The 57519-nt window shown below is 71.8% G+C and carries 46 protein-coding genes and 1 tRNA gene (2 of these 47 only partly in view); 22 read left to right on the forward strand and 25 right to left on the reverse strand.

Translation table 11 applies throughout. The annotated features are described in order from the left end of the window. The 5 genes from WMF45_RS21580 to asnB all read left to right on the forward strand — a co-directional run. A protein-coding gene (locus WMF45_RS21580) for an aspartate carbamoyltransferase catalytic subunit (RefSeq protein WP_272099608.1) crosses the window boundary here: on the forward strand, positions 1-85 show its 3' portion. The gene continues 881 nt to the left of window position 1, outside the view; the window shows 85 of its 966 coding nt (coding positions 882-966); its start codon lies beyond the left edge, outside the window; its stop codon occupies positions 83-85. A 188-nt stretch (positions 86-273) separates the two neighbouring features. Further along, complete coding sequence (nadE, locus tag WMF45_RS21585) at positions 274-1248, forward strand: NAD(+) synthase (RefSeq protein ID WP_437718749.1); 975 nt, start codon at positions 274-276, stop codon at positions 1246-1248. Positions 1249-1604: 356 nt separating this feature from the next. After that, a complete protein-coding gene (locus WMF45_RS21590) occupies positions 1605-1865 on the forward strand; it encodes an acyl carrier protein (protein ID WP_012236454.1) in 261 nt (86 codons plus the stop codon). A 19-nt stretch (positions 1866-1884) separates the two neighbouring features. Then, a complete protein-coding gene (locus WMF45_RS21595; RefSeq protein ID WP_437718750.1) occupies positions 1885-3474 on the forward strand; it encodes a class I adenylate-forming enzyme family protein in 1590 nt (529 codons plus the stop codon). Position 3475: 1 nt separating this feature from the next. Continuing rightward, a complete protein-coding gene (gene asnB, locus WMF45_RS21600; protein ID WP_437718751.1) occupies positions 3476-5488 on the forward strand; it encodes an asparagine synthase (glutamine-hydrolyzing) in 2013 nt (670 codons plus the stop codon). A gap of 44 nt (positions 5489-5532) precedes the next feature. On the opposite strand, the gene WMF45_RS21605 is transcribed toward asnB, so the two are convergent. The 11 genes from WMF45_RS21605 to WMF45_RS21655 all read right to left on the reverse strand — a co-directional run bounded on the left by WMF45_RS21605 (position 5533) and on the right by WMF45_RS21655 (position 18706). Next, positions 5533-6738: a lipoprotein receptor gene (locus WMF45_RS21605; RefSeq protein ID WP_437718752.1), complete on the reverse strand. Its 1206-nt coding sequence runs from the start codon at positions 6736-6738 to the stop codon at positions 5533-5535. Then, positions 6738-7727, reverse strand: coding sequence for a hypothetical protein (locus WMF45_RS21610; protein WP_437718753.1), 990 nt, complete (start codon positions 7725-7727; stop codon positions 6738-6740). Before WMF45_RS21610 ends, WMF45_RS21605 begins: the two co-directional genes overlap by 1 nt. A gap of 36 nt (positions 7728-7763) precedes the next feature. Continuing rightward, entirely contained in the window at positions 7764-9308 is a 1545-nt protein-coding gene (locus WMF45_RS21615) for a protein kinase domain-containing protein (RefSeq protein ID WP_437718754.1), read from the reverse strand. A 165-nt stretch (positions 9309-9473) separates the two neighbouring features. After that, positions 9474-10865, reverse strand: coding sequence for a tetratricopeptide repeat protein (locus tag WMF45_RS21620; RefSeq protein WP_437718755.1), 1392 nt, complete (start codon positions 10863-10865; stop codon positions 9474-9476). A 100-nt stretch (positions 10866-10965) separates the two neighbouring features. After that, on the reverse strand, positions 10966-11490 hold the full coding sequence (locus tag WMF45_RS21625) for a hypothetical protein (RefSeq protein ID WP_437718756.1): 525 nt from the start codon (positions 11488-11490) through the stop codon (positions 10966-10968). A gap of 65 nt (positions 11491-11555) precedes the next feature. Beyond that, positions 11556-12551, reverse strand: coding sequence for a collagen-like protein (locus WMF45_RS21630; protein WP_437718757.1), 996 nt, complete (start codon positions 12549-12551; stop codon positions 11556-11558). A 334-nt stretch (positions 12552-12885) separates the two neighbouring features. Beyond that, positions 12886-14250 carry a M16 family metallopeptidase gene (locus tag WMF45_RS21635; RefSeq protein ID WP_437718758.1) on the reverse strand — a complete coding sequence of 455 codons (1365 nt, stop codon included), beginning with the start codon at positions 14248-14250 and terminating at the stop codon, positions 12886-12888. Further along, a complete protein-coding gene (locus WMF45_RS21640) occupies positions 14247-15689 on the reverse strand; it encodes a M16 family metallopeptidase (RefSeq protein ID WP_437718759.1) in 1443 nt (480 codons plus the stop codon). The genes WMF45_RS21635 and WMF45_RS21640 overlap by 4 nt, the downstream gene beginning before the upstream one ends. A 23-nt stretch (positions 15690-15712) precedes the next feature. Further along, complete coding sequence (locus WMF45_RS21645; protein ID WP_437718760.1) at positions 15713-16360, reverse strand: hypothetical protein; 648 nt, start codon at positions 16358-16360, stop codon at positions 15713-15715. A gap of 80 nt (positions 16361-16440) precedes the next feature. Continuing rightward, the gene (gene lepA, locus WMF45_RS21650; protein WP_437554314.1) at positions 16441-18243 is read right to left on the reverse strand and encodes a translation elongation factor 4; all 1803 of its coding nucleotides are present in this window, start codon (positions 18241-18243) and stop codon (positions 16441-16443) included. 253 nt (positions 18244-18496) lie between these two features. Beyond that, entirely contained in the window at positions 18497-18706 is a 210-nt protein-coding gene (locus WMF45_RS21655; protein ID WP_012236467.1) for a ribbon-helix-helix domain-containing protein, read from the reverse strand. Positions 18707-19069: 363 nt separating this feature from the next. On the opposite strand from WMF45_RS21655, the gene WMF45_RS21660 reads away from it, so the two are divergent. The 3 genes from WMF45_RS21660 (at position 19070) to WMF45_RS21670 (ending at position 22152) form a co-directional block, all read left to right on the forward strand. Continuing rightward, positions 19070-19885, forward strand: coding sequence for a hypothetical protein (locus WMF45_RS21660; protein ID WP_437719561.1), 816 nt, complete (start codon positions 19070-19072; stop codon positions 19883-19885). 1 nt (position 19886) lies between these two features. Next, positions 19887-20666: a hypothetical protein gene (locus WMF45_RS21665; RefSeq protein WP_437718761.1), complete on the forward strand. Its 780-nt coding sequence runs from the start codon at positions 19887-19889 to the stop codon at positions 20664-20666. Between the two features lie 226 nt (positions 20667-20892). After that, on the forward strand, positions 20893-22152 hold the full coding sequence (locus WMF45_RS21670) for a pseudouridine synthase (RefSeq protein ID WP_437718762.1): 1260 nt from the start codon (positions 20893-20895) through the stop codon (positions 22150-22152). Here the strand turns inward: WMF45_RS21670 and WMF45_RS21675 are convergent. Together WMF45_RS21675 and WMF45_RS21680 are read right to left on the reverse strand one after the other, a co-directional pair. After that, a complete protein-coding gene (locus WMF45_RS21675) occupies positions 22064-23227 on the reverse strand; it encodes an AAA family ATPase (protein ID WP_012236471.1) in 1164 nt (387 codons plus the stop codon). The two genes, WMF45_RS21670 and WMF45_RS21675, sit on opposite strands and share 89 nt — an antisense overlap. A gap of 175 nt (positions 23228-23402) precedes the next feature. After that, positions 23403-23477 (reverse strand) — tRNA-Gly (locus tag WMF45_RS21680). Positions 23478-23888: 411 nt separating this feature from the next. Here WMF45_RS21680 and WMF45_RS21685 point away from each other — a divergent pair. After that, positions 23889-25118 (forward strand): FHA domain-containing protein, encoded by a 1230-nt coding sequence (locus tag WMF45_RS21685; protein WP_437301585.1) that lies wholly within the window; start codon positions 23889-23891, stop codon positions 25116-25118. Positions 25119-25230: 112 nt separating this feature from the next. On the opposite strand, the gene amrB is transcribed toward WMF45_RS21685, so the two are convergent. Continuing rightward, positions 25231-26769 carry an AmmeMemoRadiSam system protein B gene (gene amrB / locus WMF45_RS21690; protein WP_437718763.1) on the reverse strand — a complete coding sequence of 513 codons (1539 nt, stop codon included), beginning with the start codon at positions 26767-26769 and terminating at the stop codon, positions 25231-25233. An 18-nt stretch (positions 26770-26787) separates the two neighbouring features. Here amrB and WMF45_RS21695 point away from each other — a divergent pair, with 18 nt between their 5' ends. Next, positions 26788-27390, forward strand: coding sequence for a YkgJ family cysteine cluster protein (locus WMF45_RS21695; RefSeq protein ID WP_437718764.1), 603 nt, complete (start codon positions 26788-26790; stop codon positions 27388-27390). 10 nt (positions 27391-27400) lie between these two features. On the opposite strand, the gene WMF45_RS21700 is transcribed toward WMF45_RS21695, so the two are convergent. Beyond that, positions 27401-29575: a RelA/SpoT family protein gene (locus WMF45_RS21700; protein WP_437718765.1), complete on the reverse strand. Its 2175-nt coding sequence runs from the start codon at positions 29573-29575 to the stop codon at positions 27401-27403. Positions 29576-29843: 268 nt separating this feature from the next. On the opposite strand from WMF45_RS21700, the gene hemW reads away from it, so the two are divergent. Beyond that, the gene (gene hemW, locus WMF45_RS21705; RefSeq protein ID WP_437718766.1) at positions 29844-31091 is read left to right on the forward strand and encodes a radical SAM family heme chaperone HemW; all 1248 of its coding nucleotides are present in this window, start codon (positions 29844-29846) and stop codon (positions 31089-31091) included. An 81-nt stretch (positions 31092-31172) separates the two neighbouring features. Then, entirely contained in the window at positions 31173-32114 is a 942-nt protein-coding gene (locus WMF45_RS21710; protein WP_437718767.1) for a pyridoxal-phosphate dependent enzyme, read from the forward strand. A gap of 53 nt (positions 32115-32167) precedes the next feature. Here the strand turns inward: WMF45_RS21710 and WMF45_RS21715 are convergent, their stop codons facing one another. After that, on the reverse strand, positions 32168-32938 hold the full coding sequence (locus WMF45_RS21715) for a carbon-nitrogen hydrolase family protein (RefSeq protein WP_437718768.1): 771 nt from the start codon (positions 32936-32938) through the stop codon (positions 32168-32170). Between the two features lie 103 nt (positions 32939-33041). Continuing rightward, on the reverse strand, positions 33042-33488 hold the full coding sequence (locus tag WMF45_RS21720; protein ID WP_012236479.1) for a response regulator: 447 nt from the start codon (positions 33486-33488) through the stop codon (positions 33042-33044). A 257-nt stretch (positions 33489-33745) separates the two neighbouring features. Between WMF45_RS21720 and WMF45_RS21725 the strand changes: the two genes are divergently transcribed. Further along, entirely contained in the window at positions 33746-38215 is a 4470-nt protein-coding gene (locus WMF45_RS21725) for a protein kinase domain-containing protein (RefSeq protein WP_437718769.1), read from the forward strand. A gap of 112 nt (positions 38216-38327) precedes the next feature. On the opposite strand, the gene WMF45_RS21730 is transcribed toward WMF45_RS21725, so the two are convergent. Further along, positions 38328-39701, reverse strand: coding sequence for a hypothetical protein (locus WMF45_RS21730; protein ID WP_437718770.1), 1374 nt, complete (start codon positions 39699-39701; stop codon positions 38328-38330). Positions 39702-39899: 198 nt separating this feature from the next. Further along, entirely contained in the window at positions 39900-42647 is a 2748-nt protein-coding gene (locus tag WMF45_RS21735) for a transglycosylase SLT domain-containing protein (RefSeq protein ID WP_437718771.1), read from the reverse strand. A gap of 253 nt (positions 42648-42900) precedes the next feature. Between WMF45_RS21735 and WMF45_RS21740 the strand changes: the two genes are divergently transcribed. From WMF45_RS21740 to WMF45_RS21750, 3 genes are all read left to right on the forward strand, one after another. Beyond that, positions 42901-43383, forward strand: coding sequence for a MarR family winged helix-turn-helix transcriptional regulator (locus tag WMF45_RS21740; protein ID WP_437554343.1), 483 nt, complete (start codon positions 42901-42903; stop codon positions 43381-43383). A gap of 356 nt (positions 43384-43739) precedes the next feature. Beyond that, positions 43740-44885, forward strand: coding sequence for a hypothetical protein (locus WMF45_RS21745; RefSeq protein WP_437718772.1), 1146 nt, complete (start codon positions 43740-43742; stop codon positions 44883-44885). Between the two features lie 239 nt (positions 44886-45124). Beyond that, entirely contained in the window at positions 45125-45922 is a 798-nt protein-coding gene (locus WMF45_RS21750; protein WP_437718773.1) for a CDP-alcohol phosphatidyltransferase family protein, read from the forward strand. A 21-nt stretch (positions 45923-45943) separates the two neighbouring features. On the opposite strand, the gene WMF45_RS21755 is transcribed toward WMF45_RS21750, so the two are convergent. Then, a complete protein-coding gene (locus WMF45_RS21755; protein ID WP_437718774.1) occupies positions 45944-46657 on the reverse strand; it encodes a cob(I)yrinic acid a,c-diamide adenosyltransferase in 714 nt (237 codons plus the stop codon). 96 nt (positions 46658-46753) lie between these two features. On the opposite strand from WMF45_RS21755, the gene WMF45_RS21760 reads away from it, so the two are divergent. Together WMF45_RS21760 and moeB are read left to right on the forward strand one after the other, a co-directional pair. Next, entirely contained in the window at positions 46754-48304 is a 1551-nt protein-coding gene (locus WMF45_RS21760) for a hypothetical protein (protein ID WP_437718775.1), read from the forward strand. 202 nt (positions 48305-48506) lie between these two features. After that, positions 48507-49670, forward strand: a complete 1164-nt coding sequence (gene moeB / locus WMF45_RS21765; protein WP_437554352.1) for a molybdopterin-synthase adenylyltransferase MoeB — start codon at positions 48507-48509, stop codon at positions 49668-49670. A gap of 124 nt (positions 49671-49794) precedes the next feature. Here moeB and WMF45_RS21770 read toward each other — a convergent pair whose 3' ends face one another. Continuing rightward, positions 49795-50127: a hypothetical protein gene (locus WMF45_RS21770; protein ID WP_437718776.1), complete on the reverse strand. Its 333-nt coding sequence runs from the start codon at positions 50125-50127 to the stop codon at positions 49795-49797. 182 nt (positions 50128-50309) lie between these two features. On the opposite strand from WMF45_RS21770, the gene WMF45_RS21775 reads away from it, so the two are divergent. From WMF45_RS21775 to WMF45_RS21790, 4 genes are all read left to right on the forward strand, one after another. Then, positions 50310-50762, forward strand: coding sequence for a hypothetical protein (locus WMF45_RS21775; protein WP_437718777.1), 453 nt, complete (start codon positions 50310-50312; stop codon positions 50760-50762). Between the two features lie 163 nt (positions 50763-50925). Further along, on the forward strand, positions 50926-51942 hold the full coding sequence (locus tag WMF45_RS21780; RefSeq protein ID WP_437554358.1) for a tetratricopeptide repeat protein: 1017 nt from the start codon (positions 50926-50928) through the stop codon (positions 51940-51942). Positions 51943-52060: 118 nt separating this feature from the next. Continuing rightward, entirely contained in the window at positions 52061-52276 is a 216-nt protein-coding gene (locus WMF45_RS21785; RefSeq protein ID WP_272099673.1) for a hypothetical protein, read from the forward strand. A 64-nt stretch (positions 52277-52340) separates the two neighbouring features. Beyond that, entirely contained in the window at positions 52341-53828 is a 1488-nt protein-coding gene (locus WMF45_RS21790) for a hypothetical protein (RefSeq protein WP_437718778.1), read from the forward strand. A 6-nt stretch (positions 53829-53834) separates the two neighbouring features. Here WMF45_RS21790 and WMF45_RS21795 read toward each other — a convergent pair whose 3' ends face one another. The 4 genes in view from WMF45_RS21795 to WMF45_RS21810 are tightly spaced (at most 54 nt apart) and all read right to left on the reverse strand, a layout consistent with a single transcriptional unit that may run on beyond the window. After that, a complete protein-coding gene (locus WMF45_RS21795; protein WP_437718779.1) occupies positions 53835-55679 on the reverse strand; it encodes an ArnT family glycosyltransferase in 1845 nt (614 codons plus the stop codon). After that, entirely contained in the window at positions 55676-56662 is a 987-nt protein-coding gene (locus tag WMF45_RS21800) for a hypothetical protein (protein ID WP_437718780.1), read from the reverse strand. The genes WMF45_RS21795 and WMF45_RS21800 overlap by 4 nt, the downstream gene beginning before the upstream one ends. A gap of 54 nt (positions 56663-56716) precedes the next feature. Further along, positions 56717-57154 (reverse strand): hypothetical protein, encoded by a 438-nt coding sequence (locus WMF45_RS21805; RefSeq protein WP_437718781.1) that lies wholly within the window; start codon positions 57152-57154, stop codon positions 56717-56719. Positions 57155-57174: 20 nt separating this feature from the next. After that, positions 57175-57519, reverse strand: partial view of a hypothetical protein gene (locus WMF45_RS21810; protein WP_437718782.1) — the 3' portion only. 585 nt of this gene lie beyond the right edge of the window; the window shows 345 of its 930 coding nt (coding positions 586-930); the start codon falls outside the window, past its right edge; the stop codon is at positions 57175-57177.

Consider the following 57519-nt stretch of genomic DNA (forward strand, 5'->3'; position numbering starts at 1 on the left):
CGCGGTCAGGATGGCCGTGCTCTGGATCCTGGCCGCGGAGGCCAACGAGTTCTCCGCGACCGGCGAGCCACGGCCCGCGCCCTGACAACCGCCCCAGCCCTCCAGGCGCGGCGGCGCAGCCGGGGCAGACCGACGCCCTGGCTCACGGAACCATGAAAGACGCGTCCCCGCGCGCGGCTCCCCCCGGCATATGCCCGCTCGCAGCGAACAGGGTTCCCTGTTGCGTCTCGTTTTAATAGGCTGGTCCATCTTTTTGAAAGGGTGGAGCCAACCATGTTTTCGCGAGACGTCCTCAGGATCGATGCCCCGGCAGTAGCGCAAGAGATCGAGCAGGCCATCCGGGATCAGGTGTTCGGTACGCTGCGGCGGCGCGGGGCCGTGGTCGGGATCTCGGGCGGGATCGACAGCTCCGTCGTCTCGACGCTGTGCGTCCGCGCGCTCGGCAAGGACAAGGTGCTGGGCATCTTCATGCCCGAGCGCGACACGTCCGATGACGCGCTCCGCCTCGGCAAGTTGCTCGCCGAGGGGCTCGGCATCGAGGCGGTCATCGAGAACATCAAGCCCGCGTTGACCGGCCTCCGCTGCTACGAGCGGCAGGATGAGGCGATCCGGATGGTCTACCCGGACTACAACGAGAGCTGGAAGTTCAAGATCACGCTTCCCTCGATCCTCGAGAGCGACAGGCTGAACGTCTCGCAGCTGACGGCGCAGCCGCCCGGCGAGGAGCCGCGCGTGAAGCGGATGCCCCTGAATGCGTACCTGCAGCTCGTCGCCGCGACGAACTTCAAGCAGCGCATCCGCAAGATGATGGAGTACTACCACGGGGACAGGCTCAATTACGCCGTCGCCGGCACGCCGAACCTGCTCGAGTACGATCAGGGCTTCTTCGTCAAGCAGGGCGACGGCGCCGCGGACTTCAAGCCGATCGCGCACCTGTACAAGAGCCAGGTCTACGCGCTCGCCGAGTACATCGGCGTCCCTGCCGACATCCGCAGGCGCGCGCCGACGACGGACACGTTCTCGATGCCGCAGGGGCAGGACGAGTTCTACTTCGCGCTCCCCTACGACAAGATGGACCTCTGCCTGTACGCCTACAACAACAACGTCCCGGCCGCGGACGCGGCGTCTGCAGTCGGCATCACGCCGCAGCAGGTCGAGCGCGTGTTCAAGGACATCGAGGCGAAGCGCCGGGTAGCGCAGTACCTCCACGCGCAGCCGCTGCTCGTCCGCGATCAGGGCCACGCCTGACGAGCCGCGCCGTCGGACGACGCGCGCCGCTGTCAACGGCATTCTCAGCTTGGTACGCCGTTCCCCGGTCGTGAAACCCACCGGAAACAGCGCGGAGCCTCGCAGACATTCACTCACGCCGACGACGGTGACGGACGGGCTCGCAGCGAGATCGTCAGTCACCAATCTCACCTCCGCGGCGCGCCCTGGCGGCGGCTTTCGGACACGGACGGCACGGGGAACACCGCACGCGGACGCGCGTGAGCGTGAGCGATGGACCGCAACCGCGTCCCGCCGTGATCCGCGCGCTGGCCGTCGCTCCGCGGAGTGTTCTCGACAGGAAAGCCGGGGGGGTGATAGACGTGTAGACTACCTCCATGAGCACTTCCAGCATCGAATCGACGATTCGCAACTTCCTGGTCACCTCGTTCGGATACCGGGGCGCTACCGCCGATCTCGGGTCCGAGGTCGCTTTGCTCGATCAAGGGATCCTGGACTCGACGGCCGTCCTCGAGATCGTTCAGTTCCTCGAGCAGGATCTCGGCATCCAGGTCGCCGACGAGGAGATGGTGCCGGAGAATTTCGGCTCGATCGCCAGGCTCGTCACCTACGTGAGCGGGAAGAAGAGCAGCAACTAGCCCGAACCCTGGGGGGCGCATGAGCACGCAGCACACCGCTCGTCGCGATCCGCTCACGGATCGCTTCCTCATCGACTCCGCGCTGCGATCGTTCGCCGCATCGCGCCCCGACCACGTCGCGCTGGTCTGCGAGGGACGGCGGATCACGTACCGGGAGCTGGACGCGCTGGCCGATCGCTGCGCCGCCCTGTTCCGCGAGGCGGGCGTGCAGCGCGGCGATCGCGTCATGGTCGCGCTCGACAACGGCGTGGACGCGGTCGTCGCATACTACGGAGCGCTCCGGGCCGACGGCGTGCCGTCGCTGCTCGGCACCGCGATGCGACCGCGGCGCCTCGGCCAGGTGATGGAGCTCGCCGGCCCCCGCGTGCTCGTGGCGGCGCGCGGCATGCGCGAGAGCCTCGCCGCCGTGGCCGAGCTCCCGCCCGGCGCGAGGCCGGCGGCGACGTTCCTGAGCGGCGCGGCTCCCCCGGCCGCGGCCGGGCCCCCGCCCGACGGGCGCGACTTCCAGGAAGCCCTGGCCGGCGCGCCCGGCGAGCCCCCTGCGCGCCGCGCGATCGAGCTCGATCTGGCGACGCTCTGCTGGACGAGCGGCAGCACGGGCGAGTCGAAGGGGGTCATGCTGACGCACCAGAACCTCCGCAACAGCACCGCGGCCATCGGCGCGTACCTCGAGCACACGGCGGACGACGTGATCCTCTGCGTGCTGCCGCTGTCGCACACCTACGGGCTCTTCCAGCTGCTCGTGACCCACGCGTTCGGCGGGACCGTCGTGCTCGAGAAGGGCTTCTCCATGCCGTGGCCCATCGTCCAGCGGATGGCCGAGGAGCGGGCGACCGGCTTCGCGGGCGTGCCGACGATCTTCGCGTCGATGCTCTCGCTCAAGAACTTCGCGAAGGCCGATCTCTCGGCGCTCCGGTACATGACGAACGCCGCGTACGGGCTCCCGGCGCCGCAGCTCCTGCGCCTCCGCGAGCTCCTGCCCAACGTCTCGTTCTTCGCGATGTACGGCCAGACCGAGTGCACGCGCGTCTGCTACCTGCCGCCCTCCCTGGCGCTCGAGCGGCCGTCCTCCGTGGGCATCGCGATGCCGAACGAGGAGCTCTGGATCGTGCGGGAGGACGGCACGCACGCGGAGCCGGGCGAGGTGGGCGAGCTCGTCGTGCGCGGGCCGAACGTGATGCGCGGCTACTGGAGGAACCCCGACGCGACCGCACGCGCGCTCCGGCCGGGGCCCCTCCCGGGCGAGGTCGTGCTCCACACCGGCGACCTCTTCAAGATGGACGAGGACCGTTACCTCTACTTCGTCGCGCGCAAGGACGACATCATCAAGACCCGCGGCGAGAAGGTGAGCCCCCTCGAGGTCGAGTCGGTGATCTGCAAGGTCCCGGGCGTCGTCGAGGCGGCGGTCGTCGGCGTGCCGGATCAGGTGCTCGGGGTCGCGGTGAAGGCCGCCGTGGTGAAGGCCCCTGACGCCGCGGTGACCGCCGACGACGTCCGCAGGAAGGTGCGGTCCGAGCTCGACGAGGTCGCCGTGCCCAAGTTCGTCGAGTTCATGGATTCGCTCCCCAAGACGGCGAGCGGCAAAGTCAAGAAGAGCGAGCTCATCTGATATGTGCGGTATCGCCGGCCTCATCAACCTACGCACCGACGCGCCGAACCCCGACCGCGAGCTCGCCCTCAAGATGGCGCGGGCGCTCCGCCACCGCGGCCCTGACGGCTTCGGCATCTACCGCGATCGCCACGTCGCGCTCGCCCACTCGCGCCTGTCGATCATCGACCTCGACGGCGGCTGGCAGCCGATGGCCAACGCCGAGGAGACGCTCTGGGTCTGCTTCAACGGCGAGATCTTCAACTACATCGAGCTCCGCGAGGAGCTCACGGCGAAGGGCCACCACTTCCGGACCAAGAGCGACACCGAGGCGCTGATCCACGCCTACGCCGAGTACGGCGAGGCCATGGTCGATCGGCTGAACGGTCAATGGGCGTTCGTCATCTGGGACGTCCAGCGGAGGCGCGCGTTCTTCTCGCGCGACCGCGTCGGCATCAACCCGCTCTTCTGGACGGTCCACCGCGGCGTCCTCCGGTTCGCCAGCGAGGTGAAGTCGCTCTTCCAGGACCCCACGATCCCCCGCGCGATCTCCCGCGAGGGCCTCGACGAGGCGCTGACGTTCTGGGCGCCGATCGCCCCGCTCACGCCGTACGAGGGCATCCAGCAGATCCCGCCGGGTGCGGTGGCGACGCTCGACCTCGATCGCGACGTGGCGCCGCGCGTCTCGGTCCGCTTCCGCCCCGAGTTCCCCGTCGGGCGCGCGCCCGGCGGCGACGAGGCGGGGCTCGTGTCCGGCGTGCGCGAGGCGGTCCGCGGCGGCTCGACGATCCGCCTGCGCGCCGACGTCCCCGTCGGCAGCTACCTGAGCGGCGGGCTCGACTCCACGATCGTCGCGGCGCTCATCGCCTCGAACCGCGAGGTGCCGCTGCGCACGTTCTCGGTCGAGTTCGCCGAGCGCGAGTTCGACGAGGCCGAGTACCAGCGCGCCGCCGTGGCGCACCTCGGCACGTCGCACGCGTCGATCCAGTGCGGTGACGCCGACATCGCCGGCGTCTTCCCGGAGGTCGTCTACCACGCCGAGGCCCCGCTCCTGCGCACCGCGCCGGCGCCGCTGTTCATCCTGGCGCGCCTCGTCCGGCAGAGCGGCTACCGCGTGGTGCTGACGGGCGAGGGCGCCGACGAGTTCTTCGCCGGCTACGACATCTTCCGCGAGGACCGGGTGCGCCGCTTCTGGGCGCGCCACCCGGACAGCAAGCTCAGGCCGCAGCTCCTCCTCCGGCTCTACCCCTACCTGCAGCGGTCGCCGGTCGCGCAGGTCGAGATGGCCAAGGCCTTCTTCGGGAGGAACCTCGCGCAGACGGACGACCCGTTCTACTCCCACCGCCCGCGCTGGGACGCCACGAGCCGCATCAAGCTGATGCTCGATCCCGCGATGCGCGAGGGCATCGGCGACACCGCCGCGGCCGATCGCCTGAGGGAGCAGCTGCCGCGCGACTTCATGCGCTGGACGCCGCTCGCGCGCGCGCAGTACCTGGAGATCACGACGCTGCTCTCCGGCTACCTGCTCTCCTCCCAGGGCGAGCGCATGATGATGGCGAACTCGGTCGAGGGGCGCTTCCCGTTCCTCGATCCCAACGTGATGGACGTGGCGGACGCGCTGCCGGACGCGCTCAAGCTCCGAACCCTCGACGAGAAGCACGTGCTGAAGCGCGCCATGGGCGATCTCCTGCCGCCCGGCGTCCTCGCGCGGAAGAAGCAGCCGTACCGCGCGCCCGTGGTGCAGCCTTTCTTCGGGAGCGGGACGCCGGACTATGTCGAGGCGTGCCTGTCGCCGGAGGCCATCAAGGACGCCGGCATCTGGCAGACGCAGCCCGTCGCGGCGCTCGTCGCGAAGTGCCGCAAGACCGGCGGCAAGTCGATGAGCAACACCGACGACATGGCGTTCTGCGCGATCCTCTCCACGCAGCTCATGGCGCGCGACATCCTCCAGGGCGCGCGCGTCGTCTCGGCCGCCGACGACACGTCAGGCCGGCTGGGCGTCGACGTCGATCGGGTGCGCGACGCCGCAGGCTGAGCGGGCGCGCTGAGCACAAGCGCGGGGCGCATGCGGGCCGCCCCTCAGCGGGGGAGCTTGCGTATCGTGCCGCTACTCTCGTCTGCCCAGTACACGAACCCGCCGGCGACCGCGATCCCGCGCGGGGTGCCGCCCTCGTACAGCGGCCGCGCCCTTGCCACGCCGTCCTTGCGCTTCCGCATCACGCGGGGCGACCCCTGATCGGTCCAGTAGACGAACTCATCGAGCCCATCCACGGCGATGCAGTCGGGGGACGCATGCGCCACGTCATCGTCCTCGACGGCCGTCCAGACAGCCACCGCGTCCTCCGAGCCGTCCTTGGGCGCCCTCATGACGGCAGACAGCTCGCTGGCGTGATCCCCGCGCGGGCTGTTGGTCCAGTAGACGTGGTCGTCGTCCACGGCGATGGCGTACGGAAACAGCTGCTCGTCGGCCAACCGCTTCGTGTCGCCGGTCTGCCGATGCGTCTGGTTCACCGTGCCCCGCAGGCTCCTGTCGACCCAGTACACGTGCTCTTGGTCGAGCGCGATGAGGTGCGGCGAAGCATTGCTGACCTCGAGGAACTCGTCGTCCGCCCATTCGCCGGGCATCAGGATCTGGCCGATGAGGCTCCCGTCGCCCGGCGTGCCGATGCCGGCCGCGCGCTGCGCCCAGAACACCGCGTTGTCGTCCGCAGCCACGCCGAGGGTCGCGAAGTCCGAGTCGAAGAGGACCTCTGGCGCGCGTGCTCCGTTGCGGTCCACCGTCAAGACGTCCTTGTCGTTGAGGTTGGACCAGAAGACGCCGTGCTGGTTGACGGCGATCCCGTACGGAGCGTTCTGGCCGACGGCGAGCGTCGTGACGGCTCCGCCGAGGACCGACACCTTTTGCACGCTGCCGTCCGTACCTTCGCCGGCGGTCCAGTAGACCTCGCCCTGGTAGACGGTGAGGAGGTTCGCGTTCGGAGCCTCGATGGCGGGAAACCCGCGCGCGATCTCCGTGGCCCCGCTGCAGCCGGTCGCGCGGCACGTCCCGCCGTCCAGGCACACCGCGCCGCAAGCGCCGCAGTTCTGGGGGTCGTCGAGCAGGTTCACCTCGCAGTCGTCGGGGTTGCCGTCGCAGTCCGCCGTGCCGGTCGCGCACGCATCGGATCCACCGGCCGAGCTCGCGCTGGCTTCGCTCACCGTGAAGTCCCCGAGCACGCTGGTGCATGCCGCGGCGGTCATGATGGCAACGCAGACCATCGAGCCGATTCCGAACGCCTGGCGCATCAGAAACTCCCCTTCGCTCCCGCGGAGCCGAGCCCGATCACGGGCGTGATCGATATCCCGGCGCGCTGCGGCGATCTCGGCGCTGTGAGCAGCAGGAACGCCCCCGCGCCGACGCCCACCGCGCCGATCGCGAACCCGATCGTCGAGAGGGTGCCCATCGCGTGATAGCTGTCGATATCGCCCTTGAACGACCGGTCGCACCGGCCGCCGGGGCAGCGCTCCGAGAGATCGCCGTGCTTGTCGAGCGCGAGCACGCCGCCCACGGCGCCGGCGGCGAGCCCGGCACCACCGAGCCCGAACGCGGCGATCGCCAGCACCGTGCGGCCGCTGCCGCCGGAGCCTGAAGCAGAAGCGCCCTGATCTGGCGGCGGCACCACCGGCGGACGCGGCCTGACCGGAGGCGGCGGCGCGACCGGCTTGAGCTCGAGCGCGACGGTCTCGCTGGCGCCCTCGGCGAGCGTCACCTTCACCTCGATCGGAGCGAACCCCGCGGCCGACGCCCGGACGACGTGGTCGCCTGGATCGACCGGCCTCCGGACCCCGAGCGCGGCGCGCGGCACCGGCGCGTCGTCGATCGTGACGGCGGTGGTGTCGGGCCCGATCACCGAGATGAGCACCTGCGGGATCCGGGGCGTGAGCGCGTCGAGCTCGCGTTGAGCGGCCGCGATCGCCTCGAAGAACTGCTCGGGCGACTTCTCCGGCACCCCCTCGCGGAGGATGCGGCTGTACGACTCCTGGGCCGCGATCCACTGGCCCACGCCCACCTGGGCGCGGGCTACGCCGAGCAGCAGGGTCGGCGCGTGGATGATGGCGTCGGCGCGGCTGAACCGATCGAGCGCGGCCGCGAAGTCCTTTCGTTCGAGGGCCTCCTGCCCCTCCACGGCGAGCGAGCGCGCCGTCGCGCGATCGGCGTCCGAGACCTGCGCCAGCGCGGCGGGCGTGAAGGTCAGGGCGAGCAGCAAGGAGGCGATCCCTAGTCGACGAGCCATACGAAGGAGGTCCGTGCGAAGTGCTGCAGGTGAACGTCAGATGCCGAAGTCCGTCGGCTTCGGCTTGCGGCGGACGCTCCCCGGCGGCGCCGGGGAGCGCGGCTTCGCCTGGGCGGGCTGAGCCGATGGCACACGCGGGCCGCTCGCCGGCGTCGCCGAGGCGGAGGACGCCGTCGCAGACGCCGCAGCCGTCGGGGCCACAGAGGGGGGCGGCTCCGGCGCCTGCCCGGAGGCGGTGGCCGGCGCCGTGACGTCGGGCCCTCGCGGCGCATCGGACACCGAAGTCGTGGGAGCCGGCTGCGCGAGCGGTTGCCCCGTCGCGTCAGGGCTCCCGCCGCGCAGGGCGAAGAACGCGACGGCCACGAGAACGACCGCGCCCGCCGCCACGGCGGCGAGCGCGCGTCCGACGACAGGCCGTCGCGCCGGGGGAGACACCACCGAGACCAGCGCGCTGGTGGTCTGCGGCCGCATCTGGCGGCCGGCCATCGCGGACGCGGCCTCCGCGGCTCCGGGCGAGGCCACCGTCGCGCCGGGCCCGGTCGAGGTCCGCGGAGCCTCGGCGTCCGCCGAGGCGATCAGCGTGACCGCGTCCCCGAACGAAGGCGCCGCGCTGTCGGGCCGCGCGTCGGGGAGCGCCGCGCTCTCCCTCGATCGTGGCGCGAACCCGAGCTCCACCGAGATGCGCTCGCCGGACGCGCGGAACGGGCCGACGATGCTCGTCCTGGGCTCGAAGCTATCGCTCGCGATGTCGAGCGCGAGCGCGAGCGCGTCGCAGAACTCCCTCGCGCTCTGGAACCGCGCGTCCGGCTCGCGCGACGCCGCGCGGGCCCACCAGGCGTCGAAGCCAGGCGGCACGGGGGCGAATTGCGACGGCACGGGCAGCGGCTTGACCATGATCTTGAGGAGCAGATCGCCGAACGCCTCGCTGTTGAACGGGAGCTTGCCGGTGAGGCACTCGAACACGACGACGGCGAGCGACCAGAGATCCGAGCGGTGATCGATGCTCTTGGTGCCCTGCGCCTGCTCCGGGCTCATGTACGCGGGCGTCCCGAGCAGCGAGCCGGTCTTCGTGGTGGAGGTGACCTGCGGCGTGCTGTCCTTCGCGATGCCGAAATCGAGCACCTTGGCGATCTCCCTGTCGTCGTCCCGGACGAGGAAGATGTTGGCCGGCTTGAGATCGCGATGGACCAGGCCGCTCGCGTGAGCCTTGGTGAGGGCGCGCGCCACCTGCGCCGTGATCGCCATGGTGTCGTGCGGGTCGAGCCGCCCAACGCGCTGGATGCGGGTGTCGAGGTCCTCCCCCTCGAGGTACTCCATCGCGATGTACGGCGTCCCCTGCCAGACGCCGTGGTCGAGGATCTGCACGACGTGTGGGCTGCGGATCTGCGCGGCGACCTTCGCCTCGCGCTCGAACCGGTGCCGCACCTCCTTGGAGACGCCCTGCGCGTTCATGAACTTGATCGCGCACGGGATGTCGAGGCCGAGGTGCTGGGCGAGCCACACCGAGCCCATCCCGCCTTGCCTGAGCGGACGCACCAGGCGAAAGCGATCGGCAACGGTGTTCCCCGCGGCGGGTGTCACGCAGCCTCCCAGACCTTCTGGAATAACACAGGTCGTCGTCCAGGGTCACGTTCGCGCCATGCAAAAGTGAGCTGGGACCGACGGCATGAAATGGCGCAGAAGCCCCGCCATCCCCCGCGCTGTATTTGCGCCGGTTGCGACGTTTACGACGCCTCGCGGCGGAAGCTAGCGAGAACCCGAGCTCGCGGCGGCGGGCTCCTGCAGAGACCGCCGCGCACCGGGTCGGCCCGGAAGCGCAGCGCCGTCGGCCTTGTCGGTCTTGTACGTCTCGCCGAGCGGCGTGCCCGTCGCCTGCGCGAGCTGGTTGCCCCGCGGATCGTCCGGAAACGCATCGAGGAACTTGCGGACGTGGTGGCGCGACTCCTCGGCGATGCCCGCACGGAACGTCAGGAGCGCGAGGTTGTAGCGCGCATCGGCGCTCCTGGGCTCGGCCTTCAGGGCGGCGAGGTAGCCTTGACGCGCGCCGTTGTAGTCGCCGCGCTTGTCGGCGATGAGCGCGAGGTTGTAGAGCACCTCGGCGTCCTGGGGATCCTGCTCGGCGAGCGGCGTGAGGCGCGCCTTCGCCCCGTCGAGATCTCCGGCCAGGATCGCGAGCGCTCCGGCGAGGAGCTGCGCCTTCCGGCCGGCGCCGGCGTCGATCGCGCGATCCGCCTCGGCCCTGGCCTCGGCCAGGCGACCCGCGCGCTCGAGCGCGAGCGCGAGCGCATAGCGGAGCCGCGACGGGTCGCCGCCCTCCTCCAGCGCGGCCCGCGCCTCGGCCTCGGCGCGCTCGGGGCGGCCGGCGACGGCGAGCGCCTCGGCCAGGACCGCGCGCGCGCCGCTCTGCTCCGGGCATCGCTCGCGCGCGGACTCCGCGTCGCGGAGGGCGGCGCCAGCGTTGCGGGCGTGCAGCCTCGCCTCGGCGCGCAGCGCGAGGCAGGCGCACGTGGCCGGCGCGGCGGGCGCGGCGGCGGCGGGGTGCATCCTCAGGCAGCGCGCCGCGACGCCGTCGAGCTCGTCGAGCTTGCGCCGCTCGCGGAGCGGCCTCGTGAGCTCGTCGATCGCGCGCAGGTGTGCGCCGTCGCGGCGCAGCGCCGCCCACCACATCCGCTCGCGCGACCCGAGCAGAGGCGCTGCCCCGTTCAGCTGGACGACGCCGAGGCCGATCACGGCGATCGCGGCCCCCATGCGCCGGTGCTTGAAGCTCGATCCGAGCCAGCGCTCCGCGGCGGCGGCGGCGAGGGTCGCGAGCGCCGCCCACAGGGGAACGGCGACGAACACGACCCCCTGCGCGAGCGGCGCGCGAGGCCCGCGGTAGTAGAGCGTGGCCGCGAGCGCTGCGGCGAGCGCGATCCACAGCAGCGCCGCGCCGTTCCTGGCGAGCCGGGTATCGAGCCGCGCGGCGAACCACGCCGACAGGCCGAGCGCCGCGGCGAGCGCGGCCGCCGAGAGCGATCCCGAGAGGGCGAGCGCGCCGGCCGGCAGCGGCTCAGGCGAGAGCCACGTGGGCGCGATCGCCAGGACCACGAGGTGCAGCGCGCGACAGAGGTGCAGGGCGAGCTCGGCAAGCCAAGACACGGCGTGACCTTAGCCCACCGCCCATCGCGGACCAAACGGCGGAGAGGCATCGTTGCATCACGGCCTCCGTGGCGAGGGCGCGCTCACAGCCACGGCGCGCTCACGGCAGGGTCATCTCGATCTCGACGGAGACGCGCGTTCCGGGCGGCGACACGACGAGCCCCAGCGGCATCATCCGGAGGCATTGCGCCGCATCGGGACGATCCATCCCTCGCACTTCGCTGATGCCGCGGGCGATCTCGTTCCCGGACGCATCGAAGGTCATGTTGAAGATGTACCTGGCGCGCGCTGGAGCCGGGTTCTTCCTGAGCGAAGGCTCCCAGCACTGCTTCACGAAGAGCGACCGGCGCGCTTCGAGCTCCTTGGCGGCATCCCCCTCGGCACGCTTGTAGAGCTCGCTCGTCAGAGGTGAGGCTCCTGCCGACGACGCGGGGTGGGGCGCAGGCAGCGGGGCGGGCGCGCCCGCGGTCGCAGGCAGCGCGCCCGCGTGTGCTGTCGAGGCCTCCACGCTGGCCGACGGAAGCGCAGGCGGCGGCGGCGGACGCTGCAGCCCGAGGTAGAGCCCTGCTGCGATGAAGAGGCTGCCGAGCAGGATCGCCGCGGGGGTCATCAGCTCCTTCTGCATGGTGGCGAGCGGAGGGCAGGCGCCGCGCGCCTCGCGGCGCGCGAGGTTGGCCGCCCAGCCCGACCTTACTGCATCGAGACGACAGCGGAGGTGTACGAATAGTCGTTGTTGGTCCAGAAGGGGCTATCGGACTTCCCGCAGAGGCCGACGCTGTACTGGCCTGGGGGCGGCGACAGCACTGCGCTGAGCCCCATGGCGATGCGGGTGTGCGCCGGGACCTGGACCGCATAGACGCCCGTCCCTTCTGGGCTGAGTTCCCCGAGAGGCGAGAGCTGCTGAGAGCAGATCCAGAGGTGGAGCTGGTCCGCGGGGGTCGACGCGGCGCCGAGCGCCTTGTTGGAGACGACGACGACGCGCTGCCCCGAGGCGGTGACGCTCACGGTCGCGGGCGCAGCCAGGAACTGCAGCGATTTCTGAGGCGCGGCACCGGCGCCGGAAACGTAGGTGCTCGAGATGACACCAGGAGGTCCCTGCGGCCCCTCCGCCCCCGGCGCACCCGGGGGCCCGGCAGGGCCAGGCGGCCCAGCCGGACCGCTCGGACCGGCCGGGCCAGCCGCGCCGGGCGGGCCCGCCGGTCCCGGCGCGCCCTGCAGGCCGATCGGATCGCCGACCCACACGCCGCTGCTGTCGACGACGAGGCGACCGCCGATGGAGATCGAGTTCGGCGTGATGTCCCCCGCGACGTTGCTGGCCTGGAGCGCATACGGAACGCTCGCGATCTTGGCGCGGGGCACCATCTCGGGGTCGTCCCCCACGGTGATCCCCAGATAGCGCGCCGCGCCGTCGAAGACCGGCTTGTCGACGGGCGCGATCTCGCCGAGGTCGACCGAGAAATAACCTTGGTCGAACGTGATGGTGTGGAGCTCGCTCCAGACGGGCACGGGCGCGTCGGGCGCGTCGTAGAACGCGAACACCACGTCGAGCGTGTCGTCGATGGGCTGGCCCACCGAATCGAAGAGGCGACCCTGGTGGGTGATCGTGACGGGGACCGCCGCGGCAGCGGGCCCGGACAGCGCGGTCACCGCCGCAAGGACCGGCGCGTGGATGGTTCGTGCCTTCATCGCGAGCTCCCCTCGTTCGCCCTCGCGAGCCGGCGCAAGGTGCGCCGCGGCAGGCATCCCGCCGCGCGCGCTGAGCGATCGCGGCCGGATGCGCCGGTGATCCTGGAGCGGGCCGCGAGCCCTGCCACGATCTCGCGAAGGAGCAGCGCCTTGGATGCCAGCGACCGACGGGCGGTTCCGATCGCGCTCCCGGTCGTCCGACGCCGCCCGGACAGGCCGCCGGCGTCGCCAGCGCCGAGGCCTCGCCGCCGCGGGGCCAGATCGCCCGAGACGGCGCGCGCCCGGGTCTCGCGGCCTGCGCGCCGCGACGTGATCGCCCTCGGTACGGCGCCGGCTACTCGAGATCGTACGGCTCGACCTTCACCTCGGCCAGCCTCGGGACGGCCGCGGCGATCGTCTCACCGATCTCCTCGTGCGTTCCGACGACGCCGATCACGAGATCGTCCTCGGAGATCCGGCGCCGCACGGCGGCGTTCGCCTCCTCGAGCGTGACGTCCTCGATCCGCTTCAGGTAGGTCTCGTGGTACCCATCCGGCAGATCGTACAGGAGCTCGTCGAGCTTCTGGTGGACGCGCTTCCTCGCGGTGTCGATCTCGAACGCATGCGAGCGGACGAGGTAGCGCTTCACAAACGTGAGCTCGTCCTCGGTGATCCCATCGCGCCGCAGCGCCTCGAGCAGCCCGAGCTGCAGGGAGAGACAGGCGGCGGCGTCCTGCGCCGCGGGCGCGGTCCACATGGTGAACGCGTCGCGGTGCCGATCGAAGCCCGCGCGCGACGAGGCGCCGTAGGACCAGCCACGCTTCGCGCGTACCTCCTGCATCAGCCGCGACGAGAAGGTGCCTCCGAAGGCGGTGTTCGCGACCAGGAGCGCCATGTGATCGGGGTCGTGGGCGTCGGTGCCGAGCCCGCCGATGACCATCTGCGTCTGTGTCCGCTCGGGTTTGTCGACGAACACGAGGCAACGCCCCGGCCTCGCCCCGGGATCCTTCACCGGATCCGGGATCGCCTCTCCCTCGGGCAGGCCGGACAGGAGGCGCTCGGCGACCCCGTGCGCCTCATCGGGCTCGATGTCGCCCGAGATGGCGACGATCGCGTTGCGCCGGGTGTAGTGCCGCGCATAGAACGCAGCGACGTCGTCGCGCGTGATCTCCCGCAGCGTCGGGATGGTGCCCGCGGTGCGGCGGCCGTAGGGGTGCCCGGCGAACAGGGTCCGCCGGAAGGCGCGGCTGCAGAGCGAGCGATCGCTGTCGCGCGCCTCGATGAGCTCGGCCTCGGCCTCGCGCAGGAGCCGCGCCAGCTCCGGCGGCGAGAACGTCGGGCGCGCGAGGAGCGTGGCCCCGAGCTCGACGAACCGATCGAGCGAGCGCTTGATCACCTCGAAATGCACCGTCGTCGCGCTCGTCGCCACGTCGGTGCCGAACTCCCCGCCGAGCGCGTCGATCGTCTCCTCGATCTCGTTCGCGCTGTAGCCCTCCGCGCCGCGGCGGAGCATGCGCGCCGTGATGCGCGCGAGCCCCTCGCGCCCGGCCGGATCGTGCGCCGAGCCGGAGGCGAACGCGACCACGATGCTGACGATGGGGAGCGCGTGGCTCGTCTCCACGAGCACCGCGCCGTCGCGGGGCGCCACGCGACCGCCCGTCGCTCCCCTGCCCTGCCCCTCGGCGCCCCAGGCGAGGCTGCTCTTCACGCTCTGGCTCACGATGCCTCCTCGCTCTCCGCGTCCGTCCCGTCCTCGTCGTCCTCGTCGCTCGTCCCGTCCGGGATCACGTGGATCACCGTCCGCGCCGAGCTCACCAGGTAGCGCCGCGCCACGCGCAGCAGATCCCCCACGGTCGCCCGCCGGTAGGCGGCGAGCCGCTCGAACAGGGCCGCGGGATCGCCGAGCACCGTCTCGTAGAAGCCGATCTGCTCTGCCTTGCCGGCGACGGTCTCGAGCCCCTGCAGGACCGAGAGCTCGATGCGCGCCTTCGCGCGATCGAGCTCGGCCTCGGTAACGGGGGCGCGGCGCACCGCCTCCAGGAGCGGATCGAGGGCCGCGAGCAGCGCCTCGCCGGTGTGCTCGCCGCGGGCCGAGAGATAGATGTCGTAGAGCGCAGGATCGCGGAACGAGCCGACCCAGCCCCGGACCTCGCTCGCGATCTCCTGCTCCTGAACGAGCGCCCGGTGCACGCGCGACGACCGCCCGGAGAAGAGGATCTCGTTCAGCAGGGCGAGGGGCGCGTGGTCGAAATCGCCGAGCGCCGGCGAGCGATAGCCGATCGCGACCTTGTGCGTGGCGGTCGGCTTCACCACCTCGGCGCGGCGCTCCGCGACCTGCGGCGGCTCGGGGCACACCTCCTCGACCGGGATCTTCGACGGTTCCTGCGCGCCGTAGTGGTCCTGCACCCCGCGCAGCGCCTCGTCGAGCGCGACGTCGCCGACGATGACCAGCGCCGCGTTGTTGGGGGCGTAGTACGTCCGGTAGAACTCGACGCAGTCCTCGGTCGTGAAGCCCTTGATGTCCTCCATCCAGCCGATGGTCGGCCACCCGTAGGCGTGCGCGGTGAACGCCTCCTTGTAGAGCAGCTCGCTCACCGCCCCGTCGACGTCGTCGTCGACCCGCTGCCTCCGCTCGTTGGCGACGACCTCCTTCTCGCTCGACACCTGCGGATCGCGGAGGACGAGCCGCGCCATGCGCTCCGCCTCGAGGCGGAGGGTGAGCGCGAGCGCGTCCTTCGGCAGGTTCGTGTGGTAGTAGGTCCAGTCGAGGAACGTCGCCGCGTTCGTCTCGGCGCCGGCCTCCTCGAGCATCCGGTCGAAGGCGCCGTGGGCGACGCTCTCCGTCTCGCCGAACATGAGGTGCTCGAAGAGGTGGGCGATGCCGGTCTTGCCCACGCGCTCATGGCGCGAGCCGACGCCGAACCAGGTCTGCAGGCAGACCACGGGCGCCGAGGGGTCGACGAGCACGAGCACCTTGAGCCCGTTCCCGAGGGCGAAGCGCTCGACGCGCATCGTCGGACCGAATGCGACGGTGGCGTCGTGGTGAAGCCGGGCGAGCGGCGGGCGTTCGCGGTTCAGCTCGACGAGCATCTCGGCGAGCGGACCCATTCGAGGGAGGGCGTTGGCGCCGGGGACCGAGTAGGCAAGCGTCTCCTGCATGGCAGGCGCAGCCCATACCACGCTCAGCGCCGCGGCGCTGCGTGGCACAGGACGTCGCTCGGATCCCGCGTCGACTGGTGGCACTCCCATCGGTCGTCGTGGCAGGAGACGACGAGGATCCCCGCGTCGTACGCCTCCTTCAGAGAGGAGCCTGCCCGCTGCGCGAGCAGGTTGGACGGGGTGCGCTCGGTGCACCCCTTGCCCATGTCGACCTCGATCTTCCTGTTCCCCTTGGCCGCCTTCACGGGGTTCGGCGGGGTCTTGCCCTTGTCGGCGGTGCGCACCGCCGCGGCGAGCTTCGGCAGGATGCCCTCGAGGTAGGCCTTGTCGACGAGCGGGTCGGTCGACCGCGGCGACACCATGGCGAGCGTGTACTGGATCGCCATCATCTGCTGCTCCGCCGGCGCGCTCGGCTGGATCGGCCCGCTCGACCCGATCGGGATCGGCCGCGGCGGCAAATCCCGCTTCGCGGCCTCCATGGCCGCGGGGGACGCCGCGGCGCTCGGGGCCGGCGCCGCGCTGTCTGCGCCCGACGGCGCGGAGGCTGAGGCGGACGCTTGAGGCGCCGTGGCGCGCTGATCGTCGCACGCGAGGACGGCGAGGCCGAGGCCGAGGGCGAAGGCAGGGAACGCCGCGCGGAGCTCGCGCGGCCGGACGGGGGCGGGCTGCATGGGCGGCTTATACGAGCGCGCGCCGCGCGCCGCCACGCTCGCGTGGCCGCGCGGCGCGCGGTGACCAGCGCCCCCGCGCGTCAGTCGATCTTCAGGATGGCGAGGAACGCCTCCTGCGGGATCTCGACGCTCCCGACCATCTTCATCCGCTTCTTGCCCTCCTTCTGCTTCTCGAGGAGCTTGCGCTTGCGGCTGATGTCGCCGCCATAGCATTTGGCGGTCACGTCCTTGCGCATCGCCTTCACGGTCGTCCGCGCGATGACCTTCGACCCGATCGCCGCCTGGATCGCGACCTCGTACTGCTGGCGCGGCACGATGTCCTTGAGCTTCACCGCGAGGTCCCGGCCCCGGGCGTACGCCTTGTCGCGGTGCACGATGACGCTCAGGGCGTCGAGCGGGTCGCCGTTCACCAGCATGTCCAGCTTGATGAGATCGTCGGCGCGGTACCCGACGAGCTCGTAGTCCATCGACGCGTAGCCGCGCGACACGCTCTTCAGCTTGTCGTGGAAGTCGAAGAGCACCTCGCTGAGGGGCATGTCGTAGGTGATGATCACGCGGTCGGACGAGGCGTACTGGATCGACTTCTGCTCCCCGCGCCGCTCCTGGCACAGGGCGAGGACCGCGCCGACGTACGTCGACGGCACGTGGACGGTCATCCGGAAGATCGGCTCCTCGATGCGATCGGTGAGGTTCGGCGGCGGGAGCTTCGCGGGGTTCTCGATCGACTTCATCGAGCCGTCGTTCAGGTAGCAGTGGTAGACGACGCTCGGCGCCGTCGTGATGAGGTCGAGGTTGTACTCGCGCTCCAGCCGCTCCTGGATGATCTCCATGTGGAGCAGGCCCAGGAAGCCGCACCGGAAGCCGAACCCGAGCGCCTCGGAGGTGTCGGGCTCGAAGACGAACGCGGCGTCGTTCATGTGCAGCTTCGACAGGGCGTCGCGGAGGTCCTCGTACTGGGCCGAGTCCGTCGGGAAGATCCCGGCGAAGACCATCGGCTTGACCTCCTTGAAGCCGGGAAGCGGCGTCGTCGCGGGGTGGACGGCGTCGGTCACCGTGTCGCCGATCTTCGTGTCGACGACGCTCTTGATGTTGCCGACGAGGAAGCCGACCTCCCCTGGCCCGAGCTCGGTGATGGCGGTCGCGTGGGGCGTGAACACGCCCATCTCCGTGACCTCGTAGTCGCGGCCGGTCGCCATGAAGCGGACCTTCTGGCCCTTCCTGATGATGCCGTCGACGACGCGCACCATGACGACCGCGCCGCGGTAGCTGTCGTACCAGCTGTCGAAGATGAGGGCGCGGGGCGCCGCGTTCAGGTCGCCCTTCGGCGCCGGGATGCGCGCGACCACCGCCTCGAGGATCTCCGCGATGCCGATCCCCGTCTTGGCGCTGGCGGGGATGGCGCCGGAGCAGTCGAGGCCGATGACGTCCTCGATCTCGCGGGTCGTCCGCTCGACGTCGGCCGAGGGGAGGTCGATCTTGTTGAGGACCGGGAGGATCGCGAGGTTGTTGTCCAGGGCGAGGAAGACGTTCGCGAGGGTCTGCGCCTCGACGCCCTGGGTGGCATCGACGACGAGGAGCGCGCCCTCGCACGCCTGGAGGCTGCGCGAGACCTCGTAGTTGAAGTCGACGTGCCCGGGCGTATCGATGAGGTGCAGCCGGTACGTCTGCCCGTCCTTCGCGGTGTAATCCAGGCGAACGGTCTGGGCCTTGATCGTGATCCCCCGCTCGCGCTCGATGTCCATCTTGTCGAGGAACTGCTCCTTCTGCTCGCGGGCGGTGAGCGCCCCGGTCGCGTCGAGGATGCGGTCGGCGAGCGTGGACTTGCCGTGGTCGATGTGGGCGATGATCGAGAAGTTGCGGATGAGCTTGGAATCAACAGGCATAGCGAGCTTCAGGGCGCGGCGACCTGACCAGCGTTAGCGGCCGCAGCGCGCGGCCTCGACCGAGATGCGAGGGAGCGGACGGGGACGTCCGGGCCCCTCGGGGGGACGAGCCGCGGCGCGCGGCTCTACGAGCGCCGCGGGAAATGGTGGACCGCGGCGTGCGTGCTCCTAGCGCGACCCGCGCCGCGAAGCTATCCACGAGCGACCGGCGCCCAGCATCCCAGGCCCGGAGCCTTGCGGCCCCCGGCGCCGGTCACTTCTTCGGGATCGGCGGCGCGGCGACCGGCGGGCTCTCCAGGGACATCTGCCCTGGCAGCACGTGCTCGTAGTGCTTGAGGACCATATCAATCCCTTCGCGGATGTAGACCGCGATCGGGACCTTGGTGCGTTCGTGCAGGATCTTCAGCCGCTCGGCCTGCTCGGGCGTGATGTAGATGGTCGTCGAGACTTTCTTCCGCGACATGTCACGCCCGGGAGGGTAACCCGCCAGTCTCGAAGGGTACGACTGACAAGACGTTACCCTAGATGCCGGTACGTATGTTGTCAATCGGAATGGCGCCACCGCGCTCGCCGGGGTTCGGGTATCGGCCGGGCTGGGCCGCGGGTCGCGTCCGTCACGTCCGTCACGTCCGTCGCCTCCGTCAGCGTCTAGTGGGGCTTCTTGATGTGCGCGCGGGCCGCGGTCTAGACTGCGGCTTGAAGCTGGTCCGCGTCGGGACGGCTCGCCCGGCGCGTCGAGCTTCTGTCCCGAGGGTTCCGGGCTGGCCGGAGGAATCTCTTGATGACGCGATTCCCGCTCACCTGGCGGTCGTCCAGGTGCTCGCTTGTGGCCTTGATCACCATTTCGTTCGCCTCCTGCGCGTCCTCGACGCCGGAACCCTCGAGCGCGAAGGGCTCCACCAGCGAACGCGACACGGCGGTCGTCCACGAGCCCTGCGACAAGGACTCCGCCTCTGCGGAGAAGGTCGATGTGAACGGCGACCGGATACCCGACATCATCCACGTGAAGCAAGACGGCCGGGAGGTCTGTCGGGTCGTCGACCTGAACCTGGACGGCGCGATCGACGCCTTCATCTACTACGACGCCAAGGGGGTCGAACGGCGGCGCGAATCGGACTTCGACCGCGACGGGCGAGCGGACGAGATCGCTCACTACGAGCGCGGCGTCGTCGTGTTGAAGGAGCGCGAGACCAACTTCGACGACAAGCTCGACACCTGGGACTACTACGAGGGTCCGCGCCTCGCGCGCCGCGAGCGCGACTCCGACGGCGATGGGATCGTCGACCAGTGGTGGCAGTTCAACAACCCGAACGACGCGAAGTGCGCGATCGTGGCGAGGGATCAGAACGCCGACGGCAAGGCCGATCCCGGAAGCGTGGTGGATCTCTGCGCCGAGTCGTACGGCGCGCCGAGAGCGCCCGTGCCCCCGCCGGGCGGCGCCACGCCCCCGGAGGGTGGGGCGGGCGCAGGGCAGCCTGCGGCCGCCGGGGCGCCGAACGCCGCAGCTGCCCCCGCCGCGGGCGCGGCTGCATCGACGACCGCCGCGCCCACATCGGCGCCCGTCGCGGGCGCGGCCACGGCGGCGAGCGCCGCGCCCGCGGGCTCCGTGCCCGGCCAGCCGGCCGCCAAGAAGGGACCGTGACATGAGGAGACAAGCGCTCATCGCGCTGGCCACGCTCAGCCTGCTCGGCGCGGCGTGCGGCTCGGATCCAGGGTTCGAAGGCGCGAAGGCGCCGAGGGTCGAGGCGGCTCGCAACGCCGACGGCAGCATCGACGATCGCTCGATGTGCGACTGGAAGGGCAAAGAAGATCGCGAGACGAGCGAGACCGCGGGGCCAGGCGCGATCCAGCCCAACGTGAGGCGCGTCTGGCAGATCGTGGGCACCGGCGAAGACCGCCAGCGGGCGCTCGTCTGCCGCGAGATCGACACCAACTTCGACGGGGTGAAGGACGTCGTCCGCAAGTACAACGACAAGGGCGAGAGCCTTCACGAGGAGTCCGACTCGAACTACGACGGCCGGATCGACACATGGCTCACGTTCGCCGGCGGAAGGCTGGCCGAGGTGAAGGTCGACTCCGATCGCGACGGCAACCCCGACGAGTGGAAGTACTACAGCGGCGGCAAGCTCGCGCGCGTCAAGCGCGACACGAACCGCGACGGCAAGCCGGACGTCTGGGAGATCTACCGCATGGGGCGGCTCGAGCGGATGGGCGTGGACATCGACGCCGACGAGCGGGTCGATCGGTGGGATCACGACAACGAGCTGAAGCGCCGCCTCGAGGACGACGAGCGCAAGAAAGAAGAGGAGGCCACCGCTGCAGCCGCGAAGAAGGCTGCGGAAGATCAGGCGGCCGCGGACAAGGCAAACGAGGCCGTGGGCGAGAGCGGGAGCGCGGCGCCCCCCAGCGACAAGAAGAAATAGAGCGCGCCTCCTTCGAGCCGAGGTGGGGTCAACCTCGCCCCCTGCCCTGACCGCGCAGGCGCGCACAGGTGCTCCTGCCGCCGCAGGCGTTCGCCAGCGCAGGCGCGCCGGCGCCGCCCTCGGATCCCAGCAGCGTACCGCCCAGGTCGGTCGACGCGGCGCGAGGAGCGTGCTTATCAGTGCCGTCGGCCGACACCATCGCGTCGGCGTAGGGCCCGAGCACACCATGGAAGAACGTCTGCAGAAGATCATCGCGCGCGCCGGCGTCGCCTCGCGCCGCGCATCGGAGGAGATCATCCTCGCCGGGCGGGTGCGCGTGAACGGGCGCGTCGTGACCGAGCTCGGCTTGAAGGCCGACCGGCAAAAGGACCGCATCGAGGTCGACGGCAAGCGCCTCGTCTCCGAGGCGCCGGTCTATGTCGCGCTGCACAAGCCGCGGAACGTCGTCTCGACGCTGCGCGATCCCGAGGGGCGCCCGACGGTCGCCGACCACGTGCGCGGCACGGGCGCGCGGCTCTACCCCGTGGGTCGGCTCGACTTCGCGACGAGCGGCATCCTCCTCATGACGAACGACGGCGACTTCGCCAACGCGCTGCTCCATCCGCGCGGCGGCGTCCCGAAGACCTACGTCCTGAAGGTCCAGGGCGTCATGAGCGACGACGATCTCACGCCGTGGCGCGAGGGGATCCGCCTCGAGGATGGCGTCACGCTGCCAGCCGAGGCGCGGCTGCTCCGCCACGAGGGCGACAAGACGTGGCTCGAGGTGACCCTCCGCGAGGGCCGCAACCAGCAGATCCGGCGCATGGGCGAGGCGACCGGCTGGCCCGTGATGCGCCTGGCCCGGACGACGTTCGCCGGCGTGAGCTCGGAAGGACTCCGGCCGGGAGAGTGGCGCGCCTTGACGGTGGATGAGCTCCTCCACATCCGCGAGGCGTTCGGCGTGCCCAAGCGGATCCGCGGCGCGATGATGGGCGCGTCGTCGGGTCCGGTCGACCACCGCCGCACGGCCAGTTCGGTCCGGTCCGGCGCGAAGACGTCACCTCGGCCTGCACCGGAAGCCGCTGGTGCGGCCGCGCGCAGCCGGGGACCGACACAGCCGAGGGTTCGCTCCAGAGCCAACGCCGACGCCCCGAGCGCCCCTGGTCAGGGCCCGGCCGGGCGGATGGCTCGCTCCAGGACCGACGCCCCTCCGAGCACGTCCGCCCGGAGCCCGGCTGGGAGGACGGCTCGCTCCAGGACCGACGCCCCTCCGAGCACGCCCGCCCGGAGCCCGGCTGGGAGGACGGCTCGCTCCAGGACCGACGCCCCTCCGAGCACGCCCGCCCGGAGCCCGGCTGGGAGGACGGCTCGCTCCAGGACGGACGTCGCCGCGCCGGCGACGCCCGGACAGGGCGCCGCTAGATCTGCGCGAAGCGTCCGCTCCGAAACGAAGCCTCGAGCAGCTGAGACACGCGCGCCTCGAGCTCGCGGGCGCGAGCGTCGTTGATGCCGGCGAGCGCCTGTTTGATCTCGCCGAGCGCCTTCAGCTGACTGAACAGCTGGACGTCGCCGAGCGAGGCGCCGCCCGTGAGGATCTGCCGGATCCGATCGATCTCCGCGGCGAGCGCCTCCACGCCGACGCCGAGTGCGCCGACGCGGCGGCGATCCGGATGCTCGCGAAAGAAGGCCTCGAGCACCGGCTGCACGATGCCCTCGAGGATCGCCGCCTGATCCTGGTTGTTCCAGATGTGCTTGAGCACGAAGAAGTCGCTCGCGTCGGTCGTCTGGCGGCCATCGAGGTAAGCGCTCGCCGCGAAGAGCTTGAGCATCTTCACGACACGACGATCCGAGAGCGATATCCCTTCGGCGCGGATCTGGAACACCAGCCCCTTGTAGGCCGATAGGAACGCATCGCCGAAGTTCATCCGCGCGCCGAACCCTCGACCGAGCTCGGCGAGCTCGCGCGCCGCGACGAGCGGGCGAAGCGGCTCGCCGGCCATGTGCCGGATCTCCTGCTGGATGCCGCGCTGGAGCAGCTCGCTGAAGTGGTAGGCGTCGAGGTTGTCGGACTGCACCCGCAGGAGGAAGCGGTCGAAGATCGCAGTCAGGGTCTCGTCGCCGGGCACCTCGTTCGAGGCAGCGAAGACGCTGATGAGCGGGCAGCGGAGCACCTGGCCGCCGCTCGCGAACTTGCGCTCGTTCAGCAGCGTGAGCAGCGCGTTCAGGATGGCGCTGTTCGACTTGAAGACCTCGTCGAGGAAGACGATCTCCGCCTCGGGGAGCATCCCCGATGTGTTCCGGCGGTAGACCCCCTCGCGAAAAGCACCGATGTCGACCGGGCCGAAGATCTCGTTCGGCTCGGTGAAGCGCGTGAGCAGGTACTCGAAGTACCGGGCCTGCATCAGCTCGGCGAGCGTGCGGATGAGCGCGCTCTTCGCGGTCCCCGGCGGGCCGAGGAGCACGCAGTGCTCGCCCGCGACGACCGCGATCATGAGCAGGCGGATGATCTCGTCCTTGCCCAGGAACTGCCGCTCGAGGCTATGGGCAAGCAGGCGCAGGCGCTCGTGGAGCGGAGCGGACATGAGGCGAATCCTCGTATCACAGGCCCGCCGCCTGGCACATCGCCCCGTGCGTTCCCACGACGCCACCGCGCCGAGCGGTTGAGCAAAACGTTGAGCGAAACGTTGAACAAAACACAGAGGCCGGTGGGTCACACCGGCCTCGCAGGGTCTGCTCGCTGTCGCAGAGCCTATGTCGTGGAGCGGGAGACGGGATTTGAACCCGCGACGTCAACCTTGGCAAGGTTGCACTCTACCACTGAGTTACTCCCGCAGATGTCAATCACTTAATTCAGAAACCACATCTGAAGGCGTTTGTCAGAAAAATCCTGATTCGCGCCGGGTCATCACCGGAGGTTCGCTCCGTCGATGCGTGGCGGATGAGTACCAATCGGCGTGGTGGGAGTCAAGCTCTCAACAACAAAACCTCAAAACTTCCGTCGCCGGCAGGTTGCACGGCCGCTCTGGTCGAGTATTGTGTGGCCATTGCGAGCGAGGGGGCTCGCCAAGCAGCACCGCGAACGGTGCCGCTCACAGAAGCCTTCGCGTTCGCGACAGCGGCACCGTGTGGGGCGCTCTTACATCATAAGGGTGCCCGCCACTCGGCGCGCTCTTGGTTGGCCTGGGTCGACCAGGCAGGTCCTTTGGACTTGGGGGGAGCATGAACGAACAGACTGCTTTGCGAGTGGACGTTGCGGAGACAACGGCGCCGGTCCTTCAGAAAGAGTACCGGTCCGGAGTCCACGCCAAGCGACAGGATGACGACGGCGGGTGGGGGCTGGTCCTGATCGGGCTCGACGCTCCGCCGCGGATCGTGAGCCTCATGGACGGCGCCGTGATCGGCAGCGCCGCGCGCGACGGGCGCATCGAGGGCCACGGGATCGCGCCGGAGCACGCGAAGATCAGCGTCCGTTCGGACGGTTGCTACATCGAGGACATGGACACCCACGACGGCACGTGGGTGAACGGCGTCCGCGCCCGGCGCATCGGCGTGATGCACGGCGACGTGGTGCGCCTCGGGCATCAGCTCGGGGTCTTCGTCGAGCGGCACCTCGCGCTGTACGACGGCGCGCCGTCTCGGCTCGGCCCGCTGGTGTTCGGTTCGAAGCAGCGCAAGGACTGGATCGACCCGGTGATGAAGCTCGTGCAGTCGGGCTCCAGCGTCTGCATCGAGGGCGCGCCCGGGGTCGGGAAGCGGACGCTGGCTCGCCTCGCCGCAGCGGTGCGCGAGGGCCTGGGTGAGACGCTGGTCGTCGATGGCAGCGCCGAGACGAAGCCGGCCATTCCGCCGGGCGCGCGACCGATGACATGGCTCGTCCTCGACGCCGATCGCCTGCCGCGCCCGCAGCAGCTGGAGATCGCGCACTCGGTCGGTCGCTCGAACGGCGTCAGCATCATCGCGACGACCGGACAGCCGCTCGACCGTGCCGCCGGCGACGGGCGCGTCGCGCCGTGGTTCGCTTCGCTCTTCTCTGGCAAGCGGATCACGATCCCGACGCTCGAGATGCGGCGCGAGGACGTGCCGCTCATCGTGCGCGACATCGCGGAGCGCAACGCGATCGGCCTCGACCGCTTCACCCCGCAGCTCCTGGAGGCGCTCGTCCGCGCCGGCTGGCCGGGCGGCGTGCCGCAGCTCGAGTCGGCCATCGTGACCGCAGCCCAGGCTGCGCCGGACGGTCCGCTCTCCGTCACGCCGATCGCGGGGTCGCTCGCGCGCGGCCCGCGGGTGAAGCCAAACCTCCCGCCCGCGACGGATCCTTCGCTCGCGCGCGCCCGCCTCGAGGACGCCCTCGCCCGGGCCAACGGCTCCGTCGCGTCGGCTGCGCGTGCCCTGGGCATGTCGCGGCAGGCGATCTACCGCGAGGCCGACCGGCTCGGCCTCGACATCGCGCGCCGCAGGGTCCCGCGCGGCTGAGTGACGCCCGTTTCATGCCCGGGAGCCTCGCGTCGCGCCAGCGCGGGGGGCTCTCGGCGCGCTCGATGACGAAGCGCCAGCGCGCGCCAGGCGGATATCCAGGCGCGGATCTTCAACCGTAAAATCCGAGAGACGTATGGCTGACGATCGATCCCTCCTCGGGGTCGACGCACTGCTCGTAGTGCAGCATCTCGCCGCGCGATGACGGCGGGAGCGCGCGGAGCAACGTGTAGATGGGGCCGAGGCCGCAGACGCGACGGCTGGCGAGGTCCCGAGCGACGTCGACGAAGAAGCCCGGCGCGTCGATCGACGTCGCGCGCTCGATCGAGGCGAGATCGCGGTCGCGCAGCGCCGTCCGCTGCCGCTCGTCCAGGGGCGCTGGATCACCGAAGCGCGGGCCGACGTGGGCGAGGTCCGCTCCTGCGATGACGAGGACGCGACCGGGGCGCTTCGCCAGGGCGTCGCGGAGCGCCCTCAGGAACGACTCGGCGCCATCGTCTTGCGCGGGGTCGCGACGCCGCGCCTGACACTCCGAGAGGCCGCAGAGGATGGGTACGATCGACGCCGCGCGGCCGCCAAGGAGGTGCCGCACAAACACGGCCTGAAACTCGATCGAGTGCTCGTTCTTGTGCAGGTACTGGTCCTCGCGCACGTCGAAGCGGCTCGCCGCCGCGAGCTCCGCGATCATCTCTCGATCCGGCTCGAGAGGACCGAGCGGCGTCGCGAACGTCTTCTCGCAGACGGCGTACGGACGGCGCATCGCCGCGTGCGACGTCCCGAGCAGAACGAACGTGTCGACCTGATCGAGCCCTGGACCCGCCAGCGCCTGCTCCAGCGCGGCATAGGCATGCCCGTAGCCCGCCGCGGCGCGCCAGAGATCCATGTGCGGCGCGCAGAGCCCGACCATGCGTGCTGGCGCGCTTTGCGGCGCTACAGCGCGCGTCGCTCCGCCCTGCGGCCGCGCGACCCGGAGGCACTTTCGCTCGATGAAGTCAGCGAGCTTCCGTCGATCGCCGTGGTACGCGCCGCCCGCGTGCGCGGCCATCCGGATCGGCGCCGCGTCGAACGATTGCACGACGCTCCGCCGGCGCGCGTGGAATCGCGGGCTGTCGAGCATCCACGCGCGTTCCAGCTCGTCGGCCAGCTGCGACACGTGGGCGGCGTCGACGTGCTGGCCCGTCGACCGGGCGACGTCACGTGCGATCTCGTCGATCGGTCGCCTCCCGTCGAAGCGCGCGAGCACGGCAGCGCTCGCGGCGGGAACGACGACCGGAGACGGCGCGATGCCCTCGGTGTCGCGCAGCATCAACGCGCGGCCATGGCGCTCATCCTGGATGACGACGATCTCAAGGGCTCGAAGCTTCGGGCGCAGCACCGGCATCCAGCGCGAGAATAGCGCGTGCGCGCTCGCCGCCCAGCGCGCGGCCTCGCGCATCTGAGAACAGCGCCGACGCCCCCGCGGTCGCGGCGGCAGCTCGCTCCAGAACGGACAGCGTTGGTGCCCTGCGTCAGAGCGCCCGTCAGGATGGCGGATTGCTGCTTCGCAGCGGCGCCGCGTGGCACTAGGGTCGCTGCTCGAAGCTCCGCCCTGCTCCGCACCCCTCCCCTGGCATCGCGGCCGCTTCGGGCTGGCAGTACGTCCGATCACCACGAGAGCGCCTCCGAACGAATGCGTCGAACCACGCCCCTCGATCCACCCGTCCGTGAAGCCGATCTGCTCACCGAGCTTTCGGCCGTGTACCGCGAGGCGGAAGAGGTCTTCAGTGGCTGGACGTGCGAGGCCTCGACCGAGTGCTGTCGGTTCGGGATCACAGGCCGCGAGCCGTACGTGACGTCCGTCGAGCTCGCTGCCGTCCGGCGCGCGATCGCGGCTCGCGGGGGCCGCCGAGCGCTCGAGGGGATCGTGCGAGCGGACGGGGCGGAAGCACCCGGGCCGGGGGCGTCCGCCGGCGGCCCGAGCCGGCGACGCGCGCTGCCGCAGGCGTCGGAGCGGCGGTGCCCGATGCTCACCGACGCCGGACGCTGCGCGATCTATGCCGCGAGGCCCCTCGGGTGCCGCACGTTCTTTTGTGATCGCGCCTCCGCTGGATCCCCAGTCCGCCACCACGACGTGACCGGGCTCGTCCGCAAGGTGCAGGAGATCGCCGCGCGACACGAGCCGGGTGGCGACCTCGGCCGTCCGCTCACCCGCGCCCTGGCGGAGGCTGGGCCGAGCGCCGCGGGCGCGCCGCCCAGGGCGAGCAGCGCGGCGCGCGCTCGCCGCGGCCGCTGAGGCCTGCCGCTCAGGTCCGCTCGACGGCCATCACGCCGGGGATCCGCTGCAGCCGCCGGATCACGCTCTTCAGCTGCGCGAGGTCGGAGCACAGGAACGTGAACGTGTTCATCGCCCGACCGTCGTCTCCCGCGCGACAGGTCGCCTCGCTGATGTTGATGCCCTGCTCGTGGAACGTGTGGCCGACCGTCGCGAGGATGCCCGGCCGGTTCGCCGTCATCACCTTGATCTGCACGGGGCGGTTGATCTTCGCGCGCGAGTCCCAGGAGATCTCCACGCGGCGCTCCGGGTCCGTGTCGAACGCCTTGGCGCAGTTGCGGCGGTGGACGGTGATGCCGCGGCCGCGCGTGATGAAGCCTACGATCTCGTCGCCTGGGAGCGGGTTACAGCACTTCGTGTAGCGGACGAGGACGTCGTCGATGCCGTTCAGCCGGATGCCGTGGCTATCGCGCCCGGTGACCTTGCGGACGAGCGACTCGATGCGCCCCTCCTTGATCGACTCGGGCGGCGGGGTCGGCGTGCCCTTCTCGTTCTCCTTGGGCGTGGGCGCGAGGAACTCGCACACCGCGCGGACGCTCACCTTGCCATACCCGACCGAGATGAAGAGCTCGTCGGCCGAGGTGACCCCGAAGCGCTCCATGACCTTTCGCAGCTCGCCCTCGTGCTTCGTGAGGCGACTCAGGCTCATGCTGCGCTGGTGCATCTCCTTCTCGAGGAGCTCACGACCGAGCTTGAGCGACTTCTCCCTCTGCTCCGTGCGCAGGTAGTTGCGGATCTTCGAGCGCGCGCGGCTGGACGTGACGTAATCGAGCCAGTCCTTCGAAGGGTGCTGGCTCGGGTTGGTCATCACCTCGACCACGTCGCCGTTCCGGAGCTTCGAGCGGAGCGGGACGATGGCGCCGTTGACCCGCGCCCCCGAGCAGTGCTCGCCGACCTGCGTGTGGATCGCGTACGCGAAGTCGATGGGCGTCGAGCCGCGGGGGAAGACGCGCACGTCCCCCTTCGGCGTGAAGACGTACACCTCGTCCTGGAACAGGTCGACCTTGACGCTCTCCAGGAACTCGGCCGGATCCTTGAGCTCCTTCTGGAACTCCATCAGCTGGCGGAGCCAGCCGAACCGCGCGGCGTCCTTCGGGTCGATGCCGCCGGAGTTGTTCTCCTTGTACTTCCAGTGCGCCGCGATGCCCTGCTCCGCGACGCGGTGCATCTCGTGGGTGCGGATCTGGATCTCGATCCGCTCGCGCCCGGGCCCGATGACCGTCGTGTGCAGCGACTGGTACATGTTCGGCTTGGGCAGCGCGACGTAATCCTTGAAGCGGCCGGGTACCGGGGTCCACTGCGAGTGGATCACGCCGAGCGTCGCGTAGCAGTCCGCCACCGACTCGACGAGGACGCGAAACGCGATGACGTCGTAGACTTGATCGAAATCGCACTGCTGCGCCTGCATCTTGCGCCAGATCGAGTAGAGGTGCTTCGCGCGGCCGGTGACGTCGACCGCGAAGCCCTGCTCCGCGAGCTTGCCCGCGAGCACCTTCGAGACCTCGTGGATGTACTTGTCCCGCTCCTTCGCTGTCGTCTTGACCTTCTGCGAGAGGTCCGACCAGGCTTCCGGCTCGATGTACCTGAACGACAGGTCCTCGAGCTCGCTCTTGAAGCGCGCGATGCCGAGGCGGTTCGCGAGCGGCGCGTAGATATCCATCGTCTCCCGGGCGATCCGGTCCTGCGCCTCGGGCTTCATGAACTCGAGCGTCCGCATGTTGTCGAGGCGGTCGCACAGCTTCACGAGGAGCACGCGGATGTCCCGCGCCATCGCCACCAGCATCTTGCGGAAGTTCTCGGCTTGCCGATCTTCCTTGGAAGCGAAGTTGATCTTCGAGAGCTTCGTCACGCCGTCGACGAGGAACGCCACCTCTTGGCCGAAGCTGTTCTCGATGTCGGTGGTCGTCGCGAGCGTGTCCTCGACGACATCGTGCAAGAGCCCGGCGCAGACGCTCGCCGTGTCCAGCTTGAGCTCGGTGATGATCGCGGCGACGCTGGCCGGGTGGGAAAAGTAAGGGTCACCGCTCTTGCGGGTCTGCCCCTTGTGCGCGTCAGAGCTGTAGGCGTAGGCCCGGGCGATGAGATCGACGTCTGCAGCCGGCTGATAGGTCCGGACGCGATCGACAAGCTCCGTCAACGTCAGCATGAAGAGTTCGGCGGGCGCAATGCGCCCCCTCCCTTTCGCACGCTAACACCGCGATCTAGACCCCGCAATTGTGTCACCATGCGCTGCGCGCGCGCGCAGAGTAAGGTGCCCAGGCGCGTTGCCCGGCGCAGGGCACGCGCGCTCCGCCGCGCGTCCTCGTCGCCATCCACGCCATCCACGCCATCCACCTCGTCCTCATCCTCATCTCGGTTCATCTCGGAGTTTCCGCTTCGCCCGCTTGCGTCGGGTCGAATGTTGCTGCGGATTCATGAAAACCATGGAGCCGATCACCGTCTACGTCCACTTCCCCTGGTGCCTCAAGAAGTGTCCCTACTGCGACTTCGTGTCTTTCGCGAAGGCGCGGGAGGCGATCGACCACCGCGGCTATGCCGACGCTGTGCTGGCCGAGCTCCGGAAGCGGGAGGATCTGCTGGGCGAGCGCGAGCTCCGGAGCATCTTCTTCGGCGGCGGGACGCCGTCCTTGTGGGAGCCGGACGAGATGGGCAGGGCGCTCTCGGCCATCACCGCGGCCGCCGGCCGGCTCTCGCCGGACCTCGAGGTGACCGTCGAGTGCAACCCGACCTCGCTCGATGAGCAGCGGGCCCGAGCGTTCCGAGCGATCGGAGTGAACCGGCTCAGCGTCGGAGTTCAGGGCCTCGACGTCGAGCGCCTCCGGTTCCTCGGGCGCCTGCACGACCCAGACGGCGGGCTCGGCGCGCTCTCGGCGGCGCTCCGGTCAGGGATGCCGCGCGTGAGCGGCGATCTCATCTACGGTGTCGCGGTCGGAACGGTCGAGGCGGCGCGGGAGCAACGCCCCGAGCACGCGGCCGCCGAGGCGCGCGCCGTGGCCTCGACGGGAGTGACCCATATCTCGGCGTACAGCCTGACGGTCGAGCCCGGCACCTCGTTCGGAGAGCTCGCGCGGCGCGGTCGCCTGCCGCTCGCCGGAGACGATGGCGTTGCAGACACGTTCTTCGCCATCGACGAGGCCCTCGAGGCCGAGGGGCTCACCCATTACGAGGTGTCGAACTACGCGAGGCCGGGTCACGAGGCGCGCCACAACCTGGGTTACTGGCAAGGCGTCGACTACCTCGGTCTCGGGTGCGCCGCCTACGGGACGGTGTCGCGCCCGGATCCGCGCTGGGGCCTGCGCTCGGCCGGCGCGGAGGGCCATGACGGAGAAGCGTTCGCGGTCCGGTACCGGAACATCGTGAGTCCAGAACGGTACATGGCCGCGACGGCCGAAGACGGCGAGGCGATCGCCGTGGAGAGCGAGGAGCGGCTCGAGCCGGAGACGCGGCTGTCCGAGCGGATCATGCTCGGGCTGCGGCTGCGCGAGGGGCTCGATCTCGAGGCCGCCGCGGCGGCGCTCGGGGTGCCGGCGTGGCCGCCCTCGCGGCGGAGGGCCGCGGAGCGGCTCGAGCGCGCCGGCCGCCTGGAGGTGGCGGGCGGGCGGATCCGCGTCCCGCGAGCCGCCTGGGTCTTCGCCGACGGCATCGCGGCCGACCTGTTCTGAAGCAGCGCCGCGAGGGCGTCGCATGGGCGCGCGGCGCTCGCGGTGGACACCGGGCCGGGAGCGCGCTCCGATGAGCGTCCCATGAGCCGTTTGCCTACCGTCGAGGACATCCGCGGCGCCGCCGCGCGCATCGCGCCCCACGCCCACGTGACGCCCGTCATGACCAGCCGGACGATCGACGGCATCGCAGGGGCGCGCGTCTTCTTCAAGTGCGAGAACCTGCAGCGGGTCGGGGCGTTCAAATTCCGAGGCGCGTGCAACGCGGTCCTGTCCCTCTCGGACGAGGAGGCGCGGCGCGGCGTCGCGACCCACTCCTCGGGCAACCACGCCGCCGCGCTCGCGCTCGCGGCCCGCATCCGCGGCATCGCCGCGTACATCGTCATGCCCGAGAACGCGCCCGCCGTGAAGCGCGCCGCCGTGGAGGGCTACGGCGCCCGGGTCGTGAGCTGCGCCCCCACGCTCCGGTCGCGCGAGGAGACGGTCGCCCGCGTGATCGCCGAGACGGGCGCGATCTTCGTCCCTCCTTACAACGACCCGCGCATCATCGCCGGCCAGGGCACGGCCGCGCTGGAGCTCGCGGCCCAGGTGGACGATCTCGACGCCGTGGTCGCGCCCGTGGGCGGCGGCGGGCTGCTCTCCGGGACCGCCATCGCCACCGGCTCGCTGTCGCGCGCGCGCACGATCGGCGCCGAGCCCGAGGCCGCGGACGACGCGGCGCGATCGATGCGCGAAGGGAGGATCCTCCCCTCGAACGACCCGGTCACGATCGCCGACGGCCTCCGCACTTCGCTCGGCGAGCTCACCTTCGCGGTCCTGCGCGAGCGCGGGGTCGAGATCGTCACCGTGAGCGAAGACGACATCGTCAAGGCGATGCGCGTCGTCTGGGAGCGGATGAAGCTCGTCATCGAGCCGAGCGCGGCCGTCCCGGTGGCGGCGGTCCTGCGGCGCTTGGTCCAAGGGGCGCGGATCGGCGTCATCGTGAGCGGAGGCAACGTCGATTTGACCCGGCTCCCGTTCACCTGAGCGCGATCGGGCGCTCCAGCCTACCCGCGAGGGCACGCTGGCGCTCCCCGCGCTCACGTGCCGCGCCGCTCTCGCGCGAAGCGCAACGTGGCGCGTACAGCGCTCGGCCCTGGGCCGGACGGCGCCGCTGCGATCGACCGCCCTTGCGCGTCGAGGATGCGCGAGCCGCCCTGGCCGTCGAGCGCAGGGCGGGAGGGCCCCCAGTTGGCGTTCACGATCGAGATGTGATGGCGCCGGGCGAGCACGGGCAGGAGATCGGCGCGCATGTCCCCTTCCCCGGGCGAGTCGACCCACGCCGTGGGGAAGAGCAGCAGATCGGCCTCATCGAGCGCGTCGCCCGCGTCTTCGGAGACGAAGTGAACATCGAAGCAGATAGCGACGGTGAGCTTGACGCCGCGCAGCTCGAGGACCGGCGTCCCGAGATCCCCCGGCGCCGCCCAGCGCTCCGGGAACCACGGATGACGCTTGCGGTAATGGCCCACGCGCCGTCCGTCGCCGTCGAAGACGAGCAAGCTGTTGTAAAAGCGGCCCCCGCTCGCCTCGACGAGGGGGCCGGCCAGCGCGATCCCGTGCCTTCGCGCGAGCTCGGCGAGCCGCTCCGCCGACTCCCCGTCGATCGGCTCCGCGAAGCGGCGCAGATCGCTGTCGCCCCGCGGCGAGACATAGCCCGTGAGGATGAGCTCGGACAGCAGCACGAGGTCTGCCCCCGCAAGCGCTGGCGAGCCGAGGAGACCGTCGATCTCGGCAAGCGCGCCCCCTCGGTCGCCGAAGCGCTGCGGCAGCTCGAGCGCGACCACGTCGAGGGAGCGATCGCTCAAGGGCACGACCGGACGCCCCCGCGGCGCGGGCACGCTCGCGCGTCGCCCGCCGGCGATCCGGTCGCATCGCCCCGGACAGCGCACGGCGAAGCCACGGGGCGCCTTCGGCTCAGCGGTGGTTCCGCGCGACCTGGAGCTGGTGGAGGCTCACCGCCAGGTCGACCTGGCGGCGAAGATCCGAGGCGATCCAGGGCTTCGTGATGATCCGGAACGCCGCGCTCTCCCGGGAGATCTTCTGGATCTGCTCGACGTCGGTCGGCGCGCAGACCAGCACCGGGACGTAGCTCAGCCCCTGCCGGCGCAGCTCGCGCAGCAGCGCGAGCCCGCTGAAATGAGGCATCCGGTAGTCGGCGACGACCACGGCGGGCGGCTCTTTCACCGCGGCCGCCAGCGCGCGGCGAGGGTCCCCGAAGGTGCGGACCTGGTAGCCGGAGCGGAGCGCCCGATCCATGAGGTCCAGGTTGAGCTCCTCATCGTCGACGGCGTAGAGGAGGGCTCCTTGGCCCCGACCACTCGAAGGTGGCGGCATGCTGCCGGAGTGCGGGGCATTGCCCATCAAGCGCGAGGGTATCAGACCTCGTCCTCCTGCACCACGCGCTCAAGCCGAGGCGATCTGGTTGCCTGCATCACGCCCAGCGAAGGCAGCCAGGCGCGCGACACAGCGGGAAGGCCGGCAGATGTGGGCGCCGCTTCGCCCCGGCGCCCGATCTCGCGTCGCTTCAGCGAGCCTCGAGGCGCCGCGAGCGATCAACCTGGACCGGCAGCGGCGTTCACGATCCACTCCGGCGGCGTTCGGCGGTAAGAGATCAGGGGATGCCCGCTCGCGATGGATTGCTCGAGGTCGGCGCGCTCGTGGACGGCCGGTATCAGGTGCTCGGCCACCTCGGGAGCGGCGGCCATAGCGTCGTCTACGATGCGCGCCAGATCGTGACCACCCAGCGCGTGGCGCTCAAGCTGCTTCGGCCCGAGGTGCTGCGGCGCTCGCGCGAGTCGAGCTCCCAGGAAGCGCGCTTCGAGCGGGAGATGCAGGTCATCGCCCAGCTGAGCCACCCGAACATCGTTCGCCTGCTCGACGCCGGGCGCCTGCCCGAGGGCGAGCTCTACCTGGCGCTCGAGTACGTCGACGGCGAGACGCTGACCGCGCGCTGCCAGCGCACGAGGGGGGTCGAGCCGAACGAGGCGAAGCGGCTGATGCTGCAGGTGCTCGACGCCATCGGCTTCGCCCACGAGCGCGGCGTCGTTCACCGCGACCTCAAGCCGCACAACATCATGGTCGCCGGGTCGGGCAAGCGGACGCACGCCAAGGTGCTTGATTTCGGCATCGCCGCGCTCATCGGCGAGGCCCGCTCCGCCGACTACCGCGCGCTCACCCCCACCGGAGAGTTCAACGGGACCCCGGCCTACATGGCCCCGGAACAGCTCGTGCAGTCCACCCCGACCACAGCGGCGGACATCTATGCATGGGGGCTCACCTTTCTCGAGTGCCTGCTCGGCGCGCCCGTGATGCACGAGGCGACGGTCGCCGAGGTCATCTTCCGCCAGCTGAGCCCCGAGCCTGTGCCGATCCCCCGCGCCCTCCGCGGCCACCCCCTCGGCGCGCTGCTCGAGCAAGCGACCGCCAAGTCACCGGTGCACCGCTTCCGGTCCGCCCGCGACGCCTACGAGCTGCTGGAGGCGTGCGACGTGTCGGGGATCCCGTGGCCGCTGCCGCCCGATCCCGGCCACGCCGCATCGGTGAAAGAGCGCGGCGGCGCGCTGGAGCAGCGGGCGATCGCGACGCGACCGGCGCGACGGGTCGAGGCCGAGCAGGAGACCCAGCTCGTGCCCTCCGAGCAGAGCGAGGCCGAGCAGGAGACCCAGCTCGTGCCCTCCGAGCAGCCCGAGCTGCCGCCGAGCACGGTGCGCAAATCCCCCGAGCAGCAGCGGCAGGACGAGCGGCTCGGCGCCGCGCCGACGCTCGCGATCCCAGGCCGCAATGTCGCGCCCGCCGCGGCGCCGGCGAGGCCGATCCGCAACGCGTCGATCCACCTCGGCGCCTCGGGGAGCCCGCCGACGGCGCCGGCGACGAACTTCACGTCCCGCCCCAGCGTCGCTCCCGGGACGCGGCCGATGTCCACCACCGGCCGCGGCGAGCGCCGCCAGCTCACCGTGCTGGTCTGCGGGCTCGCCGGCGCCGAGCGCATCGCGGATACGATCGACGGCGAGGCGTTCCACGAGCTCGTCCAGATGTACCAGGCCGTGTGCGCCCAGGTGATCGGGGAGCAGGAGGGGGTGTTCCTCCGCTCCCCGGGCGAGGAGACGATCGCGTATTTCGGCCACCCCGTCGCGAGGGAGGACGACGCCCTCCGCGCCGTGCAGGCGGCGCTCGATCTGGTCGAGCACATGTCCAGCCTGAACACGCGCGAGCTCGTGTCCGTGCCGCTGTCCGTGCAGGTCGGCGTGCACACCGGGATCGTCGTCGTGGCGGACAGCGACGCCGCGCCCTCGCTCGCAGGCCCGACCTTGAACGCCGCGACGCAGCTGAAGGCCCACGCGGAGCCCGGCACGGTGCTCGTGAGCCGCGCGACGCTGAAGCTCGTCGAGGGCTATTACCACGTGGACGCGCTCGGCGAGATCAACCCGAAGGAGGGGCGCCAGCCGATCGAGGTCTTCGCGGTGCACGGGCGCACGACCGCGCGGGACCGGCTGGACGCGAGAATGCAGCACGGGCTCACGCCACTCGTCGGGAGAGACAGCGAGCTCGACGAGATCGCGGCCCGGTGGACGCGGGCCGCGGGCGGCGCGGGGCAGGTCGTGCTGATGACGGGCGAAGCGGGGATCGGCAAGTCGCGGAGCGTGCGCGCCTTCCGCGATCGGCTGGCCGGGACGCCCCACCTGTGGCTCGAGGCGCGCTGCTCGCCGCAGCTCCAGAACAGCGCCTTCTATCCGGTGATCGAGCTGCTCAACGCGCTGCTCGCGGGCGACCGCGAGCGCGCGAGCACGCTGAGCGGCGCCGCGCCGTCGACGGAGCGCGGCGCAGGGCTCGGGCCGCGCGAAGACCGGCTCGCGCGGCTGGAGGAGCTGCTCGCCGAGGCGGAGGCGGGGCCGCTCGCCGTGCCGCTGCTCGCCGCGCTGCTGTCGATCCCGACCGAGGGACGCCACCCCGCGCCGGCGCTCACCCCGCAGCGCCAGCGGCAGGAGACCATCTCCTCGCTCCTGCAGCTCTTCCTCGGGCTCGCCGATCGGCAGCCGCTCGTGCTCACGGCCGAGGACCTGCACTGGGCCGACCCGTCGACCCTGGAGCTGCTCGGCCGGCTCATCGACGAGGGGCGGCCGTCTCCGCTGCTGCTGCTCCTGACCGCGCGCCCGACGTTCGCGCCTCCGTGGCCGGTGCGTTCGCACTTCACCCAGATCTACCTCGCCCCGCTCAGCGCCGAGCGGATGCGGGCGCTCGTCCAGCAGCTGGCCGGCGCGTACGCGACGAGCGGCGCGCCGGGCATGAAGGCGTCGCTGCCAGACGAGGTGATCCGGACGCTCGCGGAGCGCAGCGATGGCGTCCCGCTGTTCGCCGAGGAGCTCACGCGCATGGTGGTCGAGTCGGCCTCCGCGCAAGCCGCCGCAGGGGAGTCGACCGGCGCGCCGAGCGCCGCGCGCCAGGGGGTGGGCGCGCTCGAGATCCCGACCACCCTCCAGCACTCGCTGACGTCGCGCCTCGATCGCCTGGGCCCTGCCAAGGAGGTCGCGCAGCTCGCCGCGGTGTTCGGCCGATCGTTCGGCTACGAGGCGCTCGAGCTGTGCGCGGCGGGCAGCGCGGGCGCGGAGCCGCTGCTCATGGCGTCGAGCCCCGAGGCGCTGCGCGAGGCGCTCGCGCAGCTCGTCGACGCCGAGCTGCTCTTCCAGCGGGGGCGCCCCCCGCGCTCGACGTACACGTTCAAGCACGCGCTGGTGCAGGACGCCGCCTACCAGTCGCTGCTCCGCGGCACCCGGCAGGTGTACCACGCGCGCATCGCCGCCGTCCTCGCCGAGCGCACCACGAATACGCCGCCCGAGCTGCTCGCGCGGCACTACACCGAGGCCGCGCTGATCGGCCCCGCCGTCGCCGCGTGGCAGCGGGCGGGCGAGGCCTCGCTGTTCTCGTCCGCGCACGCCGAGGCGATCAGCCAGCTCAGCCGCGGGCTAGAGCTCCTCAAGCAGCTCCCGGAGACCAAAGAGCGGGCGCGCGACGAGATCACGCTGCAGACCACGCTCGGCGTCCCCCTGATGATCACGCGCGGCTACGCCGCCCCGGAGGTCGAGGCGACGTATGCGCGCGCGCACGCGCTCTGCCGCGAGGCGGGCTCCTCGCCGCAGCTCTTCCCCGCGCTGTGGGGGCTCTGGATCTTCTTCCACGTCCGCGGCGACTACGCGCTGGCGGAGCAGCACGGCGAGCAGCTGCTCGCGCTCGCCGAGAGCACGGGCGACGCCGGCATCACGCTGGGCGCCCACCAGGCGCTCGGCGCGACGCGCTTCCTCCGAGGGCACCTCCGCGAGGCCCGCGACCACTTCAACAAGGTGCTCGCGCTCTACGATCCCGCGCGTCACCTCCCGCTCGCCTTCCTCTTCGGCCAGGACGCCGCGGCGTTCTCCCTGTCTCACCTCGCCTGGATCGCGTTCCACCTCGGCGAGCCGGAGCGCGCCAGGGCCTCGGTCGACGAGGCGATCGCGCTGTGCGAGGAGCTGAACCAGCCCGTGAGCCGCGGCTTCGTCGAGCACTTCGCGGCCGTGCTGTGCTGCCTGCTCGGCGATCTCGCGGGCGCGGAGGCGCACGCGCACGCGCTCAGCAAGCTCTCCGGGGAGGTGGGCATGCCCCACTGGGCGGCGCTCAGCCAGATCGACGTCGGCTGGGCGACGGCGGCGCGCGCGGCCGAAGGGCCGGCCGGCGAGGCAGCGCGCGCGCGGTATGCCGAGGGCGCCGCGCGCATCCGCGGAGGCCTGGCGATGCTGACGGGCATCGGCAGCCGCGTGTCGCTCAGCTACTGGCGGTCAGCGCTCATCGAGGCGGAGCTCGGCGCGGGCAACGTCGACGAGGCGAGCGCGCTGCTCGCCGACACGCTGGCCTTCGTCGAGAAGAGCGACGAACGCTACTTCGAGCCAGAGCTCTACCGTCTCGAGGGCGAGATCGCCCTCGTGCGCGGCGCGCCGACGGCCGCGGAGGCGCGGGATCGGGCCGAGGCGGCCTTCCGGCGCGGGCGCGAGATCGCGGAGGCTCAGGGCGCGCTCGGCCTTCAGGCACGGCTCTCCGGGCGCCCCGCGGCCCGCCCCTGAGCGGAGGGCGGGGCGCTGGAAGAGAAGAAGCGGCGCGCCTCGGCGGACGCGTGAGGCGCGTCCGGCCGCGAGGCGACGGCGGGAGACGCCGCAGGAGCTCCGCAGCGCGGCGCTAGAGCTTGCCGTGGGTGGCCATCGGCACCCGCCAGGCGACGATCTCGGCGTGCTGCTCGCGGCTGAAGGGCCGCTCGAGGAGCCGCGCGCAGGACTGCCGTGAGCGGAACAGCTCGAGGATGTAGCCCATGCGCTCGGGCAGCGACGCCCAGTCCTCTGCGCCGCAGCCGTGCGTCGTCTGGTCGTGCGCGTTGTACTGGCTCAGGAGGTCGAAGAGCTCGCGATCCTCGATGGTCGCGAGCTCCGCGCAGTGGAGCGGCAAGCCGGGCGGCGCGGGCAAGTCGTGGCCGAGATCGAGGAGCTCGTCCGGCAGGCGCATGGTCATCATTTCCTTCGTGGCCAGCAGACGCCAGACCGCCTGCACCTTCTCGGCCTGCTCGCGGATCACGGACCTGAGCGCCTCGGGCAGGTGCCGTCCGGGGACGCCGATCGAGTCGCCGAGGCAGCGGACGGGCGCGTTGAGCGCCCTCGCGATGTACGGCTGGAGCCGCACCTGCTCGTGCAGCCCGACGAGCGCGTTGGCGAGGAGGACCAGCTCCGCTTTCCTGTCCTTCTCCTCCGTGAGCATCGCCTCGTGGTAGCGCGCCACGGCGCTGCGGAGCAGCCCCTGCCCCCCCTCCCGAGACTGCCCCGCCTGCAGCCCGTCGAGCAGGGCGGCGAGCTGCGCGTCGCCGGGCCGAGGGCACTCTCGATAGAGGTGGATCATGCGGACGAACAGGGGTCCGAGCTCCTCGAAGACCTTGAGGTTGCCGAGGGCGATGTCCGCGCTCAGCTCGCGCAAGATCCGCTCTGGGATCTCCATCAGATCGAGTCCATGCCCCCACCAGGGTGTGAGCAGGTTGACGCCGCTGACGAGCGGCGAGCGCTCGGGCTCGCCCTTGCCGCGCCCCGTCGTGATGCCGGCGCGCTGCGAGATCACCTCCCGCTCGTCCTCGTCCGAGAGGATCAGCTGCCGGAGCACCGCCGGCACCTCCTCGTTGCGGATGAACCGCCCCGCGGTCTTCGAGGCCCACGTGGCGAAGGTGCACCAGTGGGCGTTGCGTCCACCGAGCAGCTTCACGAGCTCCGCGGAGATCTCGTAGTAGCACTGGGTGATGAGCAGGTTGCGCAGCACCGGCTGCCGCTCCAGCGCGATGACCGCCGGCACGTGGTCGAGCAGCGAAGGCAGCTCGGACACCTCCGAGAACCGCACGCCGGAGTGCGTCCTCGCGGTGGTCCGCGTCGCGCGCTCCACGACGCCGCTCCGCGTCCCCCGGAGCGCCTGCGCCTCCGCGGGCGACGAGTGGGAGGGCCGATAGACACCATCCTGGAAATGGCCGGTGTGCTCGCTCGCCGGTACCGCAGCCATCAGCGGCTTCACAGGGGTCGTCATTCTCCCGTGCTATCTCCGATCGCTACCAGCTGTCCATACCTGTCCATGAGTTCATGTTGAAAAAGGCCGGCTGGCGCGCGGGGTGCTGAACATGTGACGCCGGTTACACGCCGGCATGTTCAGCGGCGTTCGGGCACGCTTGGGCACGCTCGGCCGCGTTCGGCCGCGTTCGGCCGATTCAACAAGCGCCAGCGGGCCTCACGGCTGCTGCGGTGGCGCGAACGGCGGGAGCGGCGGGGGGGCCCCGGTCGCCACGGCGCTTCCGCCGCTTCCGCCCCGCGGCCAGGTCGTGACGCTCACCCGACGCTCTCGGCCGAAGGTCCGCGCGACCACGGCGCGCACGTCGGCCGGCTCGACCTCCTCGAGCGCGCGGAGCAGCCTCGGCAGGCTGGCTGGGTCGAGCGCAGCCCGCAGCCGCAGATCGGTGATCGGCCGAGGAGACGCGGGCGGCGGCGCGACCGTCGCGCGTCGGGTGAGCTCTCTCTCGAGATCCAGCTTGAGCAAGGCCTTCGCGAGGGCCAGCTCCTTCCAGGTGGGCCCGGACGTCGCGAGCGACGCGAGCTCGGCGTCGAGGCGCTGCTCCAGCTCGGCTGCGCTGCGCGACGGCGCGGGCGTGAGCTCCACCGCCGCGACGCTCGCCTGCGCGCCGAGCGACAGGCGCCCCGTCACCTCCGACGCGAGCTGCCCCTCGGTCACGAGGGCCTTCGCGAGCCGCGCGATGCGCGGGCTGACGAGGATCTCCATCGCCACCCGGAGCGGCGCCTCGTCCGTGCCTCCCTCCGGCGGCGCGATCCAGCCATAGAGCAGCCGCGGCGCCGGCACCGCGTCCTCGATGACGATCCGCTCCTCGCGCGGATGCGGCCCGATCGGCCGCTCCGGCTCCTCGACGGCGCGCTGGAGCGAGCGCGCGAGCGCCTGCTCGACCGCCGCGCGGGAGACGTCGCCCGAGAGCGCGATCGTCGCCTGGGCCGCGGCGCGCTCGCGCCGGAGCGACTCGGTGAGCAGGAGCTCGCTCGCCGCCGCTGCGTCGCCGCGCGCGCCTATCAAGGTGCCCTCCAGCGGGTGGCCGGCGGGGAACAGCGCGTCCCCGAGCGCCAGCCACGAGGGGCCGTACGGCGCCCGCTCGAGCGCGCGCCGCGAGGCCGCGCTGGCCTGCCGCCTGAGCTCGGCCACGCGCGCGTCGCTCGCCTCGCCGAGCAGCATCTTGAGCCGCGCGGCGACCAGGTCGATGCCGACGTCGAGATCCCGCGGAGGCACGGTGATCGCGACGCGCGCCTCGCTGGCGAGCGCGGGCCCCGCCGCCCCGGCGTCGCTCGCGGGCCGCGCCGGGACGGCGACGGCCGCGCTGATCGAGACGAGCGGCGCCGCGGGATCTTCCCGGAAGTCGACCGCGATGCCGTTCGGGAGGCGGAAGCGCTGCACCTGCTCCTGGCCGATGCCCGCGAGGAGCCCGATCTGCTTCTCGATCGCCGCCTCGCGCCCCTTGAGGGCGCGGCGCGCGCTCGGGCCTCCGACGTCGTCGAAAGGCGACGCCGGGACGAGGCGCCCGCTCCGGACGCCGAGCGGGTCGTCCTCGAAGGCAGGACGAAAGCCGACGCCGCCGCCGATCATCACGATCGGGAGCCTCGCATCGAGCGCCTCCGGGTTGCCGAGGAGCGGCATGGGCGCCGGCGCCTGGCCGGGCGGGGTGAAGAGGGGGAGCCGGTTCCGACCGAGCGACACGGGGCGGGGCGGCAGCGACGCGCCATCCAGCGCGAGCTCGCCGATCGCGGCGCCCCGCGGCAGCCCAGCGCTCGCGCCGTCGCCCTCGTCCTCGTCGAGCTCCTCGTGGTCGAGGTACGCGGGGAAGAGGGCCATGGCGCGCGCGACGCGATCGGCGGGCAGCGAGATCAGGTGGTCGACGCGGCCGGGCGGGACACGGTCGCGCAGGAGCTCGGGGTTGTGCTCGCGCAGCACGGCCGTCGAGATGCCCGCGGCGCGCGCGATCGTGCGGAGCCGCGTCCCCGGCGGCACCGCGACCTCGCCGAGGTCGAGCGGCGGGAGAGGCGCGACGTCGGGCAGGTCCAGCCCGAAGCGGCCGCGGTTCGCCGCGACGATCGCGAAGGCGATGATCTGCGGCACGTAGTCCGCGGTCTCCTTGGGGATGGCGCCGGCCTGCGAGAGCTCCGCGAGCCCGATGGGCCCGCGGGCCTCGGGATCGCGCGCCGCAGCGACCTTCGACAGCGCGCGGAGGACGCCATCGTGGCCGACGTTGTACGCCGCCAGCGCGAGGTCCCAGCGGCCGAAGCGCTCGTACAGGTCGCGCAGGTGCGCGGTCGCGGCGTCCGTGGCCCGCGTGATGCCCATGCGGGCGTCGATCCACTCGGACTGCTCCAGGCCGTAGGCCGCGCCCGTCCTCGGCATGAACTGCCAGAGCCCCGCCGCGCCGGCCGGCGAGACCGCCCGCGGGTCGAAGCCGCTCTCGATCGCCGCGACCCAGAGCAGATCCTCCGGGAGGCCCGCCTCGCGGAGCGAGCGCTCGATGATCTCGCGGTACGCGCCGGCGCGCCGGAAGCGCCGCTGGAAGAGGGCGCGCCCCTCGTCGGACTGGGCGAAGAAGCGGACGAACCGCATCGTGCGGCGCGTGAGGGGCACGTCGAGGTCCGGCATCGCCAGCGTGGCCAGCACCGCCCCGTCGGGGTCCTCGAGATCCTCGTCCGCCGCGGGCTGGAACTCGTGCACGAGGAGCGCCGTGAGGGCGGGCGGCGCGTCGCCAGCGGGCGGAGGGCAGGCGTCGGCCGTCGGCGCGAGGGCGGGCGCGCGATCGAGCAGGCTGGGATCACGGAAGGCGCGGTACGCCGCCGCGAAGGACGCGCGCACCGATGTCGCCTGGCCGACGGCCGCGCCCGAGATGCAGAGCAGCGCGCCGAGCCCGGTCCACAGAGCGGCTCGCCGTGCCCAGCTCATCGACGTGGATCTTGCTCCGAAACCGCCCGCCAGCGCTACGGCAAAGCGCGGAGACAACGGCGGCGCCGTGGGTTGCTCGACATCACCATGCTTCCCTGCGCGCCCCGGCGCGCCCGCGGTTTCCCGCGATGTTCCCGCCCGAATTCCTCGGCGATCTCCGCCGGCGCCGCGCCCCGCGCCTGCCCGGGGCCGACGGCCCTCGCTGCGACCAGCACTAGCCGCCCGCGTCCGGGCGAGCTAGCAAGCATCGGCGATGCGCTCGTCTCCAGCAGGCCCCCCTTCAGAGAAGAGCTCTCGGCTGGGCGAGGTGCTCGACTTCATGAAGCTCCTGTGGGCGGTCGATCACGGCCTGCAGTCGACGTCGAAGCGCATGGAGGCGAAGATGGGCGTGACGGGCCCGCAGCGGCTCGTCATCCGCATCGTCGGGCGCTACCCGGGGATCTCCGCCGGGCAGCTCGCCGAGATCATGCAGCTGCACCCGAGCACCCTCACGGGGGTGCTGAAGCGGCTGCAAGAGCGCGGGATCATCGAGCGCCGGGTCGACCCGAAGGACGGGCGCCGCGCGCTCCTGGGCCTCACCGCGCGCGGACGCGAGCTCGACAGCCTCCGCACAGGCACAGTGGAGGCGGCCGTGCGACAGGCGCTGAAGTCGGTGCCGCGACGCAAGCTCGACGCCGCGCAGGACGTGCTCGCGGCCGTCGCCGAGGCGCTGCAACCGCAGCAGGGCGACGAGTAGCGCCGCCGGTCGGATCCGCGCGCGCGGCGCGCGATCCAGTCAGGGCAGCGCCGATCGGAGAATGCCTGCAGGCGCGTACGGCGCTGGAGCCGCGGCGCGCTGAGCGAACGGCGCTTCGCGGCCCGAAGCTCGGCGCACGCCGCGTGATCTGCGTGAAGCGCAGGGCTGGGCCGCGACCCGCGGCCCCTCCGGACATCGAACAGAGAAACGGCGGTCGTCCCGCACGGCGATCCGCGCCTCGCCGTCTCCGAGACGGAGGACGTCGCCGCGCCGGACCCGTGAATCGAGGCACTCGGTGCGATCTCCGCGCGGCGCGCGCCGCGCCGAGCGCCTCCCATCAGCACGACGGGGGAACCATGAGGCACTGGGTTCTTGGCTCGATCAGCGCGGCGATCATCGCGGCGTCATGGGGCTGCGGCTCCGGAGAGCGAGGCGGGCAAGCAGACACGGGAGGCGGAGGGCACGCGGCGGGAGGCGGAGGGACCGGGAGCCATTCCGCGGCCTGCACGATCGCGGCGGAGGGCCTGAAGGTGAGCAGCGGCCGCGGGATCACGCCATCGATCGCGTGGACCGGGGCGGGCTTCGCCATCGCGTGGCACGAGCGCGCAGCCGACGAGGGCGACATCCTCCTCGCCACGCTCGACGCGGAGGGCAACAAGCTGCGGGAGGAGGTGATCGATGACGGGCCGGGCGTCTCCAGCCACCCGAGCGTTCACCGCGACGGGCAGGGCCTGCTCGTCCTCTGGCAGGATGAGGACGGCGCGGGCAGCGTCGTGCGCGGCCGCCGCGCGACGCTGGAAGGCGCCGCCGAAGGCGCGGCCTTCGATCTGGCCAGGAGCGGAGCGGCCGAGTCCTGGCCCACCGCGGCGGCGAGCCAGGACGGGACGCTCGTCGCGTGGATGGACGCGGGCGGGTCGCAGCTCGGCCACCTCGACGGCGGCGCGCTGAGCAACTCGACGCCGCTGGCTCAGGCGCAATTTCCGGCCGTCGCCTCGGACGGCGAGAAGACCGCGGTGGTCTGGACCCAGGGCGACGCGCTCGACTTCGCCAGGCCGGGCCAGGAGAGCGCTCCGCTCGATCCGATCGCGCACCAGGGCGTCACGGCGAAGCTGCCGCGCGTCGTGCTCGGCGGGGACGACGCCTTTCTCGTCTGGGAGGACACCCGCAGCGGCGCGGAGCAGATCCGCGCGCTCCGGATCTCCGCGCAGGACGATGTGTCGCCCGAGGCCATCGTCTCGGGAGGCGAAGGCAGCGCCAACTGGCCGGCGCTCGCGTGGACAGGGCACGGCCTTGCCGTCGCGTACTACCAGTTCCGCGACGGTCCCCCGGGGGTCTTCGTCACGCTGCTGAGCCGGGACCTCGAGCCCATGGGCGACGAGATCGAGGCGAGCGGCAGCGCGACCGCCCGGTACCCGGCGCTGGCCTGGACGGGCCAGGAGCTCGGTATCGCCTACACGGAGCAAGACCAGGGCATCCGGCTCTCGCGCGCCAGTTGCCCCTAGCTCCGCCCGCCCACGCGGCGCGATCCGCCGCGCCGTTCACCGCATCCCACCCGCACGGGCCGCGCTCGGGGACGCGGCCAGGCCGCCCGCGACGGCGCGAGATCATCGCTCGCAGCAGCGCAGCCCGATCGCCCGCGGCGATGCGCCCGCGCCGCCTGACGCGGCCCCGGATCGAACCCTGCAACCGCCTCGGCGTGGCCGTCCTCCCCTGCGCCTTTGCGATCCTAATCTGCACAGCCGTGCTCGGCGCCTACGCCGTGCGCGTCGCGCGCCGCGGCCGACCCGCGATGCCGCGGCTCGGCGCCTCTCCCGGGAGCGCGCTGCTCCCCGGGCCGGTTGTCGAGGCCTTCTACTGGTCGTTCCACGCCCCCGCGCGCGCGCTCGTGCGCCTCGGCGTCTCGCCGGACGCGCTCACCTACCTCTCGCTCGGCCTGTCGCTCGCCTGCGCGCCGCTGCTCGCGGCCGGCCGCTTCCGGTCGGGCGCCGCGCTGCTCATCGCCGGCGCCGTCCTCGACGCGCTCGACGGCATGGTGGCGCGCGAAGGCGGCAAGGCGTCGCGCGCCGGCGCGGTGCTCGACTCGTGCCTCGACCGCCTGTCCGACGCCGCGCCGCTCATCGGCCTCGCGGTCTTCTACCGAGAGCACCCCGCGGCGCTCGCGATCCCGCTCGTCGCGATGGTCGCCTCGTCGCTCGTGAGCTACGCGCGCGCCAAGGCCGACGCCTACCGGATCTCGCTGCCCGACGGGCTGATGCGCCGGCACGAGCGGCTCGCCTACCTCGTCGCGGCGCTCGTCTTCGGTCCGGCCGTGCCGACCACGCGGCTGACCGGCGCCCTCCCCTTCCCCATCACGATCGCCTGTCTCGCGCTCGTGGCAGGCGTCGGCCTCGCCGCGGGCCTGCGGCTCGTGCAGCGCACGCGCGCCGCCCTCGCGGCGGCCGACGCGGCGGCGCTGCGCGAGCCGAGGACGACCGCGCGCTCCGGTGGAGAGCACCCGCGCTTGCTCCGCGGCGGAAAGGCCACGAGCGCGCCGCTGTGACGCCGGCCAGGGCGGCGCGGCTCAGGCGGGCGGCGCCTTGCCGCCGCTCGCCGAGGCGTCGGGCTCCCAGAGGAGCTCCGGCGTGCCGAGGAGCGCGGCCGCCCAGCGGCTCCAGACGAAGAGCGCGTCGCTCAGGCGGTTCAGGTAGCGGACCGCGTGCGGATCGGCGTGGCCAGCCTGGGCGAGGCGCACGCAGCAGCGCTCCGCGCGGCGGCACACCGTCCGCGCCACGTGGAGGTCCGTGTTGAGCCGCGAGCCGCCGGGGAGGACGAACGAGCGCAGCGGCGGCAGATCGGCCTGGCAGCCGTCCATCTCGGCCTCGAGGAGATCGATCTCGGCCTGCGTCACGCGCGGCTGCTTCGGGTGGACGTCCTCCGGGAGCGTCGCGAGGATCGACCCGAGGTTGAAGAGCTCGTGCTGGACGCGGAGCAGCGTGCGCCCGAGCTCCGCGAGGCCCTGGGCGCCCTCGCTCGGCGCCCCCGGGAGCAGCTCGATCAACGTCTGCCGCGCGGCGCCCACGAGCGCGTTGAGCTCGTCGACGGTGCCGTAGGTCTCGATCCGCGCGTCGTCCTTCGGGACGAGCTGCCCGCCGACGAGCCGGGTCAGCCCGCCGTCCCCCTGCCGCGTGTAGACGCGGTTGATCGTGATCCTCGGCGCCTTGAAGACGCGCGCGCCGCCGCTCTCCCCGGCGGCCGGCTCGTGGTCACCCGTCCCGCGCGTATCGTCGTCGCTCACGGGGAGCTCACGTAAGGCGTCAGCGCACGAGGGTCAAGAAACGCCGCTGGTGGCGATGTTGACGATCCTCCGGGGGAAGTGGAACAGTCCTGTCCTATGCGCTCAGCAGGGCCGCTGCTCCGTCATCCCGTCTCCATCGCCCTCGTCCTCGCCGCGATCCCCGTCGCGGCGGGCTGCGCCGCCGAGCCGGCCGCGCGACCGGCGCCGAAGCCCGCCGTCACGGCGGAGATGGCGCGCATCGCGGAGAGCCAGCGCCGCGTCGACGAGGCGAGCCGCGCGCTATCCGACAAGCGGTACGCCGACGCCCGCGGGCTGCTCGACAAGGCGAGCGGGCTCGGCGTCGACTCGCACCGGTACCAGATCGGCGAGCTGCGCGAGAAGGTCGACAGGCGCGAGGCGAAGGTCTGGGCCGGCGACGCCGCCGAGCTGCTCGACAAGAAGGAGTGCGAGGCCGCGTTCCACGAGCTGTCGGCGCGGATCGACGAGCTGAAGAGCGAGGCGTTCACCCACGAGGTCCGGCGGCTCGTGGCGTCGCAGGCCGCGGCGTGCGCGAGCAGGAAGGTCGACGACGCGACCATCGCCGGCAAGCTCGCGGAGGCGCGCGCGTTCCTCGCGGCCCCGCCGACGAGGGCGGTCCTCGGCGACGCCGCCACGGACCGGCTCACCGCGGAGCTCGACGCCACCATCGCCGAGGTCCTCTATGGCCAGGTCGAGGCGGACGTCTCGGCCGGACGCTGGGCCAGCGTGGTCGAGAAGATCGACGCCGCCGTGAAGCGTGGAGACACCTCCGACGAGCAAGGGCGCGCGATCCTCGGGCGGGTCCGCGCGGCCGCGGCGCCACGGCTGGCCGAGCTCGCCGGCAGGGCGCTCGGCACCCAGAACGCCGAAGCCACGCTCGAACAGCTCGACGCCACCATCGCGCTCCTGCGCTGGGAGGCGCTCGCGCCCGACGGGGCCGAGCTGCCAGGGAGCGGCGCGCTGCCCGAGACGCTCGCGCGGAAGCGCGCCGCCCTCGCGGCGTGGGTCGAGGCGCGGAAGGTCCGGATGAAGCCCATGAAGAAGCCGGAAAAGCGCTGGTCTCACGGCACCGTCGCGGTCTCGCCCGCGTCGGACAGCGACGGCGAGCCGACGCGCAGCCTCCTGCCCTCGACGCCCGTGTGGGTCATCGGCCAGACCAAGGATCGCGCGCTGGTGACCGAGGTCGACCCCGGCACGGCCGTGGTCACGGCGGCGTTCGACGTCGCGATCGGGTGGGTGCCGCTGCCGCGCCTCGCCCAGGAGCCGACCGTCGACTGGCTGCCGCCGAACGACCAGCTGAAGGGCGAGCGCGTGTGGGGCCCGCTCCGGGAGAAGCAGCCGACGCTCGAGCTCGGCGTGGTGAGCGACGTCCAGGGAGCCGACATCACCGTCCGGCGGCTCGCCGACGACGCCGAGATCAAGCTGCCGCGCAAGCAGCTCCGCAGCGGGCGCCTCGCCCCGGGCACCAAGGTGCTCGCGCTCTGCAAGTCGGAGAACGAGCCGGCGACGATCATCGACGTGCCGCCCGCAGGCCGCGTCGCGCGCATCGAGTGCGAGGGGGGCATGCAGAAGGAGGAGCCCCTCGCCTCGCTCCGATCGCGGCCCGATCTCTTGCCCCGCAGCCGCTAGCGCCGCCCCGGCGGAGCCCAGCCCTCCGGCCGCCGCCGAGCGGCTGGCTGCGCCGCGCCGGCAGGCCGAGCCGACGCGCCTCACGTCTGTCGACAGGCGCGGCGCTCGCTCTGCCCGCGTGGCCACAATTCTCGACCGCCGGCCGTCCGTCGTTGACTCGTAGCGCCGGGCACCTAAGTCTCTCCATCCCTGAGGAGCCACGATGCCCACGACCTATAGCGACCTCATCTCCGACGTCCGCAAGTCCATCCGCGAGCTCTCGCTGACTGAGCTCAAGCGCCGCCTCGACGACAAGGTCCCGATGGTGCTGCTGGATGTGCGTGAGAAGGAGGAGTACCGCGCCGGCTTCATCCCGGGCGCGATCTCGATCCCGCGAGGCTTTCTGGAGATCCAAGTCGAGCAGAAGCTGCCGGACAAGTCGGCCCACATCGTGGCCTATTGCGCCGGCGGCACGCGCTCGGCGCTCGCCGCGAAGACGCTCCAGGAGCTCGGCTACACCAACGTGGAGAGCGCCAACCCGGGCTTCTCCCGCTGGAAGGACATGGCCTACCCGGTCGAGATGCCGCCCAACCTCACGGACGCGCAGCGGGATCGGTACTCCCGGCACCTGCTCCTGCCCGAGGTCGGCGAGGCGGGGCAGGCCAAGCTGCTCGCCTCCAAGGTGCTCCTGCTGGGCGCCGGCGGCCTCGGCAGCCCGGCGGCCCTCTACCTGGCCGCCGCCGGCGTGGGGACGCTCGGCCTCGTCGACGCCGACGTCGTCGACAACTCGAACCTCCAGCGGCAGATCCTCCACGCGACCTCGCGCGTGGGCAAGCCCAAGGTCGACAGCGCCGAGATCGCGATCCGCGACCTGAACCCCGACGTGAAGGTCGTGAAGTTCCAGGAGCGCGTCGACAGCGGCAACGTCGACCGCATCTTCGATCAGTTCGACATCATCGTCGACGGGTGCGACAATTTCCCGACGCGTTACCTCGTGAACGACGCCTCGGTCTTCAAGAAGAAGCCGGTCGTGCACGGCTCGATCTTCCGCTTCGAGGGCCAGGTGACGACGTTCATGCCGGGCGTCGGCCCCTGCTACCGGTGCCTCTACCCCGAGCCGCCGCCCGCCCACCTCGCGCCGAGCTGCCAGGAGGCGGGCGTGCTCGGGATCCTGCCGGGGACCATCGGCATGATCCAGGCGACCGAGGCGGTGAAGCTGATCCTCGGCAAGGGGGCGCCCCTCATCGGCCGGCTCCTCACCTACGACTCGCTGCGGATGAAGTTCGGCGAGCTCAAGCTGCGCCGCGACAAGAACTGCCCCGTCTGCGGCGAGTCGCCGACCATCACGAGCTACATCGACTACGAAGGCTTCTGCACGCTCGGCTGAGCGGACACGCCACGCGCGGCGCGCTCGGCGACGAGCGCCCCCGCGGCCGGGCGCGCACGACGACGACCAGGACCACGTCCACGACGACGAGCGCCCGCGCCGCGCGGCCGGGCGCTCCGCCGTGTCACGAGGGGTACTGGAGCACCGTGGCCTTCTCGGGCCGCTCGATCGCCTCCACGCGGCTCGTCACGATCTGCCGCTCCATTCCCTCGTGATCCATCTGGGTGAAATAGATGGGGCTGCCGACGCGCGCGTTCTGCGGCTCCGGGATCACGACGCCGTTCGGGTTGATCCGAACCGCGCCCTGGAGCTTCAGGTGCAGCGCGAGGTGGGCTGGCCTGAACTTGCGCGCGGCCCGATCGCGGACCGCGACGCAGATGTCGTCGCGGACGTGATACTCCGTGTTGCGGGTGATGAAGACCCGGTGCTTGCGGCGCTCCGTGCCGGTGTAGTCCATGCTCGCTCCTTCGCGCCCTTCGGCGCGGGACCCATCGTGGCAAGGCGCGCCGCGCGTGGCCAAATTCGTCGCGGCCGCGCGGCCCCGGCGTCCCGCACGAAATCAGGTGCCGCAGCAACTTTGTGCGAATCTCCGCGCGCTTTTGGGATGCAGCGCGCAGCGGTGCCACGATCGCGATCGCCATGTCGCGCAGCGAGCGTCTACCCGGTCCCGGTCTGGCGAAGGTCCAGCGTCCACCGCTCCTCCAGCGGAGGCACATCGAGCTCGTGACCTGCTCGGCGGGGCGCATCCACGCGCTGTTCGACAGCGCCGACGTGCTGAGCGAGGGCAGCACCCGCGACGAGGGGGGCGCGCTCGTTTACTACGGATCGACCAGCCTGCACGTCGCGCTGCCGCCGGACGCGCCGCCGGCGGCGCGGCTCGATCGGGCGCTCGCGCTCGACCCTCACCTCAGGCTGCGGGCGCTCCGCGTGGCGCACCGAGAAGCCACCGCGCGCGCGGGGGGCCCGCTCGGACCGATGCAGGCCGAGATCCGCTGCGGCTTCGCGCCGCACGCCGCGGCGGTCTCGTTCGCGCTGACCGTGGACGTCACGGCGCGCGTGCTGATAACGACGGACAGGACGGCGCGCGCGTGATGGCGATGCAAGGACCTTCCCGACGAGACCGCGACCGCGGGCCGTGCCCCCTTGACGCGCGTGTCCACGTGGAGAACGGGAGCACTCCAGCGCGAGGCGGGGTACGCTCCCCACGACGCGCTCTGCCTCCGCCGATCCTCGGCGCGGAGCCGGTGACGCTGCGATGAGCAACAAGGACCGTTCCGCCTCCGGAAATTCCGACAAGGTGATCCACGTCGTGTTCGGCCCTGGTGGCGGGCGGGTGTCGCAGCCCCCGCCCGCGCCGCAGGCGGGCGCGACGGAGGCGCCGCTCCCTGCACCGGGCGCCCGCGAGCCGGTCACCGACATGTTCACCGGCACCGAGGTCGCGCGGCTGCTCGGCATCTCGCCCGGGCGACTGCGCTCGCTCGATCGCGCCGGCATCGCGGCGCCGAGCGGCCGGCGGCGGGGGCGGCGCGCGTACACGTTCTCGGACCTGATCGCGCTGCGCGCCGCGCGCGACCTGATCGCCCGCAAGGTGCGCCTGCGCGACGTGGCGCGGGCGATCGACAACATCCGGACCGCGCTCCCCAAGGTGACGCGCCCCCTCGCCGAGCTCCGCGTCGCCTTCGACGGCAAGGCGGTCGTGGTCCGGGGCGCGTCGGGCGCGTTCGAGCCGCTCACGGGGCAGATGGTGCTCGACTTCGAGGTGAAGGAGCTGCGCGACGACGTCGTGCGGGTGCTCCGCCCGAAGGTGGGTCGGGAGCGCGCGCGCACGGCCTACGAGCTCTACATGCAGGCCAGCCAGCTCGATGAGGATCCGGCGACGATGGACGAGGCCGAGGCGCTCTACCGTCGCGCGCTCGAGATCGACCCGTGGCTGGCCATCGCCTACACGAACCTCGGCAACATCTGCTTCCGGCGCAACGCCGAGGAGCAGGCGGAGGCGCTTTACATGAAGGCGCTCGATCTCGACGCGGCCCAGCCGGAGGCGCAGTACAACCTCGGCTACGTGATGCTCGAGCGCGGCCAGGCGGCCGACGCCATCCGCTATTTCCAGGGCGCGATCGCGAGCGATCCGCGCTTCGCGGACGCCTATTACAACCTCGCGATGGCCTACGAGCAGATCGGCGATCCGACGAAGGCGCGCCCGTGCTGGCGCAGGTACCTCGAGATCGAGCCGACCGGCACGTGGGCCGAGATCGCGCGCCGGCACCTCTGAGGCGGGCGCGGCGGGCGTCGCCGACGCGCCCGCTACGTGGCAGGTCTTGGCGGTCGGAACCAGCGAGTGAGCGCGAGAGGTTGCACCACCGCGCTCCCATTCAGGAGAGGTGAACGAGATGAGCGACGTGGGATCGGCCCGGCGGGCCAAGGACGAGCTCAAGGCCAAGATCAGCGGCGAGCCGTGGTGTGTCGGCATCGGGGTCGAGCGGGAGGACGGGGTCGGCTTCATCGTCCGCGTCAGCATCCGGTCCGGAGGAGCCGACGCAGCGCGCGCGGTCATCCCGGAGCGCATCGGCGGCGTGCTGATCAAGGTGATCGAGAACGACCCCTGAGCACGGCCGATCCGCGGTCTTCAAATATCGCCAGGCCGCGCAAACCGTGTAAGCTGCGCGCCTCGTGAACGAGCGCAATCTCTCCCGCCGACTTTCCACGAGCATCGTTGACGCGTTGAAGGCGCACGGGCACATCCTCGTGGCCAGGGGCGGCGCGACAGCGCTCGCTCGCGAGCTGGAGGACAAGATGGCTGCGGACATCGCGGCCATCACGCCTCGGCTCGAGCCGTGGGCCCTCGTCGACGGAGAGCCCACGACCACGTTCGGCACCGACGAGATCGACGACCAGGTCGAGGAGCTCGTGGCGAGCCTCACGAGCACGTTGATGGAGTCCGAGCACGTCGAGGACATCTTCACCGAGGACAACGTGATCAAGCGGGATGTCTTCCGCGTGATGCGCGACGCGCTGCTCGGGCCGCGGCCCGAGCTCGCCCTCGAGGACGACGGCCCTGTGCACGTGCGCCTGGACACGCTCGGGTACGTCGCCTCGACGGTCGGCAAGCGCGCGCCGGCGCAGGTGCTGCACGAGTCGCTGACGCGCGCGGCCCAGAGCGCCGGCGGCAAGCTGACGGGCTACGATCCCGAGCTCCGCGAGGCGATATTCTCGCTCGAGAGCAGCGACCCCGACGCGCGGCTCGAGATCGAGGAGGCGGTGGCCGACGAGCTCTCCGATCTCGTCGAGGCGAAGGTGGTGACGCTCCCGATGCTGGAGCGCCGCTTCGAGCTGCAGCGCAGGATCGAGGCCGGGGCGCGCGGCGGTCTGCGCCAGCGGATCGACTCCATCGCCTCGAGGATGCTGCGCGAGGGCGGCTGTGCCGCGTCGTGGGAGCTCGCGGGCGATCGGGTCCTCAAGCTCAAGCTCACGCCGCTGTCCGAGCAGGATGCGCTCGAGGTCGACAGCCACATGACCGACTTCAAGCGGGAGATCGCGGTGGTGCTCGGCGACCCGCTCGACGAGCTCGACGTTGCCCGGAAGCCGGCCGCAGCTCCCCTGCGCAACGACGCCCCGCCGTCGCGACGGCGCGAGCCTGCTCCGGTGGCGGTGGCGGTGGCGGACGAAGACCTCGACGAGGAGGACGAGGGCGAGGACCTCGACGAGGAGGACGAAGACCTCGACGAAGAGGAGGACGAGGACCTCGACGAGGAGGACGGGGGCGAGGACCTCGACGAGGAGGAGGACGAGGACCTCGACGAAGAGGAGGACCAAGACCTCGACGAAGAGGAGGACGAGGATCTCGAGGAGGAGGCGCCCTCCAAGAAGGCCGCTCCGCGTGAGAAGCCCCGCAAGCCGGCCGAGCCGGCGACGGAGCAGCCCGCGGCGAGCAAGCCCAGGCCCGTGGCGGTCCGAGGCGCGAAGAAGGAGCCGGCGAAGAAGCCGGCGGCCGCGACCAAGAAGGCGAGCGCGTCGGCAGAGAAAGCGCCGACCGGGAAGGCCGCGGCGCCGGCCTCCGTGAAGAAGGCGGCGAAGGCGCCCGCCAAGAAGGCGGCGAAGGCGCCCGCCAAGAAGGCGGCGAAGGCACCCGCCAAGAAGGCGGCGGCGAAGAAGCGCTGATCGCGCTCAGCGGGCGCGGTTGCGGTAGACCAGGATCACCGGCACGCCGTCGGGTCCGGCGACGTGATCCGGGCTCGTGGTCCCGAACGCGACCCACGCCTGGTACGCCTGCCCCAGCATGTGCTTCTCGTGGTGGTAGAGGGCGAAGTCCGCGCCCGCGACCGCCCCCACGCCGCGGATGTCCTCTCGCAGGCGCCCCTCGCGCAGCAACATCTCCCACGCCGGGCCAGCGGTGTCGTGGATGTACACAGTCCCTCGGGGTGGGACGTGCTCGTTGAGGTACGCGACGACCGCGCCGGTGGTGTACCCCCAGAAGGTGCGGTTCAGCCCGAGGTTCGCCGCGCCGGGCGCGCCGCCGACCAGCGGCGTGTAGCTCGAGAGCGCCCACGGGTGCGCGTGCAGCGTCTCGGCGATGGGCGCCGCGACCACCGCCGCTCCGAGCAGCGCCGGGACCAGCGGGCCGCGTACGAGCGCGGCCGCGCGCGCGGTGTTCGCGCCGGCGCGCGCGCGGGATCCGCGCGCGCGCCGCGAAAGCAGCAGCGCGCGCAGACCGACGCGCGCGCGCCGCACGGCGGCGGAGAAGGCGGCGCCGGCGAACAGGGCGATGAACGGGTAGGCCGTCATCCAGTGCTTCGTGCCGCCGAAGATCGGCGTGCTCGGGGAGAGCCAGGCGCCGTACACCGCGGCGATGGCGAGGAACCAGAGGAGCGCCGTGCCGCCAGGGTCGTCCGCGGGCCGACGGAGCCGCGCGGCGAGCGCCCGCTCCGCGGCGAGCGCGAGCCGCCCGCCTCCCGGGGCGAGCCGCGCCGCCGCGCACGCGATCGGATGGAGGAGGCGCTCGCGCGCTGCGGCGCAGAGCCCCGCGATGAAGAGGACCAGTGTCACGACGGGGACCGTCGCCGCCGTCATCACGGGCGCGTAGGCCCTCGGCATCGGAGGCGTCCAGTAGTTCCGGCCGAGGAACTCCATGTTGTAGTACTCGTGGTTCAGGTGAAACGACGCGTACTCGCGGAGGCGCGGGAGCGTGTCGCGCCAGATCCACGGCCAGAGCGCGTAGAAGACGAGAGGGCCGATCGTCGCCATCGCGGCGAGCGCGGCCAGAGGCCGCCGGGCGCCTCCGGGCCGCGCAGGCGACGCCGCGGCGGCGGCCGCGGGCGCCGCCCTCGCCGCGAGAGAGCGCGCGACGATCCGGTCCCTGAGCTCCATGCCGACGGCGTGCGAGACGCAGACGATCGGCAAGAACCAGGAGTTGTGCTTCGTGTCGAGCGCGAGGCCGAAGGCGACCCCGGTGAGCACGGGCCACAGCGCCCCGCCGTCCCGCAGCGAGCGCCAGTAGGCGTAGGCGCACAGGGCCCACACGGTCACGATCGGCGCGTCGAAGCACGCGAGGTGCGCCTGGTAGAAGTACCGCGGCAGCATCGCGAAGAGCACGGCCGCGGACGCGCCGGCGAGCCGATCGCGCGCCTGCGTGCCCCAGAGGTACACGAGCGCCACCCCCACGCCCGACAGGACCATCGCGGGGAACCTGTAGCTCGTGCCCTCCATGGCGAAGAGCCCGAGCCGCTTGTGCAGGACGAGGTTGGAGAGCGCGAAGAGCGACTTGATGAGGCCGGGGTGCTCGTGGTTCACCGACCAGGCGGCGTCGACGCTCCGCGGATCGAGCGCCGCGCGCGGCGCGTCGAGGAGCGCCTGGAACCACGCGCCGTAGCGGTTCGCGGCGAAGAAGTAGAAGCCCTCGTCGCGCGCGTAGCCGAGATCGCCCGCGGTCGCGAGCAGCAGGGCGACGTACGCCGCCGCGAACGCGAGCGCGATCAGGCCGTCGGCGGGCGCGAGGGGCGCCGAGCGCTTCATCGGGTGTCCGCCTCGAAGCAGTAGTGGCGGTGCGTGAAGTCGGCGGATCTCACGGCGAACTCCACCTCGGCCCCGGCCGCGCCGGCGTGGGCCGCGAGCGGGAACTCGAACGCCGCCCACCCGTCGCCGTCGGCGTGCGTCGCCTCGCCCACGGTCTCGCCGTTCACGCGCACGGACAGCGTGACCGGCGCGCCCCGCCGCTCCCGCTCGATGATCCAGTACATGCCCGCGTGCCCTCGGATCACCGAGCCGAGCGGGACGCCGCGGAAGCGCGTGACGATCTCGCCGTCCCTCGGCGGGTGGGACCAGATGCACCGGCGAGGGCGGAACTCCTCGTCCGCGATCACCGTGACGCCCACGTTGAAGAACGGGCCGCCTGGGCACTCGAAGCGCTCGGCGGGGAACGTCGGGTTCCCGCCGAGCCCGCCGGCGGCGATCCGCGCGCGCGGGTTCCAGCGGCACGCGGCCGGAGGATCCGTGACGCGCACGTCGGCCGACGCCGGCGCGACGTTGTCGACGAAGTCGTAAACGACGCGCGCGGGCGACGGGTTCACGAGGCGCCGGAGCACGAAGGGGCCGCGCTCCTTCCGCGCCTCCTCGCGGAAGCCCGCGAGCTCCTCGGCGCGCTGGCCGAGGACGCTGATCTCGACCGCGGCCGCGTAGCGGCTCTCGTCGGGCCGGGCGGCGTCGCGCAGAGGCATCAGCTCGTCCCCGAGCGCGCGGCGCGCGGCCGGATCGGCCCATCCAGGCGCGACGACCACGAGGTCCCCCGGCTGCTTCATCGCCGCAAGGGGCGCCCCCACCTCGCGCCAGGCGTCGAAATCCGGAGCTCTTTCGCTGAAGTACACGTGCGCCACGAGCTCTCCGAGGCCGAGCGCCGGCAGGCCGAGGAGGGCGAGCAGGCCGAGGGCGCGGCGCCGGCCGCGCGCGCTCGCCGCCTCGCCCGCGGGCGAGGCGGTCTCGCGGGGTTGCGCCAAGGTCATCCTGGGCCTCTCCTGGCGAGCCGTGGATTCCTGTCGACGGCCTTCGCCACTGGGCTACGGGCCGGACCGCGCGCTCGGATCGGCCAGCGTCTCCGGCCAGATCTGCAGCAGACGAACAACCCGATCCCGCAGAAGACGATACTCGTCGAGGCGTTCTGGCTCCAGGCTCGGCTCTGCGCTGAATCGGATGCCGACGCCATCGATGACCTCGACCAAGGGCAAGGGGGCGCTCGCCAGCCGGCGGCGGAACTCGTCGAGGGCCCCCTCGACGTGCGCACGAGCGACCTGATCGCGCGCGACCACATCAAGGAAGCTTCTTACGCGGTTGCCGCCAGGGCGCAGATCGCAATCGCGCAAGAAAAGCACCCCCGGGAACTCGTCAGCCACCAGCTCGACGCGCGGGTTGTCCCAATCGATGGCGACACCCGCCTCCTCTCCGTGGACGCTGAGGAAGGCGTTGATCCCTTCGCGAGGCGGCGCCGCGGACGCCACACGCTGTGCCGTGAGATACATTAGTTCGCCCTTCGGAACGTAGTGCGCTGGCCCTCAGTGACAGCCCTGTCCTCGAAGATGAAGCGTCGGGCGGCCGGCGGCGCGCCGCTCCGCAGCGCTTCGGGGCGAGCATTCCCTTTCAGGGTCTGCTGCTCGATGTCCAGAGTGACGATGCACTCCCGGAATCTCTTCTTGAGTCGCCCGAGCGCGAGGAGGAATCCGTTCCAGTCGTCCTCGGCGACGTGGGCTCCGAGCTCCATCATCGGGTACATCAGCTGCTCCTCCGCTACGTGCCAACCGAACTCCTGGAGGCACGAGAGGCGCGCATGCGCTACCTCCCACCTCGCGGCCACCGCACCGTCGGC

Source organism: Sorangium sp. So ce448 (genome assembly GCF_051520915.1).
GTDB lineage: Bacteria > Myxococcota_A > Polyangia > Polyangiales > Polyangiaceae > Sorangium > Sorangium cellulosum_B.

What these genes read in the sequence shown, in the direction of transcription:
- WMF45_RS21800 (WP_437718780.1), bottom strand. Translation starts at nt 56,662, where the DNA reads ATGACCTTGGCGCAACCCCGCGAGACCGCCTCGCCCGCGGGCGAGGCG.
- nadE (WP_437718749.1), top strand. Translation starts at nt 274, where the DNA reads ATGTTTTCGCGAGACGTCCTCAGGATCGATGCCCCGGCAGTAGCGCAA.
- WMF45_RS21740 (WP_437554343.1), top strand. Translation starts at nt 42,901, where the DNA reads ATGCGCTCGTCTCCAGCAGGCCCCCCTTCAGAGAAGAGCTCTCGGCTG.
- WMF45_RS21735 (WP_437718771.1), bottom strand. Translation starts at nt 42,647, where the DNA reads ATGAGCTGGGCACGGCGAGCCGCTCTGTGGACCGGGCTCGGCGCGCTG.
- WMF45_RS21710 (WP_437718767.1), top strand. Translation starts at nt 31,173, where the DNA reads ATGAGCCGTTTGCCTACCGTCGAGGACATCCGCGGCGCCGCCGCGCGC.
- WMF45_RS21595 (WP_437718750.1), top strand. Translation starts at nt 1,885, where the DNA reads ATGAGCACGCAGCACACCGCTCGTCGCGATCCGCTCACGGATCGCTTC.
- WMF45_RS21730 (WP_437718770.1), bottom strand. Translation starts at nt 39,701, where the DNA reads ATGACGACCCCTGTGAAGCCGCTGATGGCTGCGGTACCGGCGAGCGAG.
- lepA (WP_437554314.1), bottom strand. Translation starts at nt 18,243, where the DNA reads ATGCCTGTTGATTCCAAGCTCATCCGCAACTTCTCGATCATCGCCCAC.
- WMF45_RS21670 (WP_437718762.1), top strand. Translation starts at nt 20,893, where the DNA reads ATGGAAGAACGTCTGCAGAAGATCATCGCGCGCGCCGGCGTCGCCTCG.
- WMF45_RS21645 (WP_437718760.1), bottom strand. Translation starts at nt 16,360, where the DNA reads ATGCAGCCCGCCCCCGTCCGGCCGCGCGAGCTCCGCGCGGCGTTCCCT.
- WMF45_RS21675 (WP_012236471.1), bottom strand. Translation starts at nt 23,227, where the DNA reads ATGTCCGCTCCGCTCCACGAGCGCCTGCGCCTGCTTGCCCATAGCCTC.
- WMF45_RS21590 (WP_012236454.1), top strand. Translation starts at nt 1,605, where the DNA reads ATGAGCACTTCCAGCATCGAATCGACGATTCGCAACTTCCTGGTCACC.
- WMF45_RS21785 (WP_272099673.1), top strand. Translation starts at nt 52,061, where the DNA reads ATGAGCGACGTGGGATCGGCCCGGCGGGCCAAGGACGAGCTCAAGGCC.
- WMF45_RS21700 (WP_437718765.1), bottom strand. Translation starts at nt 29,575, where the DNA reads ATGCTGACGTTGACGGAGCTTGTCGATCGCGTCCGGACCTATCAGCCG.
- WMF45_RS21630 (WP_437718757.1), bottom strand. Translation starts at nt 12,551, where the DNA reads ATGAAGGCACGAACCATCCACGCGCCGGTCCTTGCGGCGGTGACCGCG.
- WMF45_RS21795 (WP_437718779.1), bottom strand. Translation starts at nt 55,679, where the DNA reads ATGAAGCGCTCGGCGCCCCTCGCGCCCGCCGACGGCCTGATCGCGCTC.
- asnB (WP_437718751.1), top strand. Translation starts at nt 3,476, where the DNA reads ATGTGCGGTATCGCCGGCCTCATCAACCTACGCACCGACGCGCCGAAC.
- WMF45_RS21775 (WP_437718777.1), top strand. Translation starts at nt 50,310, where the DNA reads ATGTCGCGCAGCGAGCGTCTACCCGGTCCCGGTCTGGCGAAGGTCCAG.
- hemW (WP_437718766.1), top strand. Translation starts at nt 29,844, where the DNA reads ATGAAAACCATGGAGCCGATCACCGTCTACGTCCACTTCCCCTGGTGC.
- WMF45_RS21625 (WP_437718756.1), bottom strand. Translation starts at nt 11,490, where the DNA reads ATGCAGAAGGAGCTGATGACCCCCGCGGCGATCCTGCTCGGCAGCCTC.
- WMF45_RS21605 (WP_437718752.1), bottom strand. Translation starts at nt 6,738, where the DNA reads ATGCGCCAGGCGTTCGGAATCGGCTCGATGGTCTGCGTTGCCATCATG.
- WMF45_RS21760 (WP_437718775.1), top strand. Translation starts at nt 46,754, where the DNA reads ATGCGCTCAGCAGGGCCGCTGCTCCGTCATCCCGTCTCCATCGCCCTC.
- WMF45_RS21655 (WP_012236467.1), bottom strand. Translation starts at nt 18,706, where the DNA reads ATGTCGCGGAAGAAAGTCTCGACGACCATCTACATCACGCCCGAGCAG.
- WMF45_RS21640 (WP_437718759.1), bottom strand. Translation starts at nt 15,689, where the DNA reads ATGCAGGAGACGCTTGCCTACTCGGTCCCCGGCGCCAACGCCCTCCCT.
- WMF45_RS21725 (WP_437718769.1), top strand. Translation starts at nt 33,746, where the DNA reads ATGCCCGCTCGCGATGGATTGCTCGAGGTCGGCGCGCTCGTGGACGGC.
- WMF45_RS21780 (WP_437554358.1), top strand. Translation starts at nt 50,926, where the DNA reads ATGAGCAACAAGGACCGTTCCGCCTCCGGAAATTCCGACAAGGTGATC.
- WMF45_RS21770 (WP_437718776.1), bottom strand. Translation starts at nt 50,127, where the DNA reads ATGGACTACACCGGCACGGAGCGCCGCAAGCACCGGGTCTTCATCACC.
- WMF45_RS21610 (WP_437718753.1), bottom strand. Translation starts at nt 7,727, where the DNA reads ATGGCTCGTCGACTAGGGATCGCCTCCTTGCTGCTCGCCCTGACCTTC.
- moeB (WP_437554352.1), top strand. Translation starts at nt 48,507, where the DNA reads ATGCCCACGACCTATAGCGACCTCATCTCCGACGTCCGCAAGTCCATC.
- WMF45_RS21745 (WP_437718772.1), top strand. Translation starts at nt 43,740, where the DNA reads ATGAGGCACTGGGTTCTTGGCTCGATCAGCGCGGCGATCATCGCGGCG.
- WMF45_RS21695 (WP_437718764.1), top strand. Translation starts at nt 26,788, where the DNA reads ATGCGTCGAACCACGCCCCTCGATCCACCCGTCCGTGAAGCCGATCTG.
- WMF45_RS21665 (WP_437718761.1), top strand. Translation starts at nt 19,887, where the DNA reads ATGAGGAGACAAGCGCTCATCGCGCTGGCCACGCTCAGCCTGCTCGGC.
- WMF45_RS21720 (WP_012236479.1), bottom strand. Translation starts at nt 33,488, where the DNA reads ATGGGCAATGCCCCGCACTCCGGCAGCATGCCGCCACCTTCGAGTGGT.